At 66.9% G+C, this 54,690-nt stretch carries 57 protein-coding genes and 1 riboswitch (2 of these 58 cut by a window edge); of the genes, 38 read left to right on the top strand and 19 right to left on the bottom strand.

Annotated elements, in window-relative coordinates; genetic code table 11:
* Positions 1–164, top strand: partial view of a branched-chain amino acid ABC transporter permease gene (locus FHR94_RS08345; RefSeq protein ID WP_183325175.1) — the end only. 1,138 nt of this gene lie to the left of the window's left edge; the window shows 164 of its 1,302 coding nt (coding positions 1,139–1,302); the start codon falls outside the window, past its left edge; the stop codon is at positions 162–164.
* Between the two features lie 62 nt (positions 165–226).
* Here the strand turns inward: FHR94_RS08345 and FHR94_RS08340 are convergent, their stop codons facing one another.
* Positions 227–1,432, bottom strand: a complete 1,206-nt coding sequence (locus FHR94_RS08340) for an ABC transporter substrate-binding protein (RefSeq protein ID WP_183325174.1) — start codon at positions 1,430–1,432, stop codon at positions 227–229.
* Between the two features lie 182 nt (positions 1,433–1,614).
* Between FHR94_RS08340 and FHR94_RS08335 the strand changes: the two genes are divergently transcribed.
* The 3 genes from FHR94_RS08335 to FHR94_RS08325 all read left to right on the top strand — a co-directional run bounded on the left by FHR94_RS08335 (position 1,615) and on the right by FHR94_RS08325 (position 3,966).
* Positions 1,615–2,412, top strand: coding sequence for a dienelactone hydrolase family protein (locus FHR94_RS08335; RefSeq protein ID WP_183325173.1), 798 nt, complete (start codon positions 1,615–1,617; stop codon positions 2,410–2,412).
* Positions 2,413–2,510: 98 nt separating this feature from the next.
* The gene (locus FHR94_RS08330) at positions 2,511–3,566 is read left to right on the top strand and encodes a C45 family autoproteolytic acyltransferase/hydrolase (protein WP_183325172.1); all 1,056 of its coding nucleotides are present in this window, start codon (positions 2,511–2,513) and stop codon (positions 3,564–3,566) included.
* Between the two features lie 25 nt (positions 3,567–3,591).
* Positions 3,592–3,966, top strand: a complete 375-nt coding sequence (locus tag FHR94_RS08325; protein ID WP_183325171.1) for a DUF6746 family protein — start codon at positions 3,592–3,594, stop codon at positions 3,964–3,966.
* A 33-nt stretch (positions 3,967–3,999) separates the two neighbouring features.
* On the opposite strand, the gene FHR94_RS08320 is transcribed toward FHR94_RS08325, so the two are convergent.
* Positions 4,000–4,590, bottom strand: a complete 591-nt coding sequence (locus tag FHR94_RS08320; RefSeq protein WP_183325170.1) for a DUF4202 domain-containing protein — start codon at positions 4,588–4,590, stop codon at positions 4,000–4,002.
* A 506-nt stretch (positions 4,591–5,096) separates the two neighbouring features.
* Between FHR94_RS08320 and FHR94_RS08315 the strand changes: the two genes are divergently transcribed.
* Positions 5,097–6,524, top strand: a complete 1,428-nt coding sequence (locus tag FHR94_RS08315) for a bifunctional enoyl-CoA hydratase/phosphate acetyltransferase (RefSeq protein ID WP_183325169.1) — start codon at positions 5,097–5,099, stop codon at positions 6,522–6,524.
* Between the two features lies 1 nt (position 6,525).
* On the top strand, positions 6,526–7,752 hold the full coding sequence (locus FHR94_RS08310; RefSeq protein ID WP_183325168.1) for an acetate/propionate family kinase: 1,227 nt from the start codon (positions 6,526–6,528) through the stop codon (positions 7,750–7,752).
* 37 nt (positions 7,753–7,789) lie between these two features.
* Here FHR94_RS08310 and FHR94_RS08305 read toward each other — a convergent pair whose 3' ends face one another.
* Entirely contained in the window at positions 7,790–8,833 is a 1,044-nt protein-coding gene (locus FHR94_RS08305) for a YncE family protein (RefSeq protein ID WP_221188414.1), read from the bottom strand.
* An 86-nt stretch (positions 8,834–8,919) separates the two neighbouring features.
* Positions 8,920–9,996: a DUF2235 domain-containing protein gene (locus FHR94_RS08300; RefSeq protein WP_183325167.1), complete on the bottom strand. Its 1,077-nt coding sequence runs from the start codon at positions 9,994–9,996 to the stop codon at positions 8,920–8,922.
* Between the two features lie 153 nt (positions 9,997–10,149).
* Between FHR94_RS08300 and hsdR the strand changes: the two genes are divergently transcribed.
* From hsdR to FHR94_RS08275, 5 genes are all read left to right on the top strand, one after another.
* A complete protein-coding gene (gene hsdR / locus FHR94_RS08295; protein WP_183325166.1) occupies positions 10,150–12,588 on the top strand; it encodes an EcoAI/FtnUII family type I restriction enzme subunit R in 2,439 nt (812 codons plus the stop codon).
* Between the two features lie 90 nt (positions 12,589–12,678).
* On the top strand, positions 12,679–14,196 hold the full coding sequence (locus FHR94_RS08290) for a type I restriction-modification system subunit M (protein ID WP_183325165.1): 1,518 nt from the start codon (positions 12,679–12,681) through the stop codon (positions 14,194–14,196).
* On the top strand, positions 14,193–15,923 hold the full coding sequence (locus tag FHR94_RS08285) for a restriction endonuclease subunit S (protein WP_183325164.1): 1,731 nt from the start codon (positions 14,193–14,195) through the stop codon (positions 15,921–15,923). Before FHR94_RS08290 ends, FHR94_RS08285 begins: the two co-directional genes overlap by 4 nt.
* Positions 15,923–16,900, top strand: a complete 978-nt coding sequence (locus FHR94_RS08280; protein ID WP_183325163.1) for an Abi family protein — start codon at positions 15,923–15,925, stop codon at positions 16,898–16,900. The genes FHR94_RS08285 and FHR94_RS08280 overlap by 1 nt, the downstream gene beginning before the upstream one ends.
* 140 nt (positions 16,901–17,040) lie before the next feature.
* Complete coding sequence (locus tag FHR94_RS08275) at positions 17,041–18,159, top strand: PDDEXK family nuclease (protein WP_183325162.1); 1,119 nt, start codon at positions 17,041–17,043, stop codon at positions 18,157–18,159.
* 90 nt (positions 18,160–18,249) lie between these two features.
* Here the strand turns inward: FHR94_RS08275 and FHR94_RS08270 are convergent, their stop codons facing one another.
* From FHR94_RS08270 to FHR94_RS08250, 5 genes are all read right to left on the bottom strand, one after another.
* Positions 18,250–18,423 (bottom strand): hypothetical protein, encoded by a 174-nt coding sequence (locus tag FHR94_RS08270; protein ID WP_183325161.1) that lies wholly within the window; start codon positions 18,421–18,423, stop codon positions 18,250–18,252.
* 19 nt (positions 18,424–18,442) lie between these two features.
* On the bottom strand, positions 18,443–18,784 hold the full coding sequence (locus FHR94_RS08265) for a YbjQ family protein (protein ID WP_221188413.1): 342 nt from the start codon (positions 18,782–18,784) through the stop codon (positions 18,443–18,445).
* Between the two features lie 25 nt (positions 18,785–18,809).
* Positions 18,810–19,088, bottom strand: coding sequence for a type II toxin-antitoxin system RelE/ParE family toxin (locus FHR94_RS08260; RefSeq protein WP_343064648.1), 279 nt, complete (start codon positions 19,086–19,088; stop codon positions 18,810–18,812).
* Positions 19,085–19,375, bottom strand: a complete 291-nt coding sequence (locus FHR94_RS08255) for a CopG family ribbon-helix-helix protein (protein ID WP_183325159.1) — start codon at positions 19,373–19,375, stop codon at positions 19,085–19,087. Before FHR94_RS08255 ends, FHR94_RS08260 begins: the two co-directional genes overlap by 4 nt.
* 70 nt (positions 19,376–19,445) lie before the next feature.
* Positions 19,446–20,663, bottom strand: coding sequence for a YbfB/YjiJ family MFS transporter (locus tag FHR94_RS08250; protein ID WP_183325158.1), 1,218 nt, complete (start codon positions 20,661–20,663; stop codon positions 19,446–19,448).
* 370 nt (positions 20,664–21,033) lie between these two features.
* Here FHR94_RS08250 and FHR94_RS08245 point away from each other — a divergent pair, with 370 nt between their 5' ends.
* Positions 21,034–21,627 (top strand): SAM-dependent methyltransferase, encoded by a 594-nt coding sequence (locus tag FHR94_RS08245; protein WP_183325157.1) that lies wholly within the window; start codon positions 21,034–21,036, stop codon positions 21,625–21,627.
* A 12-nt stretch (positions 21,628–21,639) separates the two neighbouring features.
* On the top strand, positions 21,640–22,647 hold the full coding sequence (locus FHR94_RS08240) for an aldo/keto reductase (protein WP_183325156.1): 1,008 nt from the start codon (positions 21,640–21,642) through the stop codon (positions 22,645–22,647).
* A 23-nt stretch (positions 22,648–22,670) separates the two neighbouring features.
* Here FHR94_RS08240 and FHR94_RS08235 read toward each other — a convergent pair whose 3' ends face one another.
* From FHR94_RS08235 to FHR94_RS08225, 3 genes are all read right to left on the bottom strand, one after another.
* On the bottom strand, positions 22,671–23,156 hold the full coding sequence (locus tag FHR94_RS08235; RefSeq protein WP_183325155.1) for an RES family NAD+ phosphorylase: 486 nt from the start codon (positions 23,154–23,156) through the stop codon (positions 22,671–22,673).
* 19 nt (positions 23,157–23,175) lie between these two features.
* The gene (locus tag FHR94_RS08230; protein ID WP_183325154.1) at positions 23,176–23,622 is read right to left on the bottom strand and encodes an antitoxin Xre/MbcA/ParS toxin-binding domain-containing protein; all 447 of its coding nucleotides are present in this window, start codon (positions 23,620–23,622) and stop codon (positions 23,176–23,178) included.
* 133 nt (positions 23,623–23,755) lie between these two features.
* Positions 23,756–24,424, bottom strand: a complete 669-nt coding sequence (locus FHR94_RS08225; RefSeq protein WP_183325153.1) for a DUF1028 domain-containing protein — start codon at positions 24,422–24,424, stop codon at positions 23,756–23,758.
* Positions 24,425–24,546: 122 nt separating this feature from the next.
* Between FHR94_RS08225 and FHR94_RS08220 the strand changes: the two genes are divergently transcribed.
* The 3 genes from FHR94_RS08220 to FHR94_RS08210 all read left to right on the top strand — a co-directional run bounded on the left by FHR94_RS08220 (position 24,547) and on the right by FHR94_RS08210 (position 28,419).
* Positions 24,547–25,395 carry a FadR/GntR family transcriptional regulator gene (locus tag FHR94_RS08220; RefSeq protein WP_183325152.1) on the top strand — a complete coding sequence of 283 codons (849 nt, stop codon included), beginning with the start codon at positions 24,547–24,549 and terminating at the stop codon, positions 25,393–25,395.
* Positions 25,396–25,631: 236 nt separating this feature from the next.
* Positions 25,632–26,894, top strand: a complete 1,263-nt coding sequence (locus tag FHR94_RS08215; RefSeq protein WP_183325151.1) for an allantoate amidohydrolase — start codon at positions 25,632–25,634, stop codon at positions 26,892–26,894.
* Positions 26,895–27,000: 106 nt separating this feature from the next.
* Complete coding sequence (locus FHR94_RS08210; protein WP_246389869.1) at positions 27,001–28,419, top strand: YfcC family protein; 1,419 nt, start codon at positions 27,001–27,003, stop codon at positions 28,417–28,419.
* A 99-nt stretch (positions 28,420–28,518) separates the two neighbouring features.
* Here the strand turns inward: FHR94_RS08210 and FHR94_RS08205 are convergent, their stop codons facing one another.
* Both FHR94_RS08205 and FHR94_RS08200 read right to left on the bottom strand, forming a co-directional pair.
* A complete protein-coding gene (locus FHR94_RS08205; protein WP_183325150.1) occupies positions 28,519–28,752 on the bottom strand; it encodes a hypothetical protein in 234 nt (77 codons plus the stop codon).
* A 208-nt stretch (positions 28,753–28,960) separates the two neighbouring features.
* Positions 28,961–29,512 (bottom strand): porin family protein, encoded by a 552-nt coding sequence (locus FHR94_RS08200; protein WP_183325149.1) that lies wholly within the window; start codon positions 29,510–29,512, stop codon positions 28,961–28,963.
* Between the two features lie 183 nt (positions 29,513–29,695).
* Here FHR94_RS08200 and FHR94_RS08195 point away from each other — a divergent pair, with 183 nt between their 5' ends.
* The 11 genes from FHR94_RS08195 (at position 29,696) to FHR94_RS08145 (ending at position 40,646) form a co-directional block, all read left to right on the top strand.
* Entirely contained in the window at positions 29,696–30,352 is a 657-nt protein-coding gene (locus tag FHR94_RS08195) for a hypothetical protein (RefSeq protein WP_183325148.1), read from the top strand.
* 139 nt (positions 30,353–30,491) lie between these two features.
* Positions 30,492–32,366 carry a PHA/PHB synthase family protein gene (locus FHR94_RS08190; RefSeq protein WP_246389868.1) on the top strand — a complete coding sequence of 625 codons (1,875 nt, stop codon included), beginning with the start codon at positions 30,492–30,494 and terminating at the stop codon, positions 32,364–32,366.
* Between the two features lie 93 nt (positions 32,367–32,459).
* Positions 32,460–32,609: a hypothetical protein gene (locus FHR94_RS08185; protein WP_183325147.1), complete on the top strand. Its 150-nt coding sequence runs from the start codon at positions 32,460–32,462 to the stop codon at positions 32,607–32,609.
* On the top strand, positions 32,609–33,343 hold the full coding sequence (locus tag FHR94_RS08180) for a metal ABC transporter ATP-binding protein (RefSeq protein ID WP_183325146.1): 735 nt from the start codon (positions 32,609–32,611) through the stop codon (positions 33,341–33,343). Before FHR94_RS08185 ends, FHR94_RS08180 begins: the two co-directional genes overlap by 1 nt.
* Positions 33,327–34,217 carry a metal ABC transporter permease gene (locus tag FHR94_RS08175; protein WP_183325145.1) on the top strand — a complete coding sequence of 297 codons (891 nt, stop codon included), beginning with the start codon at positions 33,327–33,329 and terminating at the stop codon, positions 34,215–34,217. The genes FHR94_RS08180 and FHR94_RS08175 overlap by 17 nt, the downstream gene beginning before the upstream one ends.
* Before the next feature lie 31 nt (positions 34,218–34,248).
* A complete protein-coding gene (locus tag FHR94_RS08170) occupies positions 34,249–35,289 on the top strand; it encodes a metal ABC transporter solute-binding protein, Zn/Mn family (RefSeq protein ID WP_183325144.1) in 1,041 nt (346 codons plus the stop codon).
* Between the two features lie 124 nt (positions 35,290–35,413).
* Positions 35,414–35,722 (top strand): nucleotidyltransferase domain-containing protein, encoded by a 309-nt coding sequence (locus FHR94_RS08165; RefSeq protein WP_183325143.1) that lies wholly within the window; start codon positions 35,414–35,416, stop codon positions 35,720–35,722.
* Complete coding sequence (locus FHR94_RS08160) at positions 35,719–36,246, top strand: hypothetical protein (RefSeq protein WP_183325142.1); 528 nt, start codon at positions 35,719–35,721, stop codon at positions 36,244–36,246. The genes FHR94_RS08165 and FHR94_RS08160 overlap by 4 nt, the downstream gene beginning before the upstream one ends.
* Before the next feature lie 49 nt (positions 36,247–36,295).
* The gene (locus FHR94_RS08155; RefSeq protein ID WP_183325141.1) at positions 36,296–37,003 is read left to right on the top strand and encodes an ABC transporter ATP-binding protein; all 708 of its coding nucleotides are present in this window, start codon (positions 36,296–36,298) and stop codon (positions 37,001–37,003) included.
* Entirely contained in the window at positions 36,994–39,504 is a 2,511-nt protein-coding gene (locus tag FHR94_RS08150) for an ABC transporter permease (protein WP_183325140.1), read from the top strand. Before FHR94_RS08155 ends, FHR94_RS08150 begins: the two co-directional genes overlap by 10 nt.
* Before the next feature lie 8 nt (positions 39,505–39,512).
* Positions 39,513–40,646 (top strand): lipocalin-like domain-containing protein, encoded by a 1,134-nt coding sequence (locus tag FHR94_RS08145; protein ID WP_183325139.1) that lies wholly within the window; start codon positions 39,513–39,515, stop codon positions 40,644–40,646.
* Positions 40,647–40,839: 193 nt separating this feature from the next.
* On the opposite strand, the gene gloA is transcribed toward FHR94_RS08145, so the two are convergent.
* Positions 40,840–41,373: a lactoylglutathione lyase gene (gene gloA / locus FHR94_RS08140; RefSeq protein WP_183325138.1), complete on the bottom strand. Its 534-nt coding sequence runs from the start codon at positions 41,371–41,373 to the stop codon at positions 40,840–40,842.
* Between the two features lie 254 nt (positions 41,374–41,627).
* Here gloA and FHR94_RS08135 point away from each other — a divergent pair, with 254 nt between their 5' ends.
* From FHR94_RS08135 to FHR94_RS08105, 7 genes are all read left to right on the top strand, one after another.
* Positions 41,628–41,972, top strand: a complete 345-nt coding sequence (locus FHR94_RS08135) for a DUF6482 family protein (protein ID WP_183325137.1) — start codon at positions 41,628–41,630, stop codon at positions 41,970–41,972.
* Positions 41,972–42,445 carry a C40 family peptidase gene (locus FHR94_RS08130; RefSeq protein WP_183325136.1) on the top strand — a complete coding sequence of 158 codons (474 nt, stop codon included), beginning with the start codon at positions 41,972–41,974 and terminating at the stop codon, positions 42,443–42,445. The genes FHR94_RS08135 and FHR94_RS08130 overlap by 1 nt, the downstream gene beginning before the upstream one ends.
* 112 nt (positions 42,446–42,557) lie before the next feature.
* On the top strand, positions 42,558–44,282 hold the full coding sequence (locus tag FHR94_RS08125; protein ID WP_183325135.1) for a DEAD/DEAH box helicase family protein: 1,725 nt from the start codon (positions 42,558–42,560) through the stop codon (positions 44,280–44,282).
* An 83-nt stretch (positions 44,283–44,365) separates the two neighbouring features.
* Positions 44,366–45,442: an ABC transporter substrate-binding protein gene (locus FHR94_RS08120; RefSeq protein ID WP_183325134.1), complete on the top strand. Its 1,077-nt coding sequence runs from the start codon at positions 44,366–44,368 to the stop codon at positions 45,440–45,442.
* Positions 45,439–46,203, top strand: coding sequence for an ABC transporter permease (locus FHR94_RS08115; RefSeq protein WP_183325133.1), 765 nt, complete (start codon positions 45,439–45,441; stop codon positions 46,201–46,203). The genes FHR94_RS08120 and FHR94_RS08115 overlap by 4 nt, the downstream gene beginning before the upstream one ends.
* Positions 46,200–46,970 carry an ABC transporter ATP-binding protein gene (locus tag FHR94_RS08110; RefSeq protein ID WP_183325132.1) on the top strand — a complete coding sequence of 257 codons (771 nt, stop codon included), beginning with the start codon at positions 46,200–46,202 and terminating at the stop codon, positions 46,968–46,970. The genes FHR94_RS08115 and FHR94_RS08110 overlap by 4 nt, the downstream gene beginning before the upstream one ends.
* Positions 46,971–47,008: 38 nt before the next feature.
* Positions 47,009–47,308, top strand: coding sequence for a hypothetical protein (locus tag FHR94_RS08105; protein ID WP_183325131.1), 300 nt, complete (start codon positions 47,009–47,011; stop codon positions 47,306–47,308).
* Between the two features lie 73 nt (positions 47,309–47,381).
* On the opposite strand, the gene FHR94_RS08100 is transcribed toward FHR94_RS08105, so the two are convergent.
* Positions 47,382–47,579: a CopG family transcriptional regulator gene (locus FHR94_RS08100; protein ID WP_183325130.1), complete on the bottom strand. Its 198-nt coding sequence runs from the start codon at positions 47,577–47,579 to the stop codon at positions 47,382–47,384.
* Positions 47,580–47,769: 190 nt separating this feature from the next.
* On the opposite strand from FHR94_RS08100, the gene dauA reads away from it, so the two are divergent.
* The 3 genes from dauA to thiE all read left to right on the top strand — a co-directional run bounded on the left by dauA (position 47,770) and on the right by thiE (position 50,543).
* Positions 47,770–49,590 carry a C4-dicarboxylic acid transporter DauA gene (gene dauA / locus FHR94_RS08095; RefSeq protein WP_183325129.1) on the top strand — a complete coding sequence of 607 codons (1,821 nt, stop codon included), beginning with the start codon at positions 47,770–47,772 and terminating at the stop codon, positions 49,588–49,590.
* Positions 49,585–49,685: riboswitch (TPP riboswitch) on the top strand. (Overlaps the previous gene by 6 nt.)
* Positions 49,686–49,723: 38 nt before the next feature.
* Complete coding sequence (locus tag FHR94_RS08090) at positions 49,724–49,936, top strand: hydroxyethylthiazole kinase (RefSeq protein WP_425485362.1); 213 nt, start codon at positions 49,724–49,726, stop codon at positions 49,934–49,936.
* Positions 49,926–50,543 carry a thiamine phosphate synthase gene (gene thiE / locus FHR94_RS08085; RefSeq protein ID WP_183325128.1) on the top strand — a complete coding sequence of 206 codons (618 nt, stop codon included), beginning with the start codon at positions 49,926–49,928 and terminating at the stop codon, positions 50,541–50,543. The genes FHR94_RS08090 and thiE overlap by 11 nt, the downstream gene beginning before the upstream one ends.
* A 4-nt stretch (positions 50,544–50,547) precedes the next feature.
* Here the strand turns inward: thiE and FHR94_RS08080 are convergent, their stop codons facing one another.
* The 3 genes from FHR94_RS08080 to FHR94_RS08070 form a co-directional block, all read right to left on the bottom strand.
* Positions 50,548–51,423, bottom strand: coding sequence for a DMT family transporter (locus FHR94_RS08080; protein WP_183325127.1), 876 nt, complete (start codon positions 51,421–51,423; stop codon positions 50,548–50,550).
* A 108-nt stretch (positions 51,424–51,531) separates the two neighbouring features.
* Positions 51,532–52,926 (bottom strand): D-alanyl-D-alanine carboxypeptidase, encoded by a 1,395-nt coding sequence (locus FHR94_RS08075; RefSeq protein ID WP_183325126.1) that lies wholly within the window; start codon positions 52,924–52,926, stop codon positions 51,532–51,534.
* Positions 52,927–53,188: 262 nt separating this feature from the next.
* Complete coding sequence (locus FHR94_RS08070; protein ID WP_183325125.1) at positions 53,189–53,950, bottom strand: sulfite exporter TauE/SafE family protein; 762 nt, start codon at positions 53,948–53,950, stop codon at positions 53,189–53,191.
* Between the two features lie 268 nt (positions 53,951–54,218).
* Between FHR94_RS08070 and FHR94_RS08065 the strand changes: the two genes are divergently transcribed.
* On the top strand, positions 54,219–54,690 hold the 5' portion of the coding sequence (locus FHR94_RS08065; RefSeq protein WP_183325124.1) for a cyanophycinase. 377 nt of this gene lie beyond the right edge of the window; 472 of the gene's 849 nt are visible here — the first part of the coding sequence; it begins with the start codon at positions 54,219–54,221; the stop codon falls past the right edge of the window.

The following is a 54,690-nucleotide window of genomic DNA, read 5'->3' as shown; positions in this document are numbered from 1 at the left end:
TGGCCGTGACCCTGGGCCAGGCCAGCTTCGGCTGGGAGGCCCCCACCAACCTGGACAGCCGCGCCCTGCAGGCCCGGGTGTTCGTGATCGGGCTGCTGATCACCCTGGTGTTGCGCTTTGCCCCCAAAGGATTGCTGCCGGAGAAGGTCATCCACCATGGATGAGGGCGAGAAGGCCCCGGCGGGCAACCGCCGAGGCCACTCTTACAGGGTTTGAGAGGGCGACATCACTTCTCGATATAGCCCTTGCTGGTGAAGGTGCCGTCCTCGACCACCATCTCCACCACCACGCCGGGCACGTCGCCGTTCTCGTCGAACTCGTGAGTGCCCGAGGCGCCCTGGTAGTCGATCTCGGTGCCGGCGGCGATCAGCTCCACCGCCTTCTCCCACTCGCCGGGCAGGATCACCTCACCCGGAGCCATGGCCACGCTGCGCAGCGCCTCGTTGAGGCCCTCGCGCTCGGCGCTGCCGTTCTGCTCGATGGCCAAGGCCAGCAGGAAGGCCGCGTCGTAGGCCTGGGCGGCGAACACCGCGCTGGGATCGATGCCGGCCTCCTGGGCGGCCTGACGGAAGATATCGGTGCCGGGCAGTTCCGGGCTGCCGGGGCGCGTGGCGATCATGCCCTCGAGCACATCCGCGCCGATGGCCTCGATCAGGCTGTCGCCCACCATGCCGTCGGCCCCCACGTACTGGGTGAACATGCCGCTCTCGTAGGCCTGGCGCAGCACCGTCTGGCCGGAAGTATCGGCATAGGCGAGAACCACCAGGGTGGGCACGCCGGTGGCCGACAGGGTGCCCAGCTCGGAGCGGTAGTCGGCGCGATTGTCTTCATGCGCCAGGCTCTCGGCCACGGTGCCGCCGCCGGCCTCATAGGCCGTGGTGAAGGCCTCCGCCAGGCCGCTGCCGTAGTCGTTGTTGACGTAGGTGACGACCACCTCCTCGATGCCCTTGTCAAGCAGCAGCGTGGCCAGCATCTCGCCCTGGAAGGCGTCCGAGGGCACGGTACGGAACACCAGGTCGTTGTCATCCAGCTCGGACACCGCCGGGGCGGTGGAGGCCGGCGAGACCATGGTCACGCCCCCCGGGATCGCCGCGTTGTTGGCCGCGGCGATAGTCGCGCCGGTACACAGCGCCCCGACGATCGCCGTCACCTGCTCGCTGTTGACCATACGGTCGGCCGCGTTGGAAGCCGCCGAGGCATCGGAACAGGTGGTGTCACCGGTGGGCATCACGATCTCCTGCCCATCCAGTACCCCGCCCTGCTCGTTGACCTGGCTCACCGCCAGTTGGGCCCCGTCGAAGATCGGCGGCGTCAGGCTCTCGATGCCGCCGGTGAAGCCACCCAGGAAGCCGACCTTGACCTCGGCCTGGGCCAGGCCGGACAGCGCCACACTGGAGGCGGCCACCGCCATCGCCAATACGTGCTTGTTCATCTTGTTCCTCTCGCTCTGGTTGCTCGAAACAGTTGCTCGGAACAGTCGCTGCTTGAATCACACACACTTTCAATCTGAAAGCCCGCGTCACAAAACACAAGCCGGCCCAGCCAACGCTGTCGGGCGGTTCCCGACGACGCCTGCCTATACTGAAGGCCCCAGGACACCCTCAGGAGCGCCTCATGCCTCGTCTGCTGTCGACCTTTTCCCTGGCCACCCTGGCCATCCTCGCCACCGGCGATGCCCAGGCCTTCGAGCCCGCCGGGCGAGATATCCCCTACGACGTCGACGGCGAGACCTTCGAGGGCTATCTCGTCACCGCCGAGCACAAGGCCCGGGGTACCGTACTGGTGATCCACGACTGGGACGGCCTGGACGACTACGAACGCCGCCGTGCCGACATGCTGGCCGCACAGGGCTATGACGCCTTCGCCCTCGATCTCTACGGCCAGGGCAATCGCCCGCTGGAGACCTCAGCCAAAAAGGCCGAGACCGCGAAGCTCTACGAAGACCGCGAGCGCATGCGCACCCTGACCCTGGCCGGACTGGCAGAGGCCCGCGAGCAGGGACTGGCCGACACCGCCGTGGTGATGGGCTACTGCTTCGGTGGCGCCGTGGTGCTGGAATTGGCCCGCTCCGGCGAGGCCGAGAACGTGGCCGGCTATGCCACCTTCCATGGTGGCCTGAGCACGCCGGAGGGCCAGCAGTACGGCTCGGATACCCCACCGCTCCTGATCGCCCATGGCGGTGCGGACACCTCGGTGCCGCTGGAGGAGGTGGTGACCCTGGCCCAAGAGCTGGAGGCGGCCGAGGTGACCTACGAGATCGAGATCTACTCCGGGGCGCCCCACGCCTTCACCGTCTTCACCGAGGACCGCTACCAGCAGCGGGCCGACGAGAAGTCCTGGGCCGCCTTCCAGGACCTGCTCGCTGAAGTGCTGCCGGCGGGCCATAACGACGCGCAAGTGGGCAGCGGCTGATCGTCCGCCGTGGCCGGGCCCATCTCGCGCATCGACCGGACGACCGGTTGGCATGCTACAGTGCCATCGACGGGCCCACCCACGTGCGAGGTGCTCCCATGCATGTCACCCACCTCACCGGCAGCCGCGCCGAGATCGGCGAGGCCCATGGCCGCGCCCACGCCGACCTGATCGCCCAGAGCCTCGAGGCCTACGACCGGCTCTTCCAGGACTTCGCGGGCCTGGACTGGGCCACGGCACGCCTCGAAGCCGACCGCTTCCTGCCCATGATCACCCAGGGGTTTCCCGACATCCTCGACGAGATGGAGGGCATCGCTCGGGGCGCCGGGCTCGACTTCGCCGACATTCTTACCCTCAACTGTCGCAGCGAGATCTCGCTGACCCGCGCCAGCGGCGGCTGCACCGCCTTCGCCCTGCACCGCGACGACCAGCAGTGGCTGGCTCAGAACTGGGACTGGCGCACCAGCCAGCTGCACAATGTGGTGGCCCTGCATATCGATGGCGAGGCGGCCCCATCGCTGATCAGCATCGGGGAGGCCGGCATGGTGGCCAAGATCGGCCTGAATGACCGCGGGGTAGGAGTCTGCCTCAATGCCATCCGCTCGCGGACCTGCGGCGAGGGACTGCCGATCCACGTCGCCCTACGCAAGATCCTCGAGAGCCCCGACATGGACACCGCCGTGACCGTGGCCAGCCGTGACCGGGTCTGCTCCCCGGCCCACTTCCTGATCGCCAGTGGCGACGGCCAGGCCGTGGGCCTGGAGGTGTATCCCGGCGAGCCCGGCCGGCTCCCGGCCGAGCGCGGCGTGGTCACCCACACCAACCACCTCTATGCGAAGGCCGCCACCTCCCGGGTGGAGGACTTCCCGCGCCCCGACTCCCGTCCGCGACTGGCCCGGCTCGATGCCCTGCTGCGCGAGCGGCTGCCCACCGAGGGCGCGATCGGCGAGCGTGAACTCTTTGCCATCCTCAGCGATCACGACCAGGCCCCGCTGTCGATCTGTCGGCATTTCAATCCCGACCAGCCCGCGGAAGAGCGCATGGAGACGCTCTTCTCGGTGGTCATGAACCTGACGCGCCGGCGCCTCACCCTGCGCCACGGCAAGCCCTGCGAAAGCGACGAGAGCCTGACCGTGCAGCTCACCGAGGCGTGACGGCACATCACCGAAAGGAGGCCCCATGAAGACACTGCTATTCGTCATCCTCGCCACCGGCCTGCTGGCCACCACCGCCCAGGCGGAGGAGCAGGAGAGCCCCGCTCTTATCGAAGGCCAGTCGGCCGAGACCCTGGCCGAGGCCGTCTCCCACCTCTCCGACTACAACAGCCGTCTGTCGGCCCTGCTCAGCCAGCCGGAGCTGCGCGATGAGGATCTCGCCATCATCCATGACCTCACCTACACCCTGGAAAATGCCCTGTCCCGGATCGACAAGGAGGTCGACGCCATGACGGCCTCCGTGGAGGAGGTGCAGCAGGGTGCCCAGAGCGACGATCGAGCGCGCGTACGCGAGCACGGCCAGGCTTACCTCGAGTCCATCCGGTTCCTGGTGAAGTGAGCACCGCCGCGGCGCGTGTGTCGCGGCAAGGCCTCAGCTCGCCAGGGCCTCCTCCACCAGGCCGCGCGCCTCGTCACTCATCGGCAGACCCAGCGCCAGTGCGTGGGCCCGGGGCGACATCTTCGCCCAGGTCTTCTTCACGATGCGGATCAGGTGGTCATGATCCACCTGACGCGAGAAATCGGCGAAGTAGTTCTCCAAGAACACCAGGCAGGCGCAGTCCTCCACCGCCTGGGTGCCCGCCTCACGCCCCAGCCCCTGCTTGCGGATCATGCGCGCCACCTGCTCGGCCGCCTCGTCCGCATAGCCGGCCTCACGCATCAGCGCGGCGGTCGTCTCGCCGGCCCGCTTGCCCTGGTCACGCCGCCAGGTGAGATACCCCACCCGGCCCTCGGGATAGTCGCCGCGCGGCACCTGCCAGCGCTGCAGATGCTGGCCGCGTACCGCCAAGCGCACCAGCTCATCCGGCTGGTCTTGCAGTGTGTCCAGCCAGGCACTCATGCGCCCGGCATGCCACAGCTCCTGGGGGACGGACTCGCCGGCCACCTCGACACGCCGCGGGTCCTCGGCATGCAGGGCATCCAGGGCGGCAAGCGTCCGCGTGAAGGGGGTATCGTGGACCATCAGGCACTCCTTGATCGATTCGGCAGGCAGCAGCCGACAGCATACCCGGCCGCCGCGCTCGGGGCCCAGCCATCCTGACGGGCCAGCGCCCTACCACTTATGTCGCGTTGTCGTCGGCGACCCGAACCACCATCCTGCGCCCTCAGACAAGCCATAAAAAAGGTTCCCCGAAGGGAACCAATGGAGCACGCCAGCTCACGCTGGGTATCGCCACTACGACGGTGACGACCCTGACAAGCACAATGCGAACAGCGCGCCAACAATCACAAGATTCCACTTTAACAAGGACTTGCGTCATAACAACAAGGCAAGTCCCTGTCGTGTCAGCCCTCCTTCCTGGCACTCTTGCACCATACCGGCCGCGTTTCTCCCGCCTGTTGCCCTGGCATGGCGCGTCCCCGTCAATCGCTACGCGCCCTTCAATCCTCGCCAGGATCAAGCTACTGTCATGGCACGCTGCCATCATCAGCGCCGGTGACAGTATCCGCGATTGAGGCCATTACGCCATGGACGACAGCACACACGACGACTACATCGAGAACCGGACCCTCGACGAGATCCAGGTCGGCGACGAGGCGTATCTCGAGAAACGCTTGACCATGGATGACATCAAGCTGTTCGCGATCATGTCCGGTGATGTCAACCCGGCCCACCTGGACAACGACTATGCGCGCAGTACCCGCTTCCAGGAGGTAGTCGCCCACGGCATGTGGGGCGGCGCGCTGATCTCCACGGTACTGGGCACCCAGCTTCCCGGGCCGGGCACCGTCTATCTGGGGCAGTCGCTAAGTTTCCGCGCCCCGGTGACCCTGGGCGACGTGCTCAAGGTACAGGTGCGGGTCACCGACAAGGACACCGAGAAGCAGCGGCTGACCCTGGCCTGCCGCTGCGAGAACCAGAACGGCCAAGTGGTCATCGAGGGGGAGGCCCAGGTCCTGGCCCCGACCCGCAAGGTCCGCCGTCCCCGGGCCGTGCTGCCCACCATCCGGCTGACCGAGCGGGGCCGGCTGCACGAGATTCTCACGGCCGCCGACCACCCCCAGGCCGTGACCATGGCGGTGGTGCACCCGGTGGATGTCGCCTCGCTGAAAGGCGCCGTCGCGGCGGCCCACCAAGGACTGATCGTGCCCATCCTGGTGGGCCCCGAGGCCAAGATTCGTGCCGCCGCCGACGAAGGCGAGCTCGACATCGGCGCCTTCGAGCTGGTGGATACGCCACATAGCCATGCCGCCGCCGCGCGCGCCGTGGCCCTGGCGCGCGAAGGCCGGGTCGAGGCCCTGATGAAGGGCGCGCTGCATACCGACGAACTGGTGCATGAAGTGCTCAAGCGCGACGACGGCCTGCGCACCGAACGCCGCATCAGCCACGTGATGGCCTTCGATGTGCCCACCTACCCGCGCCCGCTGTTCATCACCGACGCCGCCATCAACATCTACCCGGACCTCGATACCAAGCGCGATATCGTGCAGAACGCCATCGAGCTGGCCCACGCCCTGCATATCGATGACCCCAAGGTGGCCATCCTCTCGGCCGTGGAGACCATCAACCCCAAGATCGCCTCCACGCTCGACGCCGCCGCCCTGTGCAAGATGGCCGAACGGGGCCAGATCACCGGCGGCACCCTGGACGGCCCACTGGCCTTCGATAACGCGGTCTCCGAAGCCGCGGCCAAGACCAAGCAGATCGTCTCGCCGGTCGCCGGACAGGCCGACATCCTGGTGGCCCCCGACCTGGAGGCCGCCAACATGCTGATGAAGCAGCTGACCTACCTGGCCGATGCCAGCGGAGCCGGCCTGATCATCGGCGCCCGAGTGCCCATCGTGCTGACCAGCCGCGCCGATGAGGCCATCACCCGCCTGGCCTCCTGCGCCCTGGCGCTGCTGCTGGCCGACTACCAGAAACACCAGGGCGTGGGTACACGCCCGGGAGTCTGACATGGGCGATATCCTAGTCCTCAACAGCGGCTCGTCGAGCCTCAAGTTCGCGCTCTACACCCGCTCCCCGGCGCACCACCGCCCTGCCTCGGACGCCCTGGGGCGACGTTATCGCGGCCAGTTCTCCGGCCTTGGCGACAGCCGTGGCGCCGCACGCTTCGCGCTGCACGACGCCGACGACCGCCCTATCGAGGTCCCCGAGCTTGCGACGCTGCCCGAGCGGCTGGACCGGCAGGCGGCACTGGAGCGGTTGCTCGACTGGATCGAGCGCACGCCCGATCTCGACGAACTGGCCGCGGTCGGCCATCGGGTGGTGCATGGCGGGCGCCACTATCGCGACCCCGTGGTGGTCGACGAGGCGATCCTCGGCGAGCTGGAAGGCCTGAACGCCCTGGCGCCCCTGCACCAGCCCTTCGGGCTGGCCCCCATCCGCCGGCTGGCCGAGCGCCACCCCGGGTTGCCCCAGGTCGCCTGCTTCGACACCGCCTTCCATGCTCGCCAGGCCGACGTGGCTCGCCACTTCGCGCTGCCTCGCGAGCTCACCCGGCGCGGCCTGATCCGCTATGGCTTTCATGGACTCTCCTACGACTACCTCAGCCGCGAGCTGCCCCGGGTGCTGGGCCAGCCCCGGACCGGCCGGGTGGTGGCCGCCCACCTCGGCAACGGCGCCAGCCTGTGCGCCATGCACGATGGCCAGAGTGTGGCCTCCACCATGGGCTTCACCGCCATCGAGGGCCTGCCCATGGGGACACGCAGCGGCAGCCTCGACCCCGGCCTGGTGCTGCACCTGATCCGCCAGGAAGGCATGGCCCCCGCCGATGTCGAGGAGATGCTCTACAAGCGCTCCGGCCTGCTGGGCGTGTCCGGCCTCAGCGGCGACATGCACGAGCTGCTGACCAGCTCCGCCCCCGAGGCTCGCGAGGCTGTTGAGTTGTTTGTCTACCGCATCGTGCGCGAGATCGGCAGCCTGGCCGCCGCCCTGGGCGGGCTCGACCACCTGGTGTTCACCGCCGGCATCGGCGAACACGCCGCCCCGGTCCGCGACGCCGTGTGCCGGGGCTGTGCCTGGCTGGGCCTCACGCTCGACGACGCCGCCAACCAACATCACGCCACCCGTATCAGCCGCGACGACAGCCGCGTGGGCGCCTGGGTGATTCCCACCGACGAGGAACGCATGATCGCCCAGTACTGTGCGGGGCTGATCACCGAGCCGGCCGGATCATTCTGACCTGGCCGGCCCGGCAGCGACGCCGGCCTGCGACGGCTCAGGGATTGCCGGGCACCGCGACCCAGAACGGGAAGGCTCCGTCGACCGGCACCTGCTGTACCACCGTGAGCGTCTGGGTATCGATCACCGCAAGGGTATCGTCGGCGGTGATCGAGGCGTAGAGGTAGCGGCCGTCCCGGCTGGCACGTACCCCGTGGGGCCCGCTGCCGACCTCCACCTCGGCGACGATCTCCATGGTCTGGGCGTCGATGATGGTGACCACGGAGTCCGCGATGGCGCCGGTGGCCACATAGCGCCCGCCCGGCACCACGTCGATGCCGCCGTGGCCGTTGCCGACCGCGAAGGTCTCAACCAGGGTGCGGCTCTCGAGGTCGAGCACCCCGGCCTGGCCCACGAAGTCGCGGATCCACAGCCGCCGGCCGTCCTCGGAAAGATCGAGGTTATGTGGCGTCGCCATCCCCGGCGTGGGGATCTCATCGACCTTCGCCAGGGTGGCCATGTCGATCACGGCGATGGCGCCGCCGCCCTGCAGGGTCACGTAGGCCCGGCTGCCGTCGGCGGTGAACACGGCGTTATGGGGCTCCTTGCCGGCGGGGAGCTTCTTGACCAGCTCGCCGACCTCGAGATCGATCACCGCCACGATCCCCTGCCCCGGGGCCACGGCCAGGCCCAGGTGCCCGTCCGGGGCGATCTTCACGCCCTGGGCCACCTCGCCGATCGACAGGGTCGCGGTCACCTCGCCCGTCTGGGCGTCCATCACGTACACATCGCCGGTCTTGAAGCCCGAGACCAGCAGCCGCGTGCCGTCCGGGCTCAGGTCGTTATAGTGGGCCCCCGGCACGCCCGGCCAGGCCTCGCCCCCGGGTAGCCGCTTGATCAGCCCGCTGTCCTGTACCGCCACATAGACGGGTTCGGGGAAGATCGCCTTGGTCGCCGGCGACGCGGCCAGCGTCCCGATCCCGCCGAGCAGGCAGGCCGCCATCCAGGGAAGAACGTAGTGTTTCATTGTCATCATCACCTTGGGCTTGGCGATGCGCACCCGCCGGGCCTGCTCTCGCGAGACGCCATCGAGAGGCATCATCGCGCCCAGCCGTAGGGTACGCTCACCGGAACGCACGATCGCCCTGTAGGTACGGGGCTGATCACCGGGCCGGGTCATCCTGAGAGCTAAGGGGCCGCGCCCGGAGGCGCGCAGCCCGCCGCCACCAATGTCCTGGGACGATAGTCGGCAAACGCCTGCCAGCGCTGCCAGGCGGAGGGGTCGACCGTGATACCGACTGCTGCATTGCCGGCCGCGTCGCAATTATAGCCGCGATAGTGCTTGCCATCCCCCTGCTGGGTCAGCGACCGATAGCGGCGATACAGGCCCCTCATGAAGTCCTGGTACGAATCCCTTGGCGCAGCCTGGTAAGCATCGGCCACCGGGGCCGGCACCAGCAGCTTCAAGCCCGCCTCGCTGGCCTTCCCGTGCATCCAGGCATAGGACAGCGCGGCCAGGGGATCATACCCCCCATCCTCCATCTGGTAGCCACCTCCGACATTGGCATGCGCCCCGATGAACCAGCGCTGCTCCACCTCCTCCTGGCTCGGCTTCTTGTGTCCGCCCTGATGGCACCACAGCGAGACGTCATAGGCCGCGCGATGCTCATCCAGCGCCACCGCGTGATAGGCACGCCGCACGACCGACGAGAGGCTCGTGTCGTGCCACGAGTAGTGGCCGCGCTCGGAGATCAAGGTGCCGGGGATACCCAGCGCTCCTACGGTATCCCACACGCCGATCATGTGGATCGTGACCTCGCGGCTGTACTGCTCACGAAACTTGCAGCACCGCTCGTCATCCGGTGCGAGCTTCTTGTTTCGGTAGAGCGTCTCGGCGGCCTCCAGCAGACAGGGGGTGGAGAGCCGCAACAGCCCGCACTTGCGAACCAGGCCCACCAGGCTGCGGGCCGTGTAGGCACCCCGACTGAAGCCGAACACGTAGATCTCGGAGCCTTCCAGATAATGACGCACCAGCCAGTCGTAGCCCTCGAGCAGGTTGTCGCTCAAGCCGACACCGAAGGCACCGCCGAGTAGCCACCCCAACCTCTGAGTGCCCACCCCCGTGTCGTAGAAGAACCGTTGCCGGATGCCGTTATCGTCGTGATCGACGATATCCCGCGCCAGCCGATAGACATTCGTGCGGTCCTGGGGATCGTTCCAGGTACCATCGAACAGGACAATCAACCGCTGCTGGGGAACCGACATTGCCATACCCTCCCTGCCGCTGCGCCTTCGATCAGAACAGACCTGACCAGCCGCAGTCCGGTCCATGATCTGCCACAGGATGCTTAAGGTTTGCTCGTAGCGTAAGCTTAGGTAACTCATTCCCTTCCCGCCATCGACGAGCAGGATGCTGCCATGGACAAGAAGGCCCTCAGCGAACGGGATATCTGCACGAAGCTCATCACGCCGGCGCTGGAGCGCGTCGGCTGGGATATCCAGACCCAGGTGCGCGAGGAGGTGTCATTCACCAATGGCCGCATCATCGTGCGTGGCCGGATGCACACCCGCGGTAAGCGACGTCGCGCCGACTACGTGCTCAGCTTCCAGAAGAACCAGCCTATTGCAGTGATCGAGGCCAAGGACAACAAGCACGGCCTCGGCGATGGCATGCAGCAGGCGCTGGCCTACAGTGATGCCCTGGACGTGCCCTTCGTGTTTTCCAGCAACGGCGACGGCTTCCTGTTCCACGACCGCACCGGGCTCGGCCGTCAGACCGAGACCGTGCTCAGCCTGGACGACTTCCCGTCCCCGGAAGCGCTGTGGGACCGCTACTGCCAGCACAAGGGCATCGGCCCGACCGCCCGCCCGGTGGTGGAGCAGCCCTTCTATGACGACGGCAGAGGGCGCACCCCGCGCTACTATCAGACGGTGGCCATCAACCGCACCGTGGAAGCGGTGGCCCGTGGCCAGGACCGCATCCTGCTGGTCATGGCCACCGGCACCGGCAAGACCTTCACCGCCTTCCAGATCATCTGGCGGCTGTGGAAGGCCAAGCAGAAGAAGCGGATCCTCTTCCTCGCCGATCGCAACATCCTGGTCGACCAGACCAAGAACAACGACTTCAAGCCGTTCGGCCAGGCGATGACCAAGGTCACCAACCGCACGGTGGACCCGTCCTACGAGATCTACCTGTCGCTCTACCAGGCGGTGACCGGCAGCGAGGAAGAGAAGAACATCTACAAGCAGTTCTCGCCGGACTTCTTCGACCTGGTGGTGATCGATGAATGCCATCGCGGCAGTGCCGCCGTGGACTCCGCCTGGCGCGCGATCCTGGAATACTTCTCCTCGGCCACCCACATCGGCCTGACCGCCACGCCCAAGGAGACCAAGGAGGTCTCCAACATCGACTACTTCGGCGAGCCGGTCTATACCTACTCGCTCAAGCAGGGCATCGAGGACGGCTTCCTCGCCCCCTACAAGGTGGTGCGGGTGGATATCGATCGCGACCTGCAGGGCTGGCGGCCTAGCAAGGGGCAGGTCGACAAGCACGGCGAGCTGATTGAGGATCGCATCTATAACCAGAAGGACTTCGACAAGCAGCTGGTGCTGGAGAAACGCACCGCGCTGGTGGCCCGCAGGGTCACCGAGTTCCTGGAGAACAGCGATCCGTACCAGAAGACCATCGTCTTCTGTGAGGACATCGACCACGCCGAGCGCATGCGCCAAGCCCTGGTGAACATGAACCCCAAGCGGATCGCCGAGAATCGCAAGTACGTGATGCGCATCACCGGCGACGAGAATGAGGGCAAGGCCGAGCTCGACAACTTCATCAACCCCGAGGCGCGCTACCCAGTCATCGCCACCACCAGCAAGCTGATGACCACCGGCGTCGACGCTCAGACCTGCAAGCTGATCGTGCTCGACCAGCGCATCCAGTCGATGACCGAGTTCAAGCAGATCATCGGCCGCGGCACCCGCATCAACGACGACTACCACAAACACTGGTTCACCATCCTCGACTTCAAGAAGGCCACCGAGCTGTTTGCCGACCCCGACTTCGACGGCGAGCCGGTCAAGGTCTATGAACCCAAGGGCGACGATGCCTCCATCGTGCCGGATGACGAGACCGCCGACGACATGCACCCGGACGCCGGCGAGCCAGCTGATGGGGTCGCCGAGGCGGAAGGCGGCTACGAGATCGAGCCCGGCGAGACCTGGCAGACCGACGACCCTTTCACCGGGGCCGGCCTTGCCGGAGACGAGAACGCCGGCAAGCGGGTGAAGTATGTGGTCGACGATGTGGAGGTCAGCGTGGTGGCCGAGCGGGTGCAGTACCTGGGCCCGGACGGCAAGCTGATCACCGAGAGCCTGCGCGACTACACCCGCAAGAAGGTCAAGGAGCAGTTCGCCTCCCTGGATGACTTCCTGCGCCGCTGGCAAGATGCCGAGCGCAAGCAGGCGATCCTTGAGGAGCTGGAGGAGAACGGCGTCTTCTGGGAGGACCTGGCCAGGGACCTGGGCGACAAGCTCGGTGACGAGCCCGACCCCTTCGACGTGATCTGCCACATCGCTTTCGACCGCCCTCCGCTGACCCGTCGCGAGCGTGCCGAGCAGGTGAGGAAACGCGATATCTTCAACCGCTATGAAGGCCAGGCCCGCCAGGTACTGGAATCGCTGGTCGACAAGTATGCCGATGCCGGTATCGCGCCCATTGAGGACCCCAAGGTGCTCACCCTGGCGCCCTTCAGCGAGATCGGCGCCCCCATGGAGCTGGTCCAGGCCTTCGGCGGCAAGCCCGGCTATACCCGCGCGGTCCATGAACTGGAAGAGGCCCTCTACCAGTCCGGCAGCTGATCGCGGTTATGCTATGCACACCCTGATGCCGGCCACCCTCTATCGGTGAGCCGGCGTCATCGCAACGAACACCAAGGAAGCTCTCGACTCATGGCCATCAGCACCACCATCAAATCCATCCAGGACATCATGCGCAAGGACGTCGGCGTGGACGGCGATGCCCAGCGCATCGGCCAGCTGGTCTGGATGCTGTTCCTCAAGATCTTCGACGACCGGGAGCAGGAGTGGGAAATGTTCAATGAGGACTACCGCTCGCCGATTCCCGAGCCGCTGCGCTGGAGGCGTTGGGCCGCCGACCCGGAGGGCATGACCGGCGACGAGCTCAAGGAGTTCGTCGACACCATGCTCTTCCCGGGCCTCCAGCAGCTCCAGGCCCGTGGCGACGACTATCGCGGTGTGGTGATCCGCAACGTCTTCGAGGACGCCTACAACTACATGAAGTCCGGCCAGCTGATGCGCCAGGTGATCAACAAGCTGCAGGACGGCGTGAACTTCAACAAGGCCAGCGAACGCCACGAGCTGGGCGACATGTACGAGCAGATCCTTAAGGACCTGCAGAGCGCCGGCAACTCCGGCGAGTTCTACACCCCGCGGGCGGTGACCCGCTTCATGGTGGACCGAGTCGATCCCAAGCTCAGCGAGAGCGTGATGGACCCGGCCTGCGGCACCGGCGGCTTCCTCACCTGCACCATCGATCACAAGCGCAAGCACTACGTGACGACGCCGGAGGACGAGCAGACCCTGCAGCGCACCATCCACGGTGTGGAGAAGAAGCCGCTGCCCCACTTGCTGGCCACCACCAACCTGATCCTGCACGGCATCGAGGTGCCCGACCAAGTCAAGCATGACAACACCCTGGCGCGCCCGCTGATCAGCTGGGGGCCGAAGGAGCGGGTGGATGTCATCGTCGCCAACCCGCCCTTTGGCGGTATGGAGGAGGACGGCATCGAGACCAACTTCCCCCAGGCCTTCCGCACCCGCGAGACTGCCGACCTGTTCATGACGCTGTTCATCCATCTGCTGAAGGACGGTGGCCGGGCCGCGGTGGTGCTGCCGGACGGCTTCCTGTTCGGCGAGGGCATGAAGACCCGCCTCAAGGAGAAGCTGCTCACCGAGTGCAACCTGCACACCATCGTTCGGCTGCCCAACGGGGTGTTCAATCCCTACACCGGCATCAAGACCAACCTGCTGTTCTTCACCAAGGGGCGGCCCACCGAGGCGGTGTGGTACTACGAGCACCCCTACCCCGAGGGCGTGAAGAACTACAGCAAGACCCGCCCCATGAAGGTCGAGGAGTTCCAGACCGAGATCGATTGGTGGGGTGATGAGAGCGACGGCTTCGCCACCCGACAGGAAACCCAGCAGGCCTGGCGGGTACCCATCGAGGAGATCCAGGCGCGCCACTACAACCTGGATATCAAGAACCCCTACCAGGGCGAGCAGGTCAGCCACGATCCGGATGAACTGCTGGCGCAATACGCCCAGCAGCAGGCCGAGATCCAGGAGCTGCGCGACCAGCTCAAGGAGATCCTCGGCGATGCTCTGAGTCACACTTCTCAGGACCTGACCAATCAGGAAGCTCCTCACCAAGAGGAGGAGCAGGCATGAGCGCGCGGGAGCTGATCACCGAGCACCTCGACCTCTGGACCGGTGCGGTCACCCACAAGAGCAGCGCCGGACGCGGTCGCAACGGGAAGATCGAGCTTACCGGCATCAAGAAACTGCGCGAGCTGATCCTGGAGCTCGCCGTGCGCGGCAAGCTGGTGGAGCAGGACCCCAACGACGAGCCCGCCAGCGTGCTACTGGAGCGCATCGCCGAGGAAAAGGCCCGGCTGGTCAAGGAAGGGCAGATCAAGAGGCCGAAGGGCGTTCCAGAAATAGAAAAGGGTGAAGAGAAATTTCCACTCCCTAAATCATGGGAGTGGGCTAGATTTGGAACGATTACCTTCAACCGGGATTCAGAGCGCATTCCGCTTTCAGTTAGCGAAAGATCACGCCGACAAGGTGAGTATGTTTACTATGGTGCCTCCGGGGTTATCGACAATATTGATGATTTCCTCTTTGATAAACCATTGCTACTGATAGGTGAGGATGGGGCGAACCTAATAAATCGCTCAACACCCATTTCATTCATAGCCCGAGGAAAGTACTGGGTTAATAATCATGCACATGTGATCGATGGGGTTAGCGAAGGGTTTCTGGGGTACCTCAGTCTTTACATTAACTCTATTTCTCTTGAGCCTTACATTACCGGCACTGCCCAGCCAAAAATGAATCAGGCGAAGATGAACACCATCCCTGTAGGGCTACCTCCCATACAGGAGCAGCAGAGGATCCTCGAGAAAGTCGACGAGCTGATGGCCCTCTGCGACCGACTCGAACAGCAGGTCGGCGACCAACTGGAAGCCCATGAGGTGCTGGTCGATACCCTCCTCGACGCCTTGACCCGCTCCGCCGACGCCGCGGAAGTAGCCGAGAACTGGGCCCGCATTTCAGAGCATTTCGACACCCTCTTCACCACCGAAGCCAGCATCGACAAGCTCAAGCAGACCATCCTGCAGCTGGCGGTGATGGGGCGGCTGGTGCCTCAGGATCCTGATGACGGGCCTGCTGAGTCATTGCTGACTCGCTTGGCATCCGAGCGTCAAATATGGCTAGACAGTCATAAAGACGAGAACCCTGAATGCGCAACAATGTTGCGAAAGCTGAAAAAGCTCCGCACCCCAAAGCCTCCTTTTGACCTTCCAAGAGGATGGGCAGCTGCACACCTGATACAGCTGTCAAAGATTCTAGTGGATTGCCATAACAAGACAGCACCTTATGTTGATGAAGGTATCCCTATCATACGGACTTCTAATATTAGGGAAAGGAGCTTCAGGTTTGATGATCTGAAGTATGTAAGCGAAGAGACCTACCAATACTGGTCCCGGCGATGCCCTCCAGAACCAAAGGACATTATCTTTACCCGAGAAGCCCCGATGGGAGAAGCGGCGATAATACCGGAAGGTGCTAAATGGTGTCTAGGTCAGAGGACAATGCTGATCCGACCAATGCTTGAGCATATAAATGAAGAATATTTGCTATTGGCGCTAACCGAGCCTCACCTTCTTGAGCGTGCGTCTGAGAAAGCAATTGGCTCGACAGTGAAGCACTTGAGGGTAGGTGATGTAGAACGTCTTGCTATACCTGTACCACCCTTAGTAGAGCAGAACCGCATCGTCGATAAAGTCGACGAGTTGATGGCCCTCTGCGACCAGCTCAAGGCCCGCCTAGGCGAGGTCGGCGAGACCCGCACACAGCTGGCCGAGGCGGTAGTGGAACAGGCGGTAAGCTGATGGCCTACGATCGCCCCTGGAAGTCCTTCGAGGAGCAGCTGGCGCTGCTGAAAGCGCGGGGCATGGGGGTCGCCGATAAGGCGGCCGCCTTGGAATATCTGGAGCGCGTCGGCTACTACCGACTGAGCGCCTACTGGTATCCCTTTCGTGTGTTCGAAACGGTGGGTCATGACCGCCACGGTCGCCCGATTACCAAGGCCGCCGACCAGTTTGTTCACGACACCCAGTTCGTCGATGCGGTGCGGCTCTACCTGTTCGACAAGGAACTCCGGCTGCGCCTGACCGATGCCCTGGAGCGGATCGAGATCGCCCTGCGGGTCGATATCGCCTATCTGCTTGGGGAGCGCGACGCCTTCGCCCACCTCCACCGCGCTACCTTCCACCCCTCCTTCGCCCGCCGTAGATTCGGACGCGATCCTCGCGACAGCTTCGAGAAGTGGCAGGAGCGGTGCCTGGGCATGGAAAGGCGTTCCAAGGAAGACTTCGTCAAGCACTACCGGCAGAAGCACGGTCCACGCCTGCCGATCTGGGTCGCCGTGGAGACATGGGACTTCGGCACCCTCTCGCAACTGTTTGCGATGATGAAGGTGCCGGACCAGCAGCGCATCGCCGGGAAATACGGCGTACCGGACTGGGAGGTCTTCCAGAGCTGGCTGCGATCGCTGAACTACCTGCGCAATGTCTGTGCCCACCATAGCCGACTCTGGAACCGCAACGTCATCGACCAGCCGAAGCTGCCTGAGCTGGGCATCTTGCCGTGGTGTGATGAATTCCACGATCAACCACAGCTGATCGCACGGCCCTTCCTGCTTCTCGGCATCGTGCGCCACATGACCCGGGTAGTCTGCCCGGATACCGGCTGGCATCGGCGCCTTCAGGCACATCTGGTGACTTTCCCGGCGCAGCACGCGCAGCGCCAGCTCTCGCTTGACGATATGGGAGCGCCACTGGGTTGGCAGCAATGGTGGTCAGCGTGAGGTAGGCGAATAGACAAGCAAATAAGAACCCCCGCGTAAGCTCGTGAGAGCCAAGAGGCAGGGGCCGTGTTACCCAGCATGATAGGGCACAGCCCCGGAAACGACAAGGACTTCAGCCACCACTGCGAGAAGGAGCCACCATGGCCATCGAACAGGGCATCTGGAAGCTAGCGGGCAGCGCCGGCGAGCCGCCGCGCAAGCTGCGTCCCGCCGGGCTTGCCGACGAAGGGCTGCTGGAAGAGCAGATCATGCAGGATGTCTCGATCCTCAACCGGGACTGGCTGCTGATCGGCCGCCAGGTGCGCACCGCCTTCGACAAGCTGATCGACCTGCTGGCGCTCGATGCCAACGGCAATGTCATCATCATCGAGCTCAAGCGCGACAAGACCCCGCGGGATGTGGTGGCCCAGGCCATCGACTACGCCTCCTGGGTGGTCACCCTGGCCGACTACCGGCTGATCGAGATCTACCAGGCGTTCGCCGAGCGTTACGGGCGTCAGCACGCCACACTGGAGGAGGCGTTCCAGGCCAAGTTTGGCCTCTCCCTCGAGGATGTCACGCTCAACGACAGCCATCAGCTGGTGGTGGTGGCCACCCGGCTCGATGCCAGCAGTGAGCGGATCATCAACTACCTCAACGAGCACGCCCAGCTGTCGATCAATGCCATGTTCTTCAGCGCCTTCGAGGATAACGGCCATCACTATCTGAGCCGCGCCTGGATGATCGACCCGGACGAGCCGCCCCAGCCCACCAGCCGCAAGGCGGCAAAGGAGCCCTGGAACGGCGAGTTCTATGCCTCCTTCGGCGGCGACCGCCCCTGGGAGCTGGCGCGCCGCTACGGCTTTATCGCCGGCGGGGGCGCGGCCTGGTATTCCAAGACGCTCAACCTGCTCTCGGAAGGCAGCCGAGTCTGGGTCAATATTCCCAAGACCGGGTACGTGGGCGTTGGTGAAGTGGTCGGTGAGCGCTGCCGGGCAGATGAGTACCGCTTTGAAACTGAGCAAGGCAGCAAGACCCTGCTGGAGATTGCCCCTCGGGAGGAGTATCACCAGCTCTATCGTCAGATAGGCGATGATGAGGAGGAGGCCGAGTTCCTGGTGCCGGTGCATTGGCTGTATACCGTCGGCCGCAAGGAGGCTTTCAGCGAGGTCGGCCTGTTTGGCAACCAGAACACCGTGTGCAAGCCCACCACGCCCAAGTGGTCACATACCGTGGAGCGCTTGAAACAAGCGTGGAAGATCGACGAGACAAGCAGGTGATACGTCCCTGCCCTGGCTGGTGAGCGCTAAGCGCTTGGCCTGGCGCGTTTATCGCCAGGCCATATGATCACCGCGCTTTCGCGTCTTCTATCAGGACCGCGGCCGGCGCCGACGTCGCCAGAATTGCCTTCTCGACAGCCGCCGCGCCCCCTTGCGAAGGCCACGCCATGCACCACCGAACACCTTGGCAAACAGGGCAGCCCGCAAGCGGGCATTGCGCTGCTCCAGGGCGCGGATTTTCGGATTCGGGTTGTGGAAGGCCATCGACTCCTCCGCGGCCGGCTCAGGCCTTGCTGACCTTCACCGCGGTGCCCGTCGCTACCAGGAACAGCATCGACTTGCCACCGCCGGAGATCTCGCTGTAGTCGAGGTCGATACCGATGACGGCATTGGCGCCCATAGACGCTGCCTCACGACGCAGCTCGTCCAGACAGGTCACCCTGGCATCACGCAGCGCATCCTGGGACGACTTGTTGCGCCCGCCGAAGAAGTCTCGCAGGCCGGCGAACATATCCTTGAGGATGTTCATGCCGAACACGCATTCGGCCGAGACGATATCGATGTGCTCGGTGACACGGTAGCCCTCGAGGTGCGATGAGGTAGTGAGAATCACGCGCTCGGACATTTGGGGGTTCTCCCTGCAGAGGGGGTCAAGAGAGAGGCCACTGGCGCGCCGCGTGCAGCACACGCAGGACCCGCACGGCATCTCCCGCCACGTCATAGACCAGAATGTAATTGCGATGCGCCACAAGCTCCCGTGTACCGGCAACACGACCGGGGCGGCCAAGATCAGGATGGTCAGCCAGCCGCTCGGCCTTTTCGGAGATCAGCTCATCGAGTGCCAGTGCTGCAGCCGGGTTATCCTGCGCGATGTACTCGCGGATCGCCTTTCGGTCGAGGCTTGCCAGGCGTGTCCAGACCAGCTTCACGATGCAGAGCCGTTCAGCTTGCGCTGGATCTCAACACGCCAGGCAGCCGCTTCAGCCTCTACTTCCTCCGCCGAGACCACTTTATCGGCGTTGGCCTCGTCGAGACCGGCCTGAACCTCACGTCGGAACCAGGCCTCATGGGCTTCGGCTTCTTGTTGCTGACGCACGAATTCGCGCATGTAGTCCCGCAAGAGCTGCGCCCCTGTCCGGTCCTTGGCCTTGGCCGCCTGGGAAAACTCCGCCTTCAGCGAGTCGTCGACACGGAAGGTGAAAGTTGACTCGGTCATGGGGCTCCCTCCATGTGTTACATGATTAGTACTTAGTAGCACACCAAAAGAAAACCTGAAAGCAGTAAGGCTATACGGCCACCTTCGCCTCCGCATCCAGCCGTTGCGCGGTCCGGTCCACCCGACGCAGCCAGGCGAGCAGCACCGCCCCCAGGGCGACGAAGCCACCGGCCAGCCACAGCCCGGTGTCGTAGTGGCCGCTGGCCTCGGCGAGCATGCCGGTGAGCGCAGGAGCGATGACCTGCGCCGCACCGTAGGCCAGCGTCATGCGCCCCATCAGCCGCGCCGGACTTTGCGGATAGAGCCTGCCAGCCATGGTCAGCACCAGGCTCACGCAACCCAGGAAGGTGCCGCCGTAGAGCACGGCGCTCGCCAGCACGCCGGCCAGGCTGTCGGTCAGCGCCGGCAGCACGATGCCCACCACCTGCAACGCCATGGCGCTGATCAGCGCGCCCAGGTAGCCGATCCAGCGGGCGACCAGGTCCCACAGCATCACCGCCGGCGCGGCGGCCAGCCCCACCAGGGCGAAGGTCCAGTTGCCGGCACCGGCCAGCAGCGGTTCACGCTCGACGATGGCGACAATAAAGGTGGCGCTGATCACGTAGCCGTAGCCGGCGCAGAAGTAGGCGGCCAGCATCAGCCGCATAAAGATACGCGAAGGAGGGGAAACCTGCTGCTGATGACTGCCACCGCTGCGCTCGGTCGACTTCGCGGGTCGCGGCAGCCAGCCCCAGGCGGGCACCAGCAGCGCCGCGGCCAGAAGGGCGAAGCCCCACCACTGGGCCTGCCAGGCCAGCGTGAGGCGCAGCATCAGCTCCACCGCCAGGGCAGCCAGCAGGATGCCCAGCCCCAGGCCGGCGAAGTGGATACCCAACTCGCCACGCTGGCGATGCTGGATCAGCCAGTGCAGGATCAGCCCCGAGGCCAGCAGCATCGCCCCGCTGCTGGAGAACCCCGCCATGAAGCGCATGCTCGCCCACAGCCAGAAGCTATCGACTAGGGCCATGCCGGCAGTGGAGAGCACCGCCAGCAGCAGGGTGAGGCGGTAGAGGGTGTCCTTGAGGCGGATGTTATTGATCGAGGCGGCGGTCAGCGCGCCGAACATGTAGCCAGCATAGTTGAGCGCGGCCAGCCAGCCGCCGTCGGCATCGCTGAGCCAGGTCTGCTGCTGCATTACTGGCAACAGTGGCGTATAGGCGAAGCGCGCCACGCCCACGCACAGCAGCTGACTGAACAGCCCCGCCAGCAGCACCCGGTAGCGGGGAGAGAGGAGAGAAAGGTTGGCCATGCCTGGCGCTCCGTGGTCCTGTGATAGGGGGGCCACCGCCACACCAGCGGCGCGAGATTATGCCCTACCATACCGCAGGATCACGGCGGTAAACGGACGTACGACCAAAAGCGATCAGCTGTAGTCGATAGTGGTAACGGGTAGCCCTCGGCAACCGGCTCAAGGGCTGTCGAATCACCCCCCGCATAGGCTCGAGGGAAACATGGGGCGAGAGCCGTGTTGCCAGCCAGAAAAACTCCCGTCAGGGCAAGGCGAGCCGGGGCGTGCAGCGAGGTGCGCCATGCCGTCCAGCCTGCGCTTCGGCCGATGGCCGCAGCCGTTGGCGGGCTGTTATGCTCTGGCGTCATGACTTTATGGGAACGGGTCCACCATGTGGGATGAGCGCTACGGCACGGACGACTACCTCTATGGCATCGAGCCCAATGACTTTCTGCGCGAGCACGTCGACCTGATCGGCGAGCCACCCAAGCGCGTGCTCTGCCTGGCGGATGGCGAGGGGCGCAACGGCGTCTACCTGGCCGGGCTGGGTCACGAGGTCATCTCGGTAGATGCCTCTGCGGTGGGCCTGCGCAAGGCCGCCCGGCTGGCCGAGCAGAAGGGCGTGGCGCTGACCACCCTGCATGCCGACCTCACCGAACACGAGTTTGTCCCCGAGTCGTTCGACGCGATCGTCTCGATCTTCTGCCATGTGCCGGCGGCGGGGCGCCCCCACCTGCACCGCCAGGTGATCCGAGCGCTGAAACCCGGTGGCGTGCTGATCCTCGAGGCCTATACCCCGGACCAGGTGCCCCGCGACACCGGCGGGCCGGATACGCCGGACCGCACCCCGACCGCCGCCGAACTCGACGAAGCCTATGCCGAACTCGAGATCATGCTCAGCCAGGAGTGCGAGCGCGAGGTGATGGAAGGCCGCGGCCACACCGGCCTGGGAGCCGTGGTGCAGTTCATCGCCCACAAACGCTGAAAAGGAGCCCCCATGACGTCGTTGACCTCTCGCCTCAAGGCCGTGGCCTCGCCCACCATCGGCCTGGGCTGCATGAACCTTTCCCATGCCTACGGCCGCCCGGTGTCCGAGCCCGAGGCGCTGCGTGCCCTGGCGGCGGCCTTCGACATGGGCTATCGCCACTTCGATACCGCCACTCTGTACGGAAAGACGACCAACGAGGCATTGGTGGGCAAGGCGCTCGCCAGCTGGCGCAACGAGCTCCTGCTGGCCAGCAAGGGGGGCATGGCCTTCGATCCCGAACTCGCCAGGAAGGTGATCGACGGGCGCCCCGAGACCCTGCACCGGCAATGCGAAGCGAGTCTCTCTCGCCTGCGCACCGACCATCTGGATCTGTATTACCTACACCGGATGGATCGCCAGGTGCCCATCGAGGAGAGTGTCGGGGCGCTCGCGCGGCTGGTGGAGGAAGGCAAGATCGGCGCCATCGGGCTCTCCGAGGTGTCGGCGGCCACCCTGCGCCGCGCCCGAGCCGAACACCCCATCGCGGCGGTGCAGTCCGAGTACTCGCTGTGGACGCGCAACCCCGAGATCGCGCTGATCAAAGCGTGTCGCGAGGCGGACACGGCGCTGGTGGCCTTCAGTCCTCTGGGGCGGGGCTTTTTGACCGGCAGCATCACGGAGGTGGAGCGCCTGGAGACGGATGACATTCGCCGGGACATGCCGCGCTTCAGCGCCGAGAATCTCCCTCGCAACCTTCGCCAGCTGGAGGCGGTGCGAGCGGTAGCGGCCGAGTGGGAGGTAACGCCCGCCCAGTTGGCCCTGGCCTGGCTCAGGGCCCAGGGCGACGATGTCATCCCCATCCCCGGCTCGCGTTCGGTGGCTCACATGCGCGAGAACCTGGCGGCGGAGACCCTGCGCCTGGATGCCGCGACCGTGGCCCGGCTGGACGCCGTGCTGACGCCGGACCAAGTGGCGGGTGCGCGCTACGACGAGGCCCTGCAGGCAGAAATCGACACCGAGGAGTTCGGCGAATCATAAACAAGAGCCCCCGCGTAGGCCTGTCAAATGCCCGTGAATAGCCGCTCGTTGAAGATCGGTGTCACCACGTCCAGGAGCTCGATGGCCTGGCTTTTCGAGTGGAGTGGGTTTACGACGGCGATTCTCTCCAGGCCTGCCGGTACCGCGCAGCTGGGCACCAGCAGCACGAGCTCTTGGCCGCGCTCCAGCCAGGCATCCCCGAGCCGTTGCGTGGCGCGGGGGTAGGGGAAGGCCTTCCAGTCTTCTGGCTTGTCGTCCATGTCCAGCTCCACCACGGAGTGCGGCACCTCGAAGACGCCCAAGGCATACCCCTTGGGAACATGCCAGGGGGAAACAAGATAGTGGCCCATCTCCAGGGCGGCGACCGAGGGGCTACCACCGAAATACAGCACGGGATATCCTGGCGAATTCCACCGGCCGCCATCCCGGAAGCTGGCCCCCCTTCCGTCGAGGCGCTGCAAATGATGTTCGTGGGCGATTCGATATAGCCGGAGCGTGGTGCTGGTCATCGAGTCCTCGCGGGATGCTTCAACTGAATTCACCGAACTCGATCTTTCTCAGCACCTGCATAACCACCTGACGCCCCTTGAAGGTATCGAACAGGTCCACGGCTTTCTCGCTAGCCAAGGCAGGAAGGGGTGACTGCAGCCAGTCCAGTGCCGTCGGCTGATCGCCGAATACCTTTACGGCATATCGGAACACCCGCAGGGTATCCAGCACTTCTTCACTGGCCCCACGGCCCAGGTTCTCGCGTTTGTAGAAGCGGTGCAGATTGCCCGGCGACGTTTCCAACAGGCGCACGAACAGCTCGCGATTCCCGCCCAGCGCGTCGATGGCTTCCTTGAGCACTTCACCCGAGATCCCCTCGCGCACGGCATGAATGAACGCCACCGGATCGTCGAACACCTCACCACGTACGCTGACACCGTCAATGCCCTCTTGGGTCTCGCGTACTTCATCCTGGATGGCGTCCATGGTCACCTCCTGACGTTTCGACGTCGCCTTGATCAACATCATATTGATGTCTGTCATTCTTCATAAAGATGATCGAGAGGGGCGGCGGACGTCAAGGCAAGGCAGCGGCATACCGAGGGTATGCCATGATGTTTCAGTACCGATGCGGATCGTCGGCGGTGGGCAGGCGGGCGAGGAAGGCCTGGAAGGCCTCGTCGGCCTGGATACAGCGGTACAGGGCTCCCAGTTCGCCCACGGCATCGGCCGCCTGGTCGATGCGCAGGTCCAAGGGCAGGCCGCCCGGGGCGCGCACCTTGAGTGCCGCCGAGAGGGTGCCACGCTGATCCCCCCCTGCCTGCTGGCCGGCCGCGAGGGCCGCCAGCAATGCCTCGGCCAGGGCCTGTCCGGCTGACCTCGCCTCGCGAAAGGCCGCCCCCATGGCGGGGATCACCTCATGGCTGCCCAGCATGTTGCCGGCCACCACCAGGCCCGGTGCCAGGTGCATGTCGCATATCGGCACGTTGCGCGCACCGGTCCAGCCGGCCGCCTCCCCCTGGAGGTCCATCAGCGCCACCTGGCGCCATGCCTCGCCGCGATCGGCTCGCCGTAGCACATCCACCACCGCCGTCACCGTCTCGCCCGCCGCCAGGCGGGCCAGGCCCTGCTCCGCGGCCATCACGTGGGTGCTGTAGCCCTGGGTGATGGCCGCCCCCACGCCGGGCAGCAGGTGCGGCACGAAGCCGCCCAGGGCCGGCCCGCCGGTGGCACAGGCCACGCCCAGGGTGAGGCGGTCGTCGTCCAGGGCGATCAGGCTGAAGGTCATGGCGCTCTCCAGGAGTTAAGGATCGAGGGGCAGGAAGGGGGCGAGGCCGTGGGCCATTGTCTCGGCGTCGCGGACAGTTTTATCCTCATAAATTAGCCGCCCTGTTCGAGCCGAGGAAATCCATGAGCCAGTCAACGCGACGCACACGCCCCGAGATGATCGGCGAGGCCATCAAGGAGTACATCGCCCGGCACGGCCTCGGCCCGGGGGATCGCCTGCCCCAGGAGTCCCATCTGGTCGAGGCGCTGGATGCCTCCAAGGGCACCATCCGCGAGGCGCTGCGTGGCCTGGCCGCCCAGGGGCTGATCCAGACCCGCACCGGTCCCGGCGGCGGCGCCTTCATCTGCGAGGTCAGCGACGACCGGGCCATGGAGCTTTTGAGCAACTACTTCTTCTTCCGCCCGCCGACCATCCATGACATCTACGAGGTGCGCAAGCAACTCCAGCCGGTCATGGTGGCGAGCCTGGAGGGCCAGCTGGACGAGTCGGCCTTCGAACGGCTGGAGGCCATGCTGACCCACTATGACCATCCCCCCGCCTCGCAGGAGGAGGAGCAGGCTCAGCGTCTCAAGGAGCTGGAGTTCCACCTGGTGCTGGTGGACTACTGCCCCAACCCGCTGCTCGCCCTGAACTGCCGCTTCATGATCCGGCTGCTGATGAGCCTCACCACTTGCCGGCGGATCTACGCTCAGCCCTATCCCGAGCTGCGCCAGCGCGGTTACCACTACCAACGCCGCCTGCTCGAGGCCCTGCGCCGCAACGCCATGGACGAGGCCCGCGAGATCATGGCCGAGCATATGCAGGCCGCCCAGGCGCTGATGGAAGCCCGCGAGGCCACCCTCGACAAGGCCTTCTTCCGAGCCGGCGCCGGGGACGACGAGACGCCCAGTCGCGAATACCTGGCGCTGCGCGACTACTCGGCCCACCCCGTGATGGATGCCGTCGACACCACGGCGCCTCCCACCGGCTGACGGCCGGGAACGCTGCCGCCAACCCGTTTGCTCCACCGTCCCGACACTAGACCATGGTCTTAGGCCGCGCCGGGTCGGGCTTTGGTCTATTTATCATAACAAATTGTCGCCTCACGCTTTTTCCGCCCCCATCGGCGATGCCTGATGCGCGGGGGCGAAAGCCCTGTATTGACAGCCCCTGGAGCGCCCCTCTAGCCTCTATTTATCATGATAAATAAGCGCAACAGGGGCGAGACATGAGTGGTTCCTTTACCCAGGTGGGCGAACAGGCCTGGCAGTGGCTGGAAGCCGCTGCCCATTACAGTGAAACCGACGACCCGGCGCGCGAAGGTGTCACGCGCCGTTGCGCCACCCCGGAACACCACGCCTTGCTCGAGGCTCTGCGCGACTGGATGGAGGCGCTGGGCATGACGGTGCGCCTGGACAACGGCGCCAACCTGATCGGCCGCCATGCCAGCCCGCATCCCGAGGCCAGGACGCTGCTGCTCGGTTCCCACCAGGACACCGTGCCCCATGGCGGCAAGTACGACGGCATCATGGGCGTGCTCCTGCCGCTGGCACTGGTCAAGTACCTCAAGGACAACGCCATCACCCTGCCCTTCCATCTCGACGTGGTGGCCTTCAGCGACGAGGAGGGCACGCGCTTCAGCTCGACCCTGCTGGGCTCCAAGGTGCTGGCCGGCACCTTCGATGCGGCGATGCTGGAGACGACCGATGACGAGGGCATCTCGCTGGGCCAGGCCCTGGAGGCCTTCGGCTGCCGGCCGGAACGCATCGCCGAGGACGCCTACCGCCCCGAAGAGGTGATCGCCTTCCTCGAGACCCATATCGAACAGGGCCCCCAGCTGGAGCGTGAGGCGCTCCCGGTCGGCGTGGTCAGCGCGATCACCGGCATCGAGCGCCATCGGCTGACCGTGCTGGGTCGCGCCGGCCATGCCGGTACCGTGCCCATGGCCATGCGCCAGGACGCCCTGGTCGGCGCCGCCGAGGTGATCCGCCTGGTCGACACCTTGTGTCGGGAGACCGAGGACCTGGTGGGGGTGGTCGGCAAGATCGAGAACGCCCCCAACGGGGTCAACGTGATCCCCCAGACCACGACCCTCTCCATCGAACTGCGCTCCCCGAAAGACGAGATCCGGCGCCGCGCTCGCGAGCAATTGATGGCGCAGATCGAGGACAGCCTGACGCGGCGCGGTCTCACCTTCGACGCCCAGCTCACCTATGAGCAGGCCGCCGTGGCGTGCTCGGCATGGCTCAAGGGTGAACTGGAAGATTCCGTCAGGGAGAGCGGCATCACCCCTCGCGTGCTGTTCAGCGGCGCCGGCCATGACGGGCTGGCCATGCAGTCGCTGTGTGATATCGGCATGCTCTTCCTGCGCTGCGCGGGAGGGGTCAGCCATCACCCCGACGAGGCTATCCAGCCCGAGGACCTGACCGCCGCCGTGCAGGTGCTGGTCACTACCTGCCGGAACCTGGCCAGGCGCGAGGCGGCGGCGTGACGCTCGATAACCTCCACTTCTGACGCACCGCGCCATCCACAACAAACGTTTTACCTACAACAGCAGCTCCACCCACAACAACAGTCGTGAACCCGAGGGCTATCCCATGAGCCAAGACCAACAACCGACGAGGACGACGACGTCGTCACCCGCGAAAGAACGGAAGTGGTACCAGCGCGTCCCCGACCCGATGGTACTGATCTTCATAATCCTGGTAGCCGCCTACCTGATGACCTTCATCGTGCCGGCGGGCGAGTTCGCGCGCGAGGCGATGAATGGCCGAACCACCGTCATTCCGGGTTCGTTCCACTATCTGACCGACGTGGCCAACCTGCATCCGTTCAGTGTCTTCGTGGCCATCCCCGAGGGCCTGATCGCGGCTTCCCAGTACCTGTTCATCGTGTTCATCGCCGGCGGGCTGTTCCATATCCTGCAGCGCACCGGGGCACTGGAGAACGCGATCGGGGTCGCCGTGCACAAGGCCGGTGCCGATAACAACGTCAAGAGCCGCAACCTGATCATCGCGGCCTGCACCTTCATCTACGGCTTCTTCGGCGTGGCCGTGGGCTTCGAGAACAACATCGCACTGGTGCCGATCGGCGCGCTGGTCGCCACGGCCATCGGCTGCACGCGGCTGGTGGGCGTCGTGATGGCCGTGGGGGGTATCGGCATCGGCTTTGCCCTGTCGCCCATCAACCCCTACACCGTGGGGGTCGCCCAGGGCATTGGCGAGCTGCCCACCTTCTCGGGCTGGTGGCTGAGAACGCTGATGGTGGTGGGGGGCCTGGCGACCCTGACCGTGTTCATCTGTCGCTATGTCACCCGCGTCGACTTTCAGGACGATCAGCCGGCCGAACTCGACAAGCATCTCCACGACTACACCCTGTCCCGGCGCGACCTGATCACCCTGGGGCTGTTCGTGGGGGGCCTGGTCATCATGTTGATCGGGGTCTTCACCCAAGGCTGGTACATCAACGAGATCGCGGCGATGTTCCTGCTGATGGCGATCGTGATCGGCGTCGCCAACGGCCTGGGCGCCAACGAACTGGTCAAGCAGATGATAGAGGGAGCGTCATCGGTAACCGCCGGGGCGCTGGTGATCGGGGTCGCGGCTTCGATCCAGGTGATCCTGCAGGACGCCCAGATCATCGACACCATCGTGCACTCGCTCAGTGCCATGGTAGGCGACATGCCGATCGCCCTGGCGGCGGTGGCCTCGAGTGTCATTCAGGGCGTGATCAACCTGTTCGTGCCGAGCGGTTCGGGCCAGGCGCTGGTGACGATGCCGATCCTGATTCCCCTGGCCGACCTGATCGGCATGAGCCGGCAGTTGATGATCACTGCGTTCCAGGTGGGGGATGGCCTGACCAACCTGATCGTGCCCACCTCCGGTGGCACCCTGGCGATGCTGGCCCTCGGCAGGGTCTCCTACGCCCAGTGGCTGCGGATCATCATGCCGTTCATGGTGCTGGTCTATGCCATGTGCTGGGTCGCCCTGGTGATCGGGCACTACGTCGGATACTGAGCCGCCAGCCGTCTCACCGGAACGGACATGTCGAAACGGGCGAGCCTCCAGCAGGGGCTCGCTCGTTATGGTACAGGGAGCAGTACTGCCGGCGTTCGCTCAATTATGGTCGACCAGCCCGGCTTCCCCGGCCTGCTGGGCACAGTGGGCACCGCAATAGACCGTGTCGCCATGCTGGGCGCCGTGTCCGACCACCCGGCAACCGCACTGCGCACATGACGGTGCCAGCTTGTGGATGGCGCACTCGAAGGAATCGAAATCGAAGCTCTGGCCGTCCTTGGTGATCGTGAACGTGTTGTCGTAGTCATTACCGCAAGTCGCACAGATACTCATCACGCACCTCCTGCATGCCTTCAACGAGTGGATTCCCCATATGGCGCATCCGCCCCGATCCGACCGAACCACAGCGGTGCCTGCCGGTGCCAGGGACATCGATGGCCAACCTGCAGGGCAGTCTTGACCATGTCTCGCCTGCCCTTTTCTAACGTAGCAGACGCCCCGCCCCTCTCTCGAGCGTAGCGGACCCGAGAGGGGACGGCGATCAGAAGGTATAGACCAGCCCGGCCGAGACCATGTCGAGGTCGCCGATCTCGTCGGTGTCGAGGCGCTCATACTCGAGCCGGCCGGTCAGGTCGAGCAGCTCGATACGGGCACCGAGGCCATAGACCGGGTCGGTGCCGGAATGGTCGCGGCTCATCCCGCGGCCGCGCTGCTCGGCGTCCCAGTCGGCCATGCCAGCCTTGGCATAGACCCCCAGTGGTCCAAAGCTTAGCCCGGCCACGCCCAGGGCCTGGAAACTCTCGGTCTCGAGGGTCGCCGAGCGGCCGTCCACCTCGCCCTCGAGCTCACCGCCGTTGACGTAGGCCAGCTCGGCCCCGAGGTCGAGGAACGGCAGCCAGCCGAAATTGTAGCCGCCCACCAGCTTCCAGAGCTCGGCTTGGTCATCGAAATCGTCGTCACCCTGCAGCTGGCCGAGGCCAGCGCCAAGGTAGAGGCCGGTGTTGCCGGTGGCGAGGGCCATGCCGGTGGTCAGCATCAGGCTACCGGCGAGGCCCGCCGCAATCAGGACTCTGGGGCATGTCATCCCTGGCATGGTGTCGCTCCTGTAAGTTACTCGGTAAAAACCGGATAGCAGTATACTCGACAGCGGCTTAAGGCGCCGCGAGATCGAGCGTGAGGTTAGCGACGGTCGCGGCCATACTGGCCTAAGGTGCGTGGTGCGGTTCATCGCCCACAAGCGCTAGGCTGTAAGCAGCCCTCACGCCTGGAGATTGCCATGCTGCGCCGTCTTGCCCTGCTGTTGCTCTGCCTACCCTCCCTCGCCATCCCTGCCCTGGCCCAGGGACCGACCGCCGAGTGGCAGGCCTACGAGGAGGCCCTGGCCCGAGGCACACGCCATGCCGAGCTCTGGCAGCTGGGCTGGTCCGGCGTTTATGCCGGCAGCCTGGTACTGAATGCCTGGCAAGCCAGCGAGGCGAGCGATGATGAGGACCGCTTCGATGCCCGCGTGGGGGTGGTGAAGTCGACCCTGGCGCTGGGCGGTCTGCTGCTGGGCCGCCAACCCCACCCCGCGGCCTATCGCCAACTGCAGCAGGGCGAGCGCGATATTGAGCGCGCCCGCCGGCTGCTCCAGGCGGTGGCCGAGGAGGAGCGTCGGCGGCGCAGTTGGCAGGCTCGGCTAGGGTCGCTGGCGGTCAACACCGCGGCGGGGCTGGTGATCGGGGTGGGCGACGACCGCCCCGAGGACGGCGTGCTCAACTTCGCCACCGGCCTGCTGGTCAGCGAACTTGAACTGCGCACCCAGCCGGGCCAGGCCCTGGCCGCCGTGAACCGCTTCCAGCCGACCCGCCTGTCGCTCGGTGACCTGTATCTGGAGGGCGAGGTTGCCCTGCTGGTGGGGCCCCACCGGCTGGGCGTGGCACTGCGCTATTGAGCAAACCAGCCGCGCCGCGATGAACGGGCCCGGGGAGTCGGCTACGCTGAAATCGATGCCGTGTCGATCCGCAAGCAGCAGCCCCGGTGCTCGGCAAGACCGCATGGCGCATGGCACGCGACGGACCCAGGAGGATCTCATGGAGCAACGCCGATCGGACGCCCCATCCCCCCAACAGGACGCCGCCTCGAACATGGCGCCCTCGGGCTCTCGCCCGCTCGCTCCGGTGATCGGCAACGGGAGCGAGACGACGCCACCCCCTACCCAGCCCGATACCGCCGAGACCTCGCAGGAAGAGCAGCCATTCGCGGCCTGGGACCAGATGACCCACGCCTCCATCGCCCGCCTGACGGCAGGTGTCTCCCCTGCCTCGCTGCTGCAGGCCTACGGCGACTGGTGGACCCATTTGCTGCTCTCGCCGGGCAAGCAGGCCCAGCTCGCGCTCAAGGCGCAGCGCAAGTTCGTCCGTCTGGCGGACTATTCGGCCCGGGCGATGCAGGGAGGGGAATGTCCCCGCTGCATCGAGCCACTGGCCGAGGACCACCGCTTCGACGCGCCGGAATGGCAACAATGGCCCTTTAACCTGCTGCATCAGAGCTTCCTTTTGAACCAGCAGTGGTGGTACAACGCCATGACCGGTGTCCCGGGCGTGACCCGGCACCACGAGGAGGTGGCCAACTTCGTGACGCGCCAGGTGCTCGATATCTTCTCGCCCGCCAACAGCCCCCTGACCAACCCGCGGGTGCTGGAACGCACCTTGGAGCAGGGTGGCGCCAACCTCGTAAGCGGCGCGACCCACGCCTGGGAGGATGCGGTGAACTTCTACCTGCATCGCCCACCGGCCGGGGCGGAACACTATCTGCCCGGGGAGTCCGTGGCGATCACCCCCGGCGAGGTGGTCTATCGCAACCGGCTGATTGAGCTGATCCAGTACCGTCCCGCCACGGAGCAGGTCCAGGCCGAGCCCATCCTGATCGTGCCGGCCTGGGTCATGAAGTACTACATCCTGGACCTCTCGCCCCACAACTCGCTGGTGCGCTGGCTCGTCGAGCAGGGCCATACGGTGTTCATGATCTCGTGGAAGAACCCCGACGCCGAAGAGCGCGACCTGGGGGTCGACGACTACCGCGAGCTCGGCATCATGGCGGCCCTGGAGGTCATCGGCGCCATCCTGCCCTCCCGCAAGGTGCATGCCACCGGCTACTGTCTCGGTGGCACCCTGCTGTCGATCGCCGCCGCGGTCATGGCCCGGGCTGGCGATGACCGCCTGGCCAGCCTGACCCTGTTCGCCAGCATCACCGATTTCGCCGAAGCGGGCGAGCTTGAGTTATTCATCGACGACAGTCAGGTGCACTTCCTCGAGGATGCCATGCGCCAGCAGGGCTATCTGGAGGCTTGGCAGATGAAGAGCGCCTTCCAGCTGCTGCAGTCCGACGACCTCATCTGGTCGCGCCTGGTCAACGATTACCTGATGGGCGAACGTCTGCCCACCTTCGACCTGATGGCGTGGAGCACCGATGGCACGCGCATGCCCTACCGCATGCATTCGGAGTACCTGCGCCGGCTCTATCTCGGCAACGAACTGGCCCGCGGCCGCTACCGGGTCGATGGCCACCCCGTCCTGCTGAGCAGCATCACCCTGCCGGCCTTTCTCGTCGCCACCCGCAAGGACCATATCTCGCCCTGGCAGTCGGTGTATCGCAATCAGCTTTACCTCGACGGTGACGTCACCTTCGTCCTCACCAGTGGCGGGCATAACGCCGGCGTGGTGAGCGAGCCCGGCCATCCTCGACGGGTCTACCAAATCGCCGACAAGCCGGCCCAGGCCCACCATGCCGGCGCCGACACCTGGCGCGCCGAGGTCCCCGAGCGCGAGGGCTCCTGGTGGCCAGAGTGGCAGGCCTGGCTGCAGGAACACTCCAGCGGCTGGGTGGCTCCCCCCACGATGGGCAATGCCGAGCAGGGCTATCCCCCGCTGGCCGAGGCGCCGGGGCAGTACGTGCGCGAGCGTTGACCCACGGCACGGCCCCTCTGGACGGACCCTGGGCATTGACGCACGATACTATTGTTATGTTATAACCTCCGCCACATTTCCGGAGGCTCCCCCATGGCACACCGCATGCACCGGCACCGCCCGGAAGGCCCCTGCCATTTCTCGCTGATGTCGCTCTCGGCGGCGCGCCGCCTGGCACTGGCGGCCATGCCGCTGGCCGCGCTGTGGCTGGGCGTCGCCTGGGCCGCCGGGTGGGGGGGCTGATGTCACGCCTGCAGCTCCACGACCTGCAGCTGGCCCGGGGTGGCCAGACCATCCTCGAGCACCTCGACGGCCGCTTCCAGGACGGTGCCATCACCGCCCTGATCGGGGCCAACGGGGCCGGCAAGAGCACCTTGATCGCCGCCATCATGGGCATGCTGGCGCCGGTGGCGGGCCGAGTGGCCTGCCAGGTGCCCAAGGAACGTCGCGCCTGGCTGCCCCAGCAGCTGGCCCTGGACCTCGGGTTCCCGATGAGCGTGGAGGAGCTGATCATGACCGGCACCTGGCCGAGCCACGGGGCGCTGAAGGGCTATGGTGCGGACCACTATCGCCGCGGCCGGGAGATCATGGCGCGGCTGGGCATCTCCGATTTGGCCCACCGTCAGCTGGGCGAGCTCTCCGGGGGGCAGCGCCAGCGCGCGCTGATCGGCCGCACCCTGATGCAGGAGGCCGAACTGCTGCTGCTCGACGAGCCCTTCGCCAACGTCGACATCGAGACCGTCGACGTGCTGATGGAGGTGCTGCGCGACATGGCCAGGGATGGTGCCACCATCATCGTGGTGCTCCATGACCTGGAACAGCTCTCGCGCCTGACCGACGACGTGCTGCTGCTGGCCGGCGGCCATGGCCGCTGGTCCAGTCCCGAGGCCCTGCTCGACCACCAGGCCGGCGTGGTGCCCCGCGCGCCCCGCCTGCCCTTGAGCTTTCCGGAGGCACCTCATGCCGGCACTGCTTGAGGCGCTGCTGATCGCTCCCTTCGATTACGGCTTCATGCGGCGCGCCGTGATCGCCGGCCTGGCGCTGTCACTGGCCGCGCCGCCCCTGGGGGTGTTCTTGATGCTGCGCGGCATGAGCCTGATCGGCGATGCCATGGCCCATGCCATCCTGCCGGGGGTGGCACTGGGCTTTCTGGCCGCTGGCTTCTCGCTGCCGATGATGAGCCTGGGGGGGATCCTCTCGGGGCTGCTGGTGGCGGTGCTGGCCGGCAGTGTGTCGCAGATGACCGGCCACCGGGAGGATGCGGCGATGGCCAGCTTCTTTTTGATCTCGCTGGCCGCCGGGGTAATGCTGGTGTCGCTGGGCGGCAGCAGCGTGGATCTTACTCATGTGCTGTTCGGCTCGATCCTGGCCGTGGACTCCACCGCCCTGGTGCTGATCGCCGTTATCGCCAGCCTGATCGTGCTGGCGCTGGCGGTGATCTTCCGCGCCCTGGTGGTGGAATGCCTGGACCCGCTGTTCCTGCGCGGCCAGGGCGTGCGTGGCGGTGTCGTCCACGGCATCTTCCTGGGGCTGGTGGTGCTCAACCTTACCGCCGGCTTCCAGACCCTGGGCACCCTGATGGCGGTGGGCCTGATGATGCTGCCGGCGACCACGGCGCGCTTCTGGAGCCAGCGCCTGGAGGGCCTGATCACCATCGCCATCGCGATCGCCCTGGTCTCGAGCACCGCCGGGCTGCTGCTCTCTTACCACCTCAGCCTGCCCTCCGGCCCCTCGATCATCCTGCTGGCCGGCGTGGCCTATCTCCTGTCCGCCCTGTTTGGCCGCCACCACAGCCTTACCGCCCGCTGGCGACGCCGCGCCGCGCCGCTCGGCACGCCGGAGCGCGCCTGATCCCAACCTCCCTGACCCAAGGACTACTGCTATGCTCTCGTCCCGTTCCCTTGCCCTGCTCGCCGGCGTCGCCAGCCTGATGACCCTGCCTGCCACCTTGGCCGCCGAGCGCGTTCAGGTGGTCACCAGCTTCAGCATCCTCGCCGACATGGTCGAGCACATCGGCGGCCAGCAAGTCGAGGTGAAGGCCCTGGTGGGCCCGGACAGCGACGCTCATGCCTACTCGCCGCGTCCCGCGGATGCCCGGGCCCTGGCCGAGGCCGACCTGGTGGTCTTCAACGGGCTACAGTTCGAGGGCTGGATGGAGCGACTGGTCGAGTCGAGCGACTACGCGGGCGAATTAGTGGTCGCCACCGACGGCATCGAGGCCTTCATCGACGAGGCCGCGAGCGAGACGGCCCCAGCCCACGACGAGGCACACGCCCACGAAGAGCACGGCCATGAAGAACACGGCCACGATGCTCATGGCCATGTCGATCATGGCGATCATGCCCATGGCGGCCTGGACCCCCACACCTGGCAGGACCTGGGGTTGGGTGAGCTGTATGTGACCAATATCCTCGTGGGCCTGATCGCGGCCGACCCGGCCCATGAGGCCGACTATCGCGAGCGTGCCGCGGAGTATCTCGAGCAGATCGCGTCCCTGCACGCCGAAGTCCAGATGCTGATGGACGAGATCCCCGACGGCACCCGCGTGGTCACCGGCCACGATTCCTTCGGCCACTTCGCCCGGGCCTACGACCTGCACTTCCTCTCGCCGATGGGGGTCTCCACCGCGTCGGAGGCCGGAGCCGCCGACATGGCCCGACTGATCGACGTGATCCGCGAGCAAGACATCCAGGCGCTGTTCCACGAGAACATGGCGAGTCCCGCCATGATCGACCAGCTCGCCGAGGAGACGGGCCTGGCCGTTGCCGGCACCCTCTACGCCGACGCTCTAGCCAGTCGCGGCACCGCCAGTACCTGGCTGGGGATGATGCGCCACAACGCCCGCACCCTGCACGACGCCCTGGCCGAGACCCACGAGGACAGCAAGGACCTCAAGAAGAAGGCGCCGAGCCTGGGTCCCTAGCGATCGAGACGTGGCACAGGGCAGGCAGGGCGACGCCCCGTTGCAAGGCCGCCGACTGAACGGGAAGCAATGCTAGACTCTGGCTATCTCGGCGAACCCCCGGCACTGCAAGGAGCCATGCAGCATGCGACTCACCCGATCCCAGCGAGAAACCCTCGTCTCCTGTGTTCGTCAGTTCGTCGGAGAGGACATCGACGTGCGCGTCTTCGGTTCGCGCCTGGATGACGCCCGCCGCGGTGGAGACCTCGATCTACTACTGGTTTCCCCTACCCCCATCTCGCTCCTCACCCATGCCGAGTTGAAGCAGGCTCTCGAGACACACCTGCAGCTGCCTGTGGATATCGTGACTTATACACAGGGGGATAAACCGACCCCCTTCCAGGCCATGGCACTGAAGCGTTCTCAGTCAGTCGATGTCGGGAATGCTGCATGACCCACGATATTCTCGACGAGCAACAGCGCCACCTGGCACAGCTTTTGGAAGCCATCCAGCGCTGTGCCTGGTTCCTCCATGAGTCGGAAGCCAAGATCGACTGGCCCATCGATCCCGAGTGGCTGGCAGAACACAAGAAGAATGTCGACCTTTTCGAAACCCTGGCGGCCATCAACGAGCGTTTCGCCAAGTTGCAGGACTCCCTGGCATCCGCCATGCGCCATGGTGCACTGCTCGCGGGGGAAGCCACCGAGAGTTTTCTCAAGGTTCTCGCCTTCTTCGAGAAGCAAGGCGTCATCGACGCCACCAGTGACTGGCAACGCTGCCGAGCAGTGCGCAACATGGCCGCCCATGAGTATGCGACCAACTACGCGGAAATAGCGGAGCACTTCAATCTGCTACATGAACTCTCCGCGACGCTCTTTCATGCCTCTCGACGTCTTGTCGGCTGGAGCATCGAGCAGCTCGGCATCACGCCCGCTAGTCAGGACTTCTCGGCAGAGTTCGACCATATCTTCGCCTGAGCCATCGGCTGTGCGACCATCACGGGGCGATCAAATGCCAGGAAGGCCCATGCTCGAGTTCCGCCAGGTCCACAAGGCCTATGCCACGCCCCAGGGGCCGCTCACGGTGCTGGCGGGGGTCGACCTGACCCTGGGCGCCGGCGAGAGCCTGGCCCTGATGGGCGAGTCGGGCAGCGGCAAGTCGACCCTGCTGCACCTGGCCGCGGGGCTCGACCTGCCCGATCGGGGTGAGGTGGGTCTCGATGGCCGGGCGATCTCGTCGCTGGCTGAGCCCGAGCGGGCGCGACTGCGCCGCGAGTCGCTGGGGCTGGTGTTCCAGCAGTTCCACCTGGTGCCGAGCCTGTCGGTGGTCGACAACCTGCGCCTGCAGGCGCGACTGGCCAGGCGCGAGGACCCGGCCTGGACGGCCGAGCTGATCGAGCGGCTGGGCCTGGCCGGACGGGAGCGGCACTACCCGGAACAACTCTCGGGGGGCCAGCAGCAACGCCTGGCCATCGGCCGCGCCCTGGCGCCGCGGCCCGCCCTGCTGCTAGCCGACGAGCCTACCGGCAACCTCGATGAGGCCAGCGCCGACGAGGTGCTCGCGCTGCTGCGGGCGCTGGTGCATGACACCGGCTGCGCCCTGCTGATGGTGACCCACAGCCCCCGGGTGGCCGCCCCGTTGGACCGCTGCCTGCAGCTTTCTCATGGCCAGCTGACGGCCCATGGCCAGCCGATGCCCCGTGGCCAGCAGCCGGAGCCACCCCCATGCGCCTGATCGGCGTGGTGCTGGCCACCCTGCTCTCCCACTATCGCCGCCATCCCGGCCAGTTGGCGATGCTGCTGCTGGGCCTGTGGGCGGCCGGCGCGCTGTGGAGCGGTGTGCAGGCGATCAACGCCACCGCCCGGGACAGCTACGCCCGCGCCGAGGCACTGTTCACCACCGGTCTGGACAGCCTGGCGCGCCGTGACGGCAAACCCCTCGAGCGTGCGGATTTCGTCGCCCTGCGCCGCCAGGGCCTTGCCGTCTCGCCACTGCTGGAGGGCGAGGTGACGACACTCAGTGGCGAGTCGCTGACCGTGATCGGCATCGACCCGCTGACCCTGCCCGGTGACAGCGCCTTCGCCACGGCGGGCAGCCGTGGCGAGCTGACGCCCTTCCTGACACCGCCGTGGCAGGTCCGCCTGGCCCTGGACACCCTGTCCCGGCTGGGTCTTGAGCGCGCCGCGGCGCAGGGCGCCCAGCCGCGGTTGGCCAGCGACCAGCGCCTGCCGCCGCTGATGCTGGCCCCGTCCCTGCCGCCGGGCCTCCTGGTGACGGACATCGCCGTGGCGGCCCGGCTGCTGGACACCGGCGACACGGTGTCGCGGCTGGTGACCGCGGCCGGGGCGCTGGATGACGCCCCCGCGGGCTACCGGCTGATCCGGGCCGACACCCGGTCCAGCCCCGGTGAACTCACCGGGAGCTTTCACCTCAGCCTCACGGCCATGGCGCTGCTGGCGCTGATCGTCGGGTTCTTCATCGTGCAGGCGGCGCTGGGCCTGGCACTGGAACAGCGCCTGGGCCTGCTGCGCACGTTGCGGGCGCTGGGCATATCGGGGCGACAGCTCGTCGGCGTGCTGGCGCTGGAGCTGGTGCTGCTAGGGCTCGTCGGCGCCCTGGCCGGCATCGCCAGCGGCGTCGGGCTGGCACGCACCCTGCTGCCTGATGTGGCCGCCACCCTGCAGAGCCTGTACGGCGCCGAGGTGGGCACCGGGCTGACATTGCCCTGGCACTACTGGCTCGGCGGACTGGGGGTGACCCTGGGCGGGCTCTTCATCGCCGGCAGCAGTGTGCTGTGGCGGGCGTCCCGCCTGGGCGTGCTGGGCCTGGGACAGGCCCAGGCCTGGCGGACAGGCTTTCGCCGCCAGCTCGGCGCCCAGGCCATGGCCGGTACCGCGGGCCTCGCGCTGACCCTGGCACTGTGGGCCTGGCTCGCCGCCCGACCTGCCGGCGAGGGTCTGCTGGCTGGCTTCGCCCTGGTGGCCAGCCTGATGCTCACCGCGGCCCTCTGGCTGCCTCCGCTGCTGGCCCTGCTGATCGGCGCCCTGAGCCGGCTGGCTCGGCATCGACCGCTGACCCAGTGGGCCCTGGCCGACCTGCAGCTACAACTGCCGCGGCTGTCGCTGGCCATGATGGCGCTGCTGATCGCGCTCGCCGCCAACCTGGGCGTGGGCAGTATGGTGGGGGGCTTTCGCCTGACCTTCCTCGACTGGCTCGACCAGCGGCTGGTCGCCGACCTCTACCTGCGCCCGGGGGACGAACGCTTCGCCCAGGTCGAGGCCTGGCTGGCGGATCGCCCGGAGGTGGCCACGCAGCTGCCCGCCGCCGATGGCAAGACGCAACTGATCGAGATCGTGACCGGTGACGCCTCCCGGATGCTGCAGCGTCCCGTCGCGCTGTTCGGGATCACCCCGGGCGCGTCCCTGACCTCCTCCTGGCCGCTGCTGGAGACACCGGGGGGGCGGCAAGCCGCCTGGGACGCCCTCAAGGAGGGCGAGGCCTTCATCAACGAGCAGCTGGCCCGGGGCCAGGGTATCGCCCCCGGCGACCGACTGGTGCTGGAGGCCCCGGGCGACGCCGAACGGGTAACGGTGGCGGCCGTCTACCCGGACTACGGCAATCCTCGCGGCGAGGTGCTGCTGGCCACACCGACGCTGCAACGGCGCTTCGGGGTCTCGCCACAGGCCATCGGCCTGGTGCTCGCCGAAGGCGCGGACAAGGCGGCACTGCGCCGGGCCCTGGCCGAGCGCTTCGGGATCGGCGACGCGGCGCTGCGCGACCAGCGCCAGGTGAAGGCTCTGGCCACCACCATCTTCGAGCGCACCTTCACCATCACCCGGGCCCTCAATGCCCTGACCCTGGGCGTGGCGGCCCTGGCCCTGCTGGCCAGCCTGCTCGCCCAGGCCCGGGAGCGGCGCCGCCGGCTGGCACCGCTATGGGCCCTGGGCGTGCCCCGGGGCCGGCTTGCCGGCCTCCAGCTCGCCCAACTGGGCGGTGCGGCCCTGGCCACCGGCCTGGTCGCCCTCCCGCTGGGCGTCGTCATCACCGTGTGCCTGGTAGACGTGATCAATGTGGCCGCCTTCGGCTGGCGCCTGCCGCTGCATGTCTTTCCCGCCGAGATGGCGCTGACCCTGGGCACGGCCCTGGGGGTGGCGCTGCTGGCGGCGGTCCTGCCGGCCCTGCGCCTGTGGCGGATCCCGCCCCGGGCCCTGCTGGCCGAGGAGGAGATGACATGAGGCGCCCGATGAGCGCATGGCTCGGCGCGCTGGCGCTGTTGCTGGCAGGCTGTGGGAGCGAGCCGCCCCCCGAGACGCCGGCCGGCTTCGCCGGACTAGGCAGTGCGGCCGGCGGTTTCGTGCAGGCCTCCCCCGGCACGCCGCTGAGTTTCCCCGAGGATCATGGTCCGCACCCCGACACTCGTCTGGAATGGTGGTACCTCACCGCCAACCTGGCGGATGCGTCCGGCGAATCGCTGGGCGTGCAATGGACCCTGTTCCGTCGGGCCCAGCAGCCACCGGCCGAGCGCCGTGAGGCCCCCGGCCCCTGGGCGGCCGAGCAGCTGTGGATGGCCCATGTGGCAGTGTCCCGTGGCAAGATGCATCGGGTGGCGGAGCGCTTCGCGCGGGGCGGGTCGAGTGTGGCCGATCCCGCGCGGGACCAGGCCGGCGTCACCGCCTGGCCCTTCCGCGCCTGGCTCGATGACTGGCAGATGATCAGCCAGGTCCACGACCCGACGCAGGATGCCCTGGACCGGCTCGTGGTGACCGCCGAGGCCGGCCAGGAGGATGCCCCCTTCGGCTACCGATTGACGCTGGAGGCCGAGGGGCCCTTGGTGCGCCACCGCCAGCCGGGCGCTCGCCACACGGCCGGCGATACCCCGGTCTACCTCAGCCAGCCCTTCTATCGGGTCAGCGGCGAGGTGAGCCTGGACGGGGAGCCCCACCAGGTGACGGGCCGCGCCTGGCTGGACCGGGAGTGGGGCAACCAGCTGATGGCTCCCTGGCACCAGGGCTGGGACTGGTTCTCGCTGCATCTGGCCGGTGGCGCCAAGCTGATGGTCTACCACTTGCGCGGCGACGCGGCGGCAGGCGATGCCCTCTTCGGCAGCTGGATTGCCCCCGATGGCACGGTCACCGCCCTCGGCGCCGATGACCTGCGGCTGACCCCGCTGGCCACGCAGGCCGTGGCGGGTCGCGAGCTGCCCACGCGCTGGCGACTACAGGTCCCGGGCCAGGCCCTGGACCTGATCGTCGAGGCGTCCCATGCCGAGCGCTGGATGCCCACCAGCGTGCCCTACTGGGAAGGTGCGGTGCGGGTCCGCGACCGGGAGAACGACCGGCCACGCGGCGTGGGCTACCTGGAGATGACGGGGTACTGAGGCGAGGGCTTAGAGATCACTTCCAAACCCCCAGTAATGGTGGGCGCCGGGGGCAAGACGAAGCGAGGGTCCTTTGCCATGGATGGCAAAGATAGCGCCCAGGGAGGGGTTCACAGCGCCCTCGTGATGGTCCGACACTTCGGGTCTTGCCGAGGAAAAGCCCACTCCGTCCAAGGAGTTGTGAATGAAGTTCTTAGTCACCCAGGTGGCCCAGGCGGTCGGCCTGGACCACTTCGATCCAGTAGCCGTCCACGTCCTTGACGAAGGCCACGTCCTTCAACTTGCCCTGGTCGGGGCGCTTGACGAAGGTCACGTCATTGGCGTCGAACCAGGCCACGGTGGCCTCCAGGTCCGGCACGCTGAAGCAGATGTGGCCGAAGCCCTGGGGCTCGGTGTTGCCGTCATGGTAGGCGAAGTCATCCTGCGCCTCGGTTCCCCAGTTGTGGGTCAGTTCCAGCACGCCACGCTGGCTGAAGGTCCAGACGGTGCGCTCGGCGGTGTCCTCCGGGACGTTCTCACCCGGCTCCGGCCGGGCCAGGAAATAGAGCGAGAACTGCATCTCCTCGAAGTCGAGCCGGCGCAGCACCTGCATGCCGAACACCCGGGTGTAGAAGGCCAGCGCCTTCTCCGGATCCTTCACCCGCAGCATGGTGTGGTTAAGGCGAAAACCTTCGGTCTCGGCGGTGGGGGCCTGCACGCCGGGGGGCTGTTCTCCCGGGAAGTTCATGGTGCTCTCCTCTGGTCCGTGTGGCGTACCCTGGTAGTGGGGACACCACGCGGACATTTCCACCCCTGCCTTTGAGCACCATCGTACAAATATGATACAATAACTGTACACAAGATGCGCAGAGGGAACGCCCAAGCGGTAATCGATGCCCGGGGATACTAGTTACCGACTCAGTCCACCCGGGCCCTGGCAGGATCGCAGCAGTGGCTCTACATTATCTGTACACTATCCACGACTCGCCCCGGAGCCTGTTCATGACCAGCATCGACATGTCACTCGGTGATCGTATCACCACCAAGCAGCTTTCCCATGCGCTTCACCACGGTTTCTCCCCGATCGTCGAGGTGGAGTCCATGGATGGCATCTACACCGTGCGCTTTCATCATGCCAACGGGGTCTCGGAGCTCGCCGACAAGCACGGCAAGACCTGGACCTTCACGGGTACCGGCGAGATACAAGACCTGCTCGGGAGCCTGGGCCTGACGCACGGCGTGCTGACCTGGAGCGACCAATGCGGCGACGAGATGATCGGCGTGCCGGGCAAGGCCTTGACCCCGGACGAGATGCTCGCTCACGGTACGCGCATCGCCTTTCGCTGATGTTCGCCGCGCGGGTCGGTCCGTTGGCGTTGCTGCTGGCTGTGCTGCTGGCGGGCTGTGCCAGCCGCGGCCTCGAGACCGCGGATACCACGGCCCTCTCCCTCGACCGGGCGCTGATCCTCGCCGAGGCCAGACAATCGCTGGGCATCCCCTACCGCTACGGTGGCACCTCGTCCCGAGGGCTGGACTGCTCCGGCCTCGTGCAGCGTGCCTATGCCCGGGCGGGCATCAGTGTGCCTCGCACCTCACGCGCCCAGTTCAGGGCCCTACCTCAGGTCGAGCAGGCCCGTCCGGGCGACCTGCTGTTCTTCGCCACCGCCGGCAGCGGCAAGCCCAGCCACGTGGGTATCTACCTGGGCGGCGGAGAGATGATCCATGCCCCCGGCCGTGGCCGACAGGTCACCATCACCTCGCTCGGGCTGGACTACTGGCAGGAGCGCTTCGTGGGGGCCGCCAGCCTGCCGGCGCCCTGAGGGCTCCTGTCGCTGCCTGGCCATCCGGCCCGGTGATCGCCCGCGGGAGTTTGCTCGGCAACGCGGTCGGTGAGAGGCTTGACCGAGATCCTGCGGGTGCTGGACAGCCGTCATGACCAACAACTTGACCTCAAGCCTGCCCGATCGAGAACAAGCCGAGTTCTCGGCGTGGCATCCCGGGCTGGAAGCCGAGCTGCCCCGGCGTTATCAGGCCCTGGAGACGATCCATCACCCGGCCAATGTCCACTCCCGTCTGGACGACATGCCGGAGCTCAGGGCCCTGACCGGGCTCGCGGAGGAAGAGCTGGTCGCGTTCCGGGCAGAGCGCCTGGTGCTCCACGAGCTGATCGTGCAGGTCACGGCCGATATCGTCGTCCTCGAGGGCGAAGAGGAGGAGGTCTTCGGGCAGCACTTCCGTCGCATCGCCGGCAGGATCCTCGCCGATTACCTGACCCCCCACCTGCCGGCGTTTCGCCAGGCCCATGACGCGCTGCATGACGAGGTTCGCGTCACGGTGGGCGAGATCCTCGACGCGGCCTTCGCCCCCCCACCGGCGGAGGTCGACCCCGAGCCGGCCTCCCGCCTGGCCAGATGGCTGGGCAAGCGCCGATCCCGGCCGCCCCCGCCAGACCCGCGGTCCATCCAGGAACGCCACCATGACATGATCCAGGACCTCAAGGACCAGGGACTGGCGGCCCAAGGGGAACGGGAGAGGGCCATCTACAAGAGCACCTACCGTGTCCTGAACTCAATCGCCGGCACCCAGGGCCATGTCGGGATGGATCGCGACCTCCTGGTGACCTTGATCACCCGGCATGTCTGCAACGACTTCGGCAGCCATCACCTGGGCCGGATGGTGGCCCGGCATGTCGCGCGGGCCATGCACGAGGAAGGCTATACCCGCATTCCCTGTGCCGAGACGCCGATCCTGATCAGCCTCAAGGGGGCCTCGGCGTCGGGCAAGAGTTCCCTGCGGCCCTTCCTCAAGGACACCCTGCAGGCACAGGGCATCCGATCGGATGAGTACGGCACCATCAGCCCCGACATCTGGCGCCGCCTGTTGCTGGACTACGAGTCCCTGGGCGAGGCCTACAAGTACGCAGGCCGCCTGGCCGGCAAGGAGGTCAAGCTCATCGATGCCAAGCTGGATCGCTACATCCGTGACAAGGCCCGCCGCGATGGCACCATTCCCCACCTGCTGATCGACCGCTTCCGGTTCGACAGCTTCGCCTCGGAGCAGGTCTCCCGGATCCTGGATGCCACCTATGCCAAGCATGTCGACACCATGCTTACCTACTTCATCGTCACCCCGCCCGAGGCGACGGTGGAGCGCGGCTGGTCTCGGGGGCTGGAGCGGGGCCGCTACAAGGCGGTGGAGGACTTCCTGGGGCATTGCGTGGAAGCCTACGACGGCATGCCCCGGCTGTTCTTCAAGTGGCTGGGTAGCCGGCACCCCCACTTCCAGTACCGTTTCCTGGACAACGCCGTGCCGAAGCACACCACGCCCAAGACCATCGCCTACGGCACACGGGAGGCCCTCAACATCCTCGACCCCCTGGGGCTGGTCAACATCGAGCGCTACAAGAAGATCAATACTCAGGCGAGATGCCCGGCAGAGGTCTATCCCGATGATGAGGTCCTGGCAATCGACCGCAACTGCGGCTTCCTCAAGCAATGCATCGCCCGGGTGCCCGAGGTGAACTTCATCGACGACGCTTCCGGGACGGTGTATCTGCGCGCCAGGCAAGGGCGTTTCGAGGTGGTGGACGCCCCACTCTTCGCGGCCAGGCGTCATGACCCGGAACTCGCCGCCCTGTTGGCCGCTATAAAACTATAACCGATTCTTCCAACCAGAACTTTCCGCCCCGCTAATACAGCCGATAAGATCGACGGCCGTATTCCATATCCTGGAGACCCACCATGTTGCGTGTCGTTCGCCACCTGGGCGCCGTGGCCCTGCTGTGTGCCCTCCCCGGCCTGGCCCAGGCCCAGCCGTCACCACCGGTCACCCTCGAGGTCGGCTACATGCCGATCTTGCCGGTGGCCCAGCTGTTCGTGATGGAAGGCGAGGGCTGGACCGATGAGGCCGGTCTCGAGCTCGAGCTGACCCGCTTCTCCAGCGGCCCGGCCATGGTCCAGGCCCTGGCCTCCGGTGAACTGGATGTCATGTACTTCGGCATCGGCCCCGCCATGGTGGCTCGAGCCAATGGGGTGCCGATCAAGGTGCTGGCCGCCAGTATCCGCGAGCAAATCGGCCTGGTGGCGCGCGGCGAGCTGGCCGATGCCTTCGCGCGCGCCGCGGATCCCGCCGAGGCCATCGCCCGCTTCACCGAAGAGCAGGGACGCAAGCCGCAGATCGCCACCTTCCCCCGCGGCTCGGTGCCCGACACCGTGCTGCGCTACTGGCTGGTCGAGCGCCTGGACGTGGGCGAGGAGGCGGTGGAGATCGTCGCCATGGGCGCGGACCGGGTGCAGCAGGCGCTGCTGGCCGGGGCGGTGGATGCCGCCTCGATCCTCGAGCCGATCCTGACCACCGTGCAGGAACGCGTCGACGGCGCCCGGGTCGTGGCCCGCGCCGACGAGATGCTGCCCGGCCAGCCCGGCGCCGTGCTCGCCGCTCGGGAGCAGGTGCTGGAGGCGCACCCGGAGGCGATGCGCACGCTGATGGCGCTGCACGTGCGGGCCACCGCGATGCTGCTCGAGGAGCCCGACCGGGCCGCCCCCCATGTCCGCGAGTTCGTCGGCAAGCGGCTGATCAAGCTCGACACCGTGACAACCGCCCTGCGCTCGCCCTCCTCGAACTATCTCGCCGACCCCCACGCCATCCTCGAGGCGACCCGGACCATGCACGACTTCCAGATGGCCCAAGGCACCCTCGAGACCCCTGTCGACCTCGAGGCGCTGTTCGACACCACCCTTTACGACGCCGTCGTCGGTGAACAGGCCGGTGATGAAGAAACCGCTGAGCACGCCGCCGGAGAGCCGTCCAACTCATGATCACGCCCCTGCCGCGCTCTCGCCGCAGTCTGCTCAGCGCCCTGGGGCTGGCCGGCTTCCTGCTGCTGTGGGAACTGGCCCTGCGCAGCGCCCTGCTGCCTGGCAGCCTGGTGCCGCTGCCCTCGTCGATTCCCGGGGTGCTGGCCGCCGAGATCAGCGATGGCATCTGGCTCGAAGTGGTAACGGCCAGCCTCTCGCACTACAGCGTGGGTGTCCTGCTGGGCTCGCTGCTGGGCATCGCCGTCGGTGTCGCCGCGGCGTTGTTGCCAGTCTTCGACGCCCTGCATGCCTGGTTGGCGAGGCTCTTGCGCCCCATCCCGCCGCTGGCCTGGATCCCCTTCGCCATCATCTGGTTCGGCATCAAGCCCTCGGCGGCGGCCTTCATCATCAGCATCGGGGTGTTCTGGATCAACTACTTCGCCAGCTACAGCGCGGTGCGCTCGGTGGACCCCGGCTTTGATGAGGTCGCCCAGGCCTTCGGTCAGGGCCGCTTCCTGGCCCGGCTGACCAAGGTCAGCCTGCCCGCCGCCGCCCCAGGCATCCTCGGCGGGCTGCGGGCCGGCCTGGGCCAGGGCTGGATGACGGTGGTGGCCGCCGAGCTGTTCGGCATCCCCGGCATCGGCCAGCGCATGATGGAGGCCTCGAGCCTGCTCGCCACCGACATCGTGGTGGTCTACATGCTGACCATCGCCGGGCTCTACGCGGTGTTCGACTTCCTGTTCATGCGTCTGCAGCGCCGACTGCTGAGGTGGCAACCATGACGGCCTCTCCGACCACCCCGCCCCCAGTGCTGAAGGCCAGAGGTGTGCGGCTCGGCTTCGCCGGCACGACGGTGCTCGAAGGGGTCGACCTGGACCTGCACCCTCGCGAGTTCGTCGCCGTCGTCGGCGCCTCCGGTGTCGGCAAGTCGACCCTGCTACGTGCCCTGGCCGGCCTGTTCGCCCCCCAGGCCGGCACGATCGAGATCCCCAAGGGCCAGGGCGACGACACCCGGGCCTGGTCGATGGTCTTCCAGGCGCCGCGGCTCTTCCCTTGGCGGCGAGTACGCGGCAACGTGGAGCTGGGCCTCGAGGGCCTCGCCCTCTCCCGGGCCGAGCGCCGGCGGCGGGCCCTGGAACCCCTGACGCTGGTGGGACTCGAGGACTATGCCGAGCGCTGGCCGCACACGCTGTCCGGTGGCCAGCAGCAGCGGGTGGGCATCGCCCGGGCCCTGGCCGTGCGTCCCCGGGTGCTGTTCATGGACGAGCCCTTCTCGGCCCTGGACGCCATCACCCGGCGCCGTCTCCAGCAGGAACTGGTGGACCTGCGTCGCCGCACCGAGGCCGCCATCGTCTTCGTCACCCACGACATCGAGGAGGCCGTGCTGCTGGCCGACCGGATCATGGTGCTCGGCGGTCAGGCGCCGGGGACACCCGCCGGCGTGGTGGCGACCCGCGAGATCCCGCTGCCCCTGGAGGCGCGCCGCGACCACCCCGACTTCGCCGACCACCTGCAGGCCATCGAGCAGCATATCCGCGGCGGCCCCTGAGCCACCCCACTGTTTCCACTATCGCAAGGAGGTTACCGATGGCCACGCTGCGCGTCCTGCTGCATGCCCCTACCGCCGAGGCCCTCGCCCGGGCCCGGCGCAATGCCCGCAACCTGATCAAGGCGCGGCCCGACGCCGAGGTGCTGATCATCGCCAACGCGGCGGCGGTCGCCGCGGCCCTGGCAACACCCGACGAGACCGACCCCCTCCTGCGGCTCTGCGGCAACACCCTGGCCGCCCAGGGGCTCGACAACACCGCCGGCCTCCCGATGGTCGAGGCGGCGGTAGTCACCCTGGCCGAGTGCCAGGCCGAGGGCTGGGCCTACATCCGCGCCTGAACCGCCGGGGCCGGGGATGCTTTCGCCCCTACAGGCTCTGGCTGGCCGACCGGCCCCCTGGCGGGAGCGCACATCACTCCCGCCCCGGCGCGTCCCTGGTGGCCAGGCCAGGGCGGGTCTCGTACTCCACGCCATGGTCGCGCAGGTAATCGCGGATCATCTGACGTACCACCTGGGATGGAGTCCGGTCCTGGGCCGCACATAGCCTTTCGAAGGCCTGCTTCTTGTGCGGGTCGATCAACAGGGTCAGGCGTGCCGTCTTCTTTTCCATCACTATCCTCCCGGAGGCATTAACATCAAATGTTAATGCCTGGCATCGGCCGGTGCAATGCCGAGGCATTTGTCGATCATACCAATCACATGTTAATGTCATTCACATAAATAACCCCGATCGATTCCCGCCGGACATGCGGCCACCGGCCCATCCACGGTACGGGTGACCCCCAGTGAGGATCCCACGCATGGCACGCCACCGACCGTCCCTGCCCATTCCCGGCATCGCCGCCGGCCTGCGCGCGGCCTGGCGAGACGGCTATGGCCTGGGTGATCTGCGCCACGATGTCATGGCCGGCGTGACCGTCGGCACCGTGGCCGTGCCGCTCTCCATGGCCCTGGCGATTGCCACCGGCGTGCCCCCTCAGCACGGGCTCTACACGGCGATCGTCGCCGGTGTGCTCATCGCCCTGACCGGCGGCTCACGCGTCAATGTCTCGGGGCCCACGGCGGCCTTCGTGGTCATCCTCTTCCCCATCGTCCAGCAGTACGGCCTGGGCGGCCTGCTGATCGCCACGATGATGGCCGGGATGATCCTGGTAGTCCTCGGCATCACCGGCATGGGGCGCCTCATCCAGTACGTGCCCTATCCGGTGGTGCTCGGCTTCACGGCGGGGATCGCGGTGGTGATCGCGGTGCTGCAGGTGCCCGACTTTCTAGGGCTTCAGGTCGGTCAGCTGGGCGAGCACTTCGTCGACAACCTCGGGCGCATCGCCGTCTCGTTGCCGACCCTGGACCCGCTCGAGCTGGGGATCGGTGCCTTCACCCTGGGCGTCCTGCTGCTCTGGCCGCGCCTGAGGCTGCCCGTTCCCGCGCCGCTGGTCGGCCTGGTGGCCGGGGCCCTGGCCGCCTACGGGGCCAATCTCTGGCTGGCCGGGTCGGGGGCGGAAGTGGAGACTATCGCTTCGCGCTTCACCTGGTCGGCCGACGGCACGACAGGGAGCGGCATTCCCCCGATCGCACCGAGTTTCGTGGCTCCCTGGCGGCTGCCGGGTGCGGATGGTGAGTCATTGGTACTGGATTTTGCGCTGATTCGTGCCCTGCTGGGGCCCGCCTTCGCCATCGCCATGCTGGGGGCGATCGAGTCGCTGCTGTGCGCGGTGGTCTCCGATGGACTGACCCGGACCCGGCATGACCCCAACGCCGAGTTGATCGGCCAGGGGCTGGGCAACATCGTCGCGCCGCTGTTCGGCGGCATCACCGCCACGGCCGCCATCGCCCGGACCGCCACCAACATCCGCAGCGGCGCCCGTTCGCCGATCGCCGCGGTGGTGCACGCGCTGGTAGTGCTGCTGGCGGTGGTCGCCCTGGCGGGCCTGCTGGGACTGGTACCGATGGCCGCGCTGGCGGCACTGCTGTTCATCGTCGCCTGGAACATGAGCGAGGCCCGCCACTTCCTGCACACCCTGCGCTCGGCCCCGCCGGGGGACGTGGCCATCCTGGTGACCTGCTTCACCCTGACCGTGCTCTTCGACATGGTGCTGGCGGTGGCCGTGGGCATCGGGCTGGCCGCCGCCCTGTTCATCCGGCGCATGTCCCTGCTGACCCAGACCCAGCGCGTCGATACCGAGGCGCATGGCGCCATCGATGCCCTGCCCGACGCGGTCGCCCTCTACGACATCAATGGCCCGCTGTTCTTCGGCGCCGCGGAGAAGGCGCTCACCTCGCTGCACCTGGTGGCCCCGAGGGTGCGGGTCGTCATCCTCGACATGCATGACGTACCGAGCATGGATGGCACCGCCATCGTGGCCCTCAAGGCCCTGATCGACGAGATGCACCGCGAGGGTGTGGCGCTGGTGCTGGTCGGCCTGCCGACGCGGATCCTCGTCAAGCTGCGCCGAGCGGGGATCCGCCGGACCGTCGGCCGACTGACCTGGTGCCGGGAGCTGGCACACGCCCGGCGGGTGGCCCGGCGCTGGCTCGGCGAGGAAGTGACACGCCGCCATCCCCCGAGAAGGCCTGAGTCCGGCCTTTACAGCCAGGGAGCGGGCAGGGATAGTGGGACCTGACGACAGGGGCGCCGCGGCGAGACCGCCACGGCTGAGAGGCACCCTCATCACCTGACCCGGATAATGCCGGCGTAGGGAGTCGTGCAGCTCCGGCCCTGCCGCCGAGTTGCACCTCCCGCGCCGGGGAGGCCCCATGCATTCCATTGATCCCGCCCTGCACCTGGCCCGGGTGCGTGAGACGTGTCCGCTGATCCACAACATCACCAACCATGTGGCCATGAACACCATGGCCAACGTGCTGCTGGCCATCGGCGCTTCGCCGGCCATGGTCCATGCCCGCGAGGAGGCCATCGAGTTCACCGCCCTGGCCGAACGGGCCCAACTGGAGGTTCACGATGCGCCTTGATCTCTCACTCTATCTCGTCACCGACCGTGGGCTCTGCGCGGCTCATGGCCTGGTGGAAACCGTGGCGGCAGCAGTGCGCGGCGGCGTGACGCTGGTGCAGCTGCGCGACAAGCACGCTAGCGATGACGAGCTGGTCGACCAGGCGCGTCGCCTCAAGGCGGTGCTTTACGGCACCGGCGTGCCGCTGATCATCAACGACCGGCTGGAGGTGGCCCTGGCGGCCGGCGCCGACGGGCTGCACATCGGCCAAGACGACGGCGACGTGGCCGAGGCCCGCGCGGCGCTGGGCACCGAGGCGATCCTGGGGCTTTCGGTGCAGACCCATGACCAGCTCGCTCGCCTCGATCCGACGGCGCTGGACTATCTGGGCCTGGGCCCGGTATTCGCCACCCCCAGCAAGCACGATCATGCCACCCCGCTGGGCTTCGAGGGCCTGGCCGCCTTGGTGGCCGCCAGCCCCCTGCCGAGCGTGGCCATCGGCGGCCTCAAGGCCGAGCACGCCGCGGCGGTGCGCGCGGCAGGCGTCGAGGGCCTGGCGGTGATCTCGGCCATCTGCGGCCAGCCCGACCCGGAGGCCGCTGCGCGGGCCTTCCTTTCCCGGCGCTAAGGCCTCAGGAAGTCGGCCGGCGCTTCAGGGAGGTCCGTCGCTCATGGTAGGCGACGGCCAGGCCGCTGCCGATGATCAGCACACTGCCGGCGAACACCCCGAGATCCGGCATCTCGCCCCAGAACCACCACCCCAGCAGCACCGCCCACAGCAGCGCCGTGTAGTCGAAGGGCGCGGCTATGGCCGCCGGGGCATGGCGGAAGGCCAGGGTGATGCAGGCTGTGGCTCCTACCCCGAGCACCCCCGAGGCCAGAAAGGCCGGCCAGTGCCAATTCAGCGGTGTTTGCCACACCCAGGGCAGGCTGGCGGCAGTCAGCACCAGGGGCACCAGGGTCATATAGAAGACCATGGCCCAGAGGTGCTCGGTGCCTCCCCAGCGCCGCGAGGTGAGCATCAGCAGCGCATAGAAGACCGCCGCCCCCAGCATCACCAGGGCGCCGGGGTCGAAGGTCTCCCCGCCCGGACGCACGACCACCAGCACCCCCAAGAAGCCCACCAGCGACGCCACCAGCACCGGCCCTTCGATGCGCTCGCCCAGCAGCGGCACCGAGAGCAGGGTGACGAACAGCGGGGCCACGAAGGCGATGGCCGTGGCCTCGGCCAGCGGCAGCAGGGTCAATCCCAGCACGAAGCAACCCATGGTGCCGGTATAGATCAGGCCGCGCAGCAGGTGGATGCCGGGGCGACGGGTGCCCAGCTTGCGCAGCCCGCCGCCGAAGTGCGCCAGTAACGCGATCAGCGGCAGCGAGACCAGAGTGCGAAAGAAGATGATCTGCAGCGGCGAGTGCACCTCGCCCAGCCACTTGGCCACGGCATCCCCCAGCGCCAGGCAGAGCACCCCTAGGCACATGAAACCGATGCCCTTGAGCGACGATGGCATAGGGGACGCCTCCCGCGATGTGTCCTGGAAACGATCGCCCCGCCGACCTGAGGCCGGCGGGGCAGATGACGGAACGACGCCAAGGCGGCGTCAGACGGGGGTAAGGCCTCAGAGGCTGGCCTGGACCACCATGCACTCCATGCCTTGAGCCACCAGGCGGCGGCAGGCGGTGTGCGCTTGTCCTTCCTGAAGGTCCACCAGCCGGGCCCGGTAGACGCCGGCGCCTTCGGCCATGGGCACCGCCACCCGGGCGTTGGCCAACTCGCTGGCCAGCCGGTCGGCCGCCCGGGACGCCAGGCTTCGGGCATGGTCGACGTCGCTGAAGGCGCCGACCTGCACGCCCCAGGCGCCACCGGCAGCCACGTCACGCGGTGCCTCCGGTTCGATCAGCTCACGCAGAGGATCCTCGGCGCTCGCGCCGGGCAGCGCAGGACGTGCGTCGAGCGTGTCACCCTCCCCCCGGGCCAGCGCCACGGAGGATGCCGGCGCCTCGACGAGGGCCTCGTCGCGGGAGGGCGAGGTGGCGGCCGGCGATGTCGCCGCGGCGAGCCGGCGAGGTTCCCCCGAGGCGGGTTCCGTACGCGCCAGGCGCTGGCCGGCGGCACCCGGCATCAGCCGGCCTCCGGAGAGCCGGCCTCCGGAGATATCGGCGCTGGCCAGCCAACCATGTCCATCCGACAGGCTGGCCCGCAAGAAACCCCGATCCAGCAGATTGGCCATGTGGGCATCCCGGGACGAGGAGGTGAACCCCCCCATCACCACCGACAGCATGCGCCGCCCGTCGCGCACCGCCGAGGTGGCGACATTGAACCCCGAAGCCCGAATGAAGCCGGTCTTGAGGCCATCGGCGCCGGGATAATTCTCGAGCAGGCGGTTGTGCCCGGACAGCGTCTTGCCACGCCAGGTAAAGTCGGACAGCGAGAAGTAGGGGTAGTACTGGGGGAAGTCCCGCATCAGGCGATGCGACAACACTACCATGTCCCGGGCGGTGGTGACCTGCCGGGCATCGGGCAGGCCGGAGGCATTGCGGAAGGTGGTGTCGGTCATACCCAGCGCGGCCGCCTTGTCGGTCATCATCCGCGCGAAGTTCGCCTCGCTGCCCCCCAGCGCCTCGGCCACTACCACGGCCACGTCGTTGGCCGAGCGGACCACCAGCGCCTGGATGGCCTTCTCCACCCGGATACGCTCGCCCGGCTTGAGATACAGCTTGGTGGCGGGCATGGCCGCGGCGGCATGCGATACCGGCAGCGGCTGACCCAGCCCCAGGCGTCCTGCCTCGAGGGCCTCGAACAGCAGGTAGAGCGTCATCATCTTGGTGAGCGACGCGGGATAGCGGGGCTCGTCGGCCTTCTCCGCATACAGGATCGCATGGCTCTCGGCGTCGATGACGATGCCGGCATAGCGCGGGTTGCCGGCCTGAGCATTCCCCGCCACCAGCATCAGGCAGGCCAGCAGCGTCGACATGACCCCCGGACGCCGCCAGGTGGTTGCTGTGGATCCCATCGGTGTTCCCCTGTTTTTTTTGCATCCCTACATGAGGGCATTATGGACAAGATCCGCCCCCTGTACAGGGGGCTCGTCAGGGTTTTTCCTGACGCTTTTCCTGCGGCGCATCCAAGGAACTCATCCGACCGACGATCTCGGCAAGCGTCGTTCCAGCGCGGCCACCACAGTCCCACACGGGCGGTGTGCGCTGCCGTCGAAGCATGTCACTGTGACAGGCCAGCCTGGCCACGGGTTCATGACAACGATACATTTCTTTACATCAAGTGCCAACCAGTCGTTGGCCCCCTAGCCAGACCAGACGCAGCGCCAGCAGGGTCAAGGCCCAGCGAAACAGGGTCTCGAAGCGGTGCTCGGAGAGCCGGTGCAGCAGTCGCAGTCCCAGCCAGGTGCCCAAGAAGCCCGCGCCCACCATCAACAGGATCAGCGCCAGCCAGTCATGGAAGACGAAGCCGGCCACCCCGAACACGAAGGCCTTGGTCAGGTGCTGGGCCAGCATGCAGGCAGAAAAGGTCGCCACCTTGGCCAGGCGCCCGGGCTGGCGCTGCTTGATGAAGGCCGCCACCACGGGCCCGCTGGCCCCCACCAGGCTGGAAAGCAGGGTGGTGACGGCCCCCACCACCAGCACACCGGCCCGTCCCAGGGCCCGCTTCGGCAAGCCCGGCCCCCAGCAGGTGAAGAGCACGAAGGCGGCGATGCACAGCTCCAGCACCCCGGCAGGCAGGCGTACCAGCAGCCAGGCGGCGGCCAGTGCCCCTAGCACCACGCCGGGCAGGAAGGCCCCGAGCGTGGCGCGATCGACATGGCGCCAGGTCAGGGCCGTGCGTCCCACATTGGAGCCTAACTGGACCATGCCATGCACCGGGATCAGCGCCGTGGCCGGCATCACCTGGGCCAGGGCCATGAGCATCAGCACGCCGCCGCCCACGCCCACCGCCGCCGTGAAGGCCGAAGTGAGGACCGACAGCAGCACCAGCAGCAGGTTGATGGCCCCCGGCAACGGCGAGAGCGACTCTAGCACCATGCCTGCCCTCTCATGGTTATCCCGTCCATGGCGACGGCGCCGCCTGTTAGCGACCGGTCCTGCCGCGGATCGAGCGCCCGAGCCTGCCCGTGGCGACTCCTGGCAAGCCGCGGTATCGATGCGCACGAGGCAGCGAGAACGTGCCCCGCGCCGGGATGACTGTTATAAGTGAAAGCATAGGCGGTAAGCATTCTGCCATTCGGCAAGCGGCTCACGCGAACATGGCGTCTGCGCTGGCTCAAAAGCGTCGCTGGGCGACGAACAGGTTATGGCTTCCCAACACCCCGTGGCACCTGGCCGCATCGTGGCCATCGGCGGAGCCGAGGACAGGACCTCCGACCTCGAGATCCTGAGACAGGTCTTTGCCCTGGCCCCCGAGGGCTATGGCGAGGTCGCCGTCATCGCCACGGCGAGCAGCATTCCCGACGAGGTGTTGCCCGAGTACGAGGCAGTCTTCTCTCGCCTGGGCGCCAGCCGCGTCCATTCCCTGGGCATCCGTGACCGCCGCCAGGCGGCCGAGGCCGACACCGTCCGCCTGATCGAACAGAGCGGCGTCATCTTCTTCACCGGCGGCGACCAGCTGCGCCTGACCAACGTGATGGGCGGCTCGGCGACCCTGACGGCCATCCGCCACCGCTTGAAGGAGGGCGCGGTAGTGGCCGGGACCAGTGCCGGGGCGGCGGCCATGCCGGGCACCATGATCTACAACGGCGCCGCCGCCGATGCCCTGCGCAAGGGCG

Source organism: Halomonas cerina, from assembly GCF_014192215.1.
GTDB lineage: Bacteria > Pseudomonadota > Gammaproteobacteria > Pseudomonadales > Halomonadaceae > Halomonas > Halomonas cerina.
The sequence above is the reverse complement of the archived record's forward strand: the minus strand, read 5'-3'. Positions and strand labels throughout refer to the sequence as shown.

Excerpts from the sequence above, each read along its gene's own strand:
- FHR94_RS08110 (WP_183325132.1), top strand. The coding sequence starts at position 46,200 with ATGACGGCCTCTCCGACCACCCCGCCCCCAGTGCTGAAGGCCAGAGGT.
- FHR94_RS08130 (WP_183325136.1), top strand. The coding sequence starts at position 41,972 with ATGTTCGCCGCGCGGGTCGGTCCGTTGGCGTTGCTGCTGGCTGTGCTG.
- FHR94_RS08175 (WP_183325145.1), top strand. The coding sequence starts at position 33,327 with ATGCCGGCACTGCTTGAGGCGCTGCTGATCGCTCCCTTCGATTACGGC.
- FHR94_RS08335 (WP_183325173.1), top strand. The coding sequence starts at position 1,615 with ATGCCTCGTCTGCTGTCGACCTTTTCCCTGGCCACCCTGGCCATCCTC.
- FHR94_RS08250 (WP_183325158.1), bottom strand. The coding sequence starts at position 20,663 with ATGGCCAACCTTTCTCTCCTCTCTCCCCGCTACCGGGTGCTGCTGGCG.
- FHR94_RS08265 (WP_221188413.1), bottom strand. The coding sequence starts at position 18,784 with ATGTCCGAGCGCGTGATTCTCACTACCTCATCGCACCTCGAGGGCTAC.
- FHR94_RS08300 (WP_183325167.1), bottom strand. The coding sequence starts at position 9,996 with ATGTCGGTTCCCCAGCAGCGGTTGATTGTCCTGTTCGATGGTACCTGG.
- FHR94_RS08170 (WP_183325144.1), top strand. The coding sequence starts at position 34,249 with ATGCTCTCGTCCCGTTCCCTTGCCCTGCTCGCCGGCGTCGCCAGCCTG.
- FHR94_RS08325 (WP_183325171.1), top strand. The coding sequence starts at position 3,592 with ATGAAGACACTGCTATTCGTCATCCTCGCCACCGGCCTGCTGGCCACC.
- FHR94_RS08160 (WP_183325142.1), top strand. The coding sequence starts at position 35,719 with ATGACCCACGATATTCTCGACGAGCAACAGCGCCACCTGGCACAGCTT.
- FHR94_RS08205 (WP_183325150.1), bottom strand. The coding sequence starts at position 28,752 with ATGAGTATCTGTGCGACTTGCGGTAATGACTACGACAACACGTTCACG.
- FHR94_RS08210 (WP_246389869.1), top strand. The coding sequence starts at position 27,001 with ATGAGCCAAGACCAACAACCGACGAGGACGACGACGTCGTCACCCGCG.
- FHR94_RS08155 (WP_183325141.1), top strand. The coding sequence starts at position 36,296 with ATGCTCGAGTTCCGCCAGGTCCACAAGGCCTATGCCACGCCCCAGGGG.
- FHR94_RS08245 (WP_183325157.1), top strand. The coding sequence starts at position 21,034 with ATGTGGGATGAGCGCTACGGCACGGACGACTACCTCTATGGCATCGAG.
- FHR94_RS08230 (WP_183325154.1), bottom strand. The coding sequence starts at position 23,622 with ATGGACGCCATCCAGGATGAAGTACGCGAGACCCAAGAGGGCATTGAC.
- FHR94_RS08290 (WP_183325165.1), top strand. The coding sequence starts at position 12,679 with ATGGCCATCAGCACCACCATCAAATCCATCCAGGACATCATGCGCAAG.
- FHR94_RS08340 (WP_183325174.1), bottom strand. The coding sequence starts at position 1,432 with ATGAACAAGCACGTATTGGCGATGGCGGTGGCCGCCTCCAGTGTGGCG.
- FHR94_RS08225 (WP_183325153.1), bottom strand. The coding sequence starts at position 24,424 with ATGACCTTCAGCCTGATCGCCCTGGACGACGACCGCCTCACCCTGGGC.
- FHR94_RS08105 (WP_183325131.1), top strand. The coding sequence starts at position 47,009 with ATGGCCACGCTGCGCGTCCTGCTGCATGCCCCTACCGCCGAGGCCCTC.
- FHR94_RS08320 (WP_183325170.1), bottom strand. The coding sequence starts at position 4,590 with ATGGTCCACGATACCCCCTTCACGCGGACGCTTGCCGCCCTGGATGCC.
- FHR94_RS08315 (WP_183325169.1), top strand. The coding sequence starts at position 5,097 with ATGGACGACAGCACACACGACGACTACATCGAGAACCGGACCCTCGAC.
- FHR94_RS08075 (WP_183325126.1), bottom strand. The coding sequence starts at position 52,926 with ATGGGATCCACAGCAACCACCTGGCGGCGTCCGGGGGTCATGTCGACG.
- FHR94_RS08165 (WP_183325143.1), top strand. The coding sequence starts at position 35,414 with ATGCGACTCACCCGATCCCAGCGAGAAACCCTCGTCTCCTGTGTTCGT.
- FHR94_RS08200 (WP_183325149.1), bottom strand. The coding sequence starts at position 29,512 with ATGCCAGGGATGACATGCCCCAGAGTCCTGATTGCGGCGGGCCTCGCC.
- FHR94_RS08125 (WP_183325135.1), top strand. The coding sequence starts at position 42,558 with ATGACCAACAACTTGACCTCAAGCCTGCCCGATCGAGAACAAGCCGAG.
- thiE (WP_183325128.1), top strand. The coding sequence starts at position 49,926 with ATGCGCCTTGATCTCTCACTCTATCTCGTCACCGACCGTGGGCTCTGC.
- FHR94_RS08150 (WP_183325140.1), top strand. The coding sequence starts at position 36,994 with ATGCGCCTGATCGGCGTGGTGCTGGCCACCCTGCTCTCCCACTATCGC.
- FHR94_RS08145 (WP_183325139.1), top strand. The coding sequence starts at position 39,513 with ATGAGCGCATGGCTCGGCGCGCTGGCGCTGTTGCTGGCAGGCTGTGGG.
- FHR94_RS08080 (WP_183325127.1), bottom strand. The coding sequence starts at position 51,423 with ATGCCATCGTCGCTCAAGGGCATCGGTTTCATGTGCCTAGGGGTGCTC.
- FHR94_RS08310 (WP_183325168.1), top strand. The coding sequence starts at position 6,526 with ATGGGCGATATCCTAGTCCTCAACAGCGGCTCGTCGAGCCTCAAGTTC.
- FHR94_RS08070 (WP_183325125.1), bottom strand. The coding sequence starts at position 53,950 with ATGGTGCTAGAGTCGCTCTCGCCGTTGCCGGGGGCCATCAACCTGCTG.
- FHR94_RS08135 (WP_183325137.1), top strand. The coding sequence starts at position 41,628 with ATGACCAGCATCGACATGTCACTCGGTGATCGTATCACCACCAAGCAG.
- FHR94_RS08280 (WP_183325163.1), top strand. The coding sequence starts at position 15,923 with ATGGCCTACGATCGCCCCTGGAAGTCCTTCGAGGAGCAGCTGGCGCTG.
- FHR94_RS08185 (WP_183325147.1), top strand. The coding sequence starts at position 32,460 with ATGGCACACCGCATGCACCGGCACCGCCCGGAAGGCCCCTGCCATTTC.
- FHR94_RS08215 (WP_183325151.1), top strand. The coding sequence starts at position 25,632 with ATGAGTGGTTCCTTTACCCAGGTGGGCGAACAGGCCTGGCAGTGGCTG.
- FHR94_RS08090 (WP_425485362.1), top strand. The coding sequence starts at position 49,724 with ATGCATTCCATTGATCCCGCCCTGCACCTGGCCCGGGTGCGTGAGACG.
- FHR94_RS08195 (WP_183325148.1), top strand. The coding sequence starts at position 29,696 with ATGCTGCGCCGTCTTGCCCTGCTGTTGCTCTGCCTACCCTCCCTCGCC.
- FHR94_RS08120 (WP_183325134.1), top strand. The coding sequence starts at position 44,366 with ATGTTGCGTGTCGTTCGCCACCTGGGCGCCGTGGCCCTGCTGTGTGCC.
- FHR94_RS08305 (WP_221188414.1), bottom strand. The coding sequence starts at position 8,833 with ATGATGCCTCTCGATGGCGTCTCGCGAGAGCAGGCCCGGCGGGTGCGC.
- FHR94_RS08275 (WP_183325162.1), top strand. The coding sequence starts at position 17,041 with ATGGCCATCGAACAGGGCATCTGGAAGCTAGCGGGCAGCGCCGGCGAG.
- FHR94_RS08330 (WP_183325172.1), top strand. The coding sequence starts at position 2,511 with ATGCATGTCACCCACCTCACCGGCAGCCGCGCCGAGATCGGCGAGGCC.
- FHR94_RS08285 (WP_183325164.1), top strand. The coding sequence starts at position 14,193 with ATGAGCGCGCGGGAGCTGATCACCGAGCACCTCGACCTCTGGACCGGT.
- FHR94_RS08115 (WP_183325133.1), top strand. The coding sequence starts at position 45,439 with ATGATCACGCCCCTGCCGCGCTCTCGCCGCAGTCTGCTCAGCGCCCTG.
- gloA (WP_183325138.1), bottom strand. The coding sequence starts at position 41,373 with ATGAACTTCCCGGGAGAACAGCCCCCCGGCGTGCAGGCCCCCACCGCC.
- FHR94_RS08190 (WP_246389868.1), top strand. The coding sequence starts at position 30,492 with ATGGAGCAACGCCGATCGGACGCCCCATCCCCCCAACAGGACGCCGCC.
- FHR94_RS08220 (WP_183325152.1), top strand. The coding sequence starts at position 24,547 with ATGAGCCAGTCAACGCGACGCACACGCCCCGAGATGATCGGCGAGGCC.
- dauA (WP_183325129.1), top strand. The coding sequence starts at position 47,770 with ATGGCACGCCACCGACCGTCCCTGCCCATTCCCGGCATCGCCGCCGGC.
- FHR94_RS08100 (WP_183325130.1), bottom strand. The coding sequence starts at position 47,579 with ATGGAAAAGAAGACGGCACGCCTGACCCTGTTGATCGACCCGCACAAG.
- hsdR (WP_183325166.1), top strand. The coding sequence starts at position 10,150 with ATGGACAAGAAGGCCCTCAGCGAACGGGATATCTGCACGAAGCTCATC.
- FHR94_RS08235 (WP_183325155.1), bottom strand. The coding sequence starts at position 23,156 with ATGACCAGCACCACGCTCCGGCTATATCGAATCGCCCACGAACATCAT.
- FHR94_RS08180 (WP_183325146.1), top strand. The coding sequence starts at position 32,609 with ATGTCACGCCTGCAGCTCCACGACCTGCAGCTGGCCCGGGGTGGCCAG.
- FHR94_RS08270 (WP_183325161.1), bottom strand. The coding sequence starts at position 18,423 with ATGGCCTTCCACAACCCGAATCCGAAAATCCGCGCCCTGGAGCAGCGC.
- FHR94_RS08240 (WP_183325156.1), top strand. The coding sequence starts at position 21,640 with ATGACGTCGTTGACCTCTCGCCTCAAGGCCGTGGCCTCGCCCACCATC.
- FHR94_RS08255 (WP_183325159.1), bottom strand. The coding sequence starts at position 19,375 with ATGACCGAGTCAACTTTCACCTTCCGTGTCGACGACTCGCTGAAGGCG.